The organism is Paraburkholderia sp. GW821-FHT02A12 (assembly GCF_059422005.1).
Window position 1 is genome coordinate 1,262,423 of record NZ_JBWKWA010000001.1, and the last position, 57,671, is coordinate 1,320,093.

General features: G+C 63.0%; 48 protein-coding genes, 2 tRNA genes and 1 pseudogene (2 of these 51 running past the window's edge). 33 read left to right on the plus strand and 18 right to left on the minus strand.

The window, feature by feature from the left end:
• The 3 genes in view from AC07WT_RS05585 to AC07WT_RS05595 are tightly spaced (at most 27 nt apart) and all read left to right on the plus strand, a layout consistent with a single transcriptional unit that may run on beyond the window.
• Positions 1 to 373, plus strand: the 3' portion of a protein-coding gene (locus AC07WT_RS05585) for a DUF4126 domain-containing protein (protein WP_492592133.1). The gene continues 239 nt to the left of window position 1, outside the view; 373 of the gene's 612 nt are visible here — the last part of the coding sequence; its start codon lies off the left edge, out of view; it ends in the stop codon at positions 371 to 373.
• Positions 370 to 2,946 (plus strand): ABC transporter permease, encoded by a 2,577-nt coding sequence (locus AC07WT_RS05590; RefSeq protein WP_494946343.1) that lies wholly within the window; start codon positions 370 to 372, stop codon positions 2,944 to 2,946. The genes AC07WT_RS05585 and AC07WT_RS05590 overlap by 4 nt, the downstream gene beginning before the upstream one ends.
• Before the next feature lie 27 nt (positions 2,947 to 2,973).
• Positions 2,974 to 3,387 (plus strand): group II truncated hemoglobin, encoded by a 414-nt coding sequence (locus AC07WT_RS05595; protein WP_494946344.1) that lies wholly within the window; start codon positions 2,974 to 2,976, stop codon positions 3,385 to 3,387.
• Positions 3,388 to 3,453: 66 nt separating this feature from the next.
• Here the strand turns inward: AC07WT_RS05595 and AC07WT_RS05600 are convergent, their stop codons facing one another.
• From AC07WT_RS05600 to AC07WT_RS05615, 4 genes are read right to left on the minus strand one after another with little or no spacing between them, the layout of a single operon-like run.
• Positions 3,454 to 4,314, minus strand: coding sequence for an efflux RND transporter periplasmic adaptor subunit (locus tag AC07WT_RS05600; RefSeq protein ID WP_494946345.1), 861 nt, complete (start codon positions 4,312 to 4,314; stop codon positions 3,454 to 3,456).
• Between the two features lie 13 nt (positions 4,315 to 4,327).
• Positions 4,328 to 4,528: a DUF1656 domain-containing protein gene (locus tag AC07WT_RS05605; protein WP_492592129.1), complete on the minus strand. Its 201-nt coding sequence runs from the start codon at positions 4,526 to 4,528 to the stop codon at positions 4,328 to 4,330.
• Positions 4,518 to 6,728, minus strand: coding sequence for an FUSC family protein (locus AC07WT_RS05610; protein ID WP_494946346.1), 2,211 nt, complete (start codon positions 6,726 to 6,728; stop codon positions 4,518 to 4,520). The genes AC07WT_RS05605 and AC07WT_RS05610 overlap by 11 nt, the downstream gene beginning before the upstream one ends.
• A gap of 11 nt (positions 6,729 to 6,739) precedes the next feature.
• A complete protein-coding gene (locus AC07WT_RS05615) occupies positions 6,740 to 8,257 on the minus strand; it encodes an efflux transporter outer membrane subunit (RefSeq protein WP_494946347.1) in 1,518 nt (505 codons plus the stop codon).
• A 155-nt stretch (positions 8,258 to 8,412) separates the two neighbouring features.
• Between AC07WT_RS05615 and AC07WT_RS05620 the strand changes: the two genes are divergently transcribed.
• Positions 8,413 to 9,351 (plus strand): LysR family transcriptional regulator, encoded by a 939-nt coding sequence (locus AC07WT_RS05620; RefSeq protein WP_494946348.1) that lies wholly within the window; start codon positions 8,413 to 8,415, stop codon positions 9,349 to 9,351.
• Between the two features lie 203 nt (positions 9,352 to 9,554).
• Positions 9,555 to 9,716 (plus strand): hypothetical protein, encoded by a 162-nt coding sequence (locus AC07WT_RS05625; protein WP_492592125.1) that lies wholly within the window; start codon positions 9,555 to 9,557, stop codon positions 9,714 to 9,716.
• 165 nt (positions 9,717 to 9,881) lie between these two features.
• On the opposite strand, the gene AC07WT_RS05630 is transcribed toward AC07WT_RS05625, so the two are convergent.
• From AC07WT_RS05630 to wrbA, 5 genes are all read right to left on the minus strand, one after another.
• Positions 9,882 to 10,637 carry an SOS response-associated peptidase gene (locus tag AC07WT_RS05630; protein WP_494948383.1) on the minus strand — a complete coding sequence of 252 codons (756 nt, stop codon included), beginning with the start codon at positions 10,635 to 10,637 and terminating at the stop codon, positions 9,882 to 9,884.
• 259 nt (positions 10,638 to 10,896) lie between these two features.
• Positions 10,897 to 11,703: a metallophosphoesterase gene (locus tag AC07WT_RS05635; RefSeq protein WP_492592123.1), complete on the minus strand. Its 807-nt coding sequence runs from the start codon at positions 11,701 to 11,703 to the stop codon at positions 10,897 to 10,899.
• A 41-nt stretch (positions 11,704 to 11,744) separates the two neighbouring features.
• A complete protein-coding gene (locus AC07WT_RS05640) occupies positions 11,745 to 13,163 on the minus strand; it encodes an FAD-binding oxidoreductase (protein WP_494946349.1) in 1,419 nt (472 codons plus the stop codon).
• Between the two features lie 50 nt (positions 13,164 to 13,213).
• A complete protein-coding gene (locus tag AC07WT_RS05645) occupies positions 13,214 to 13,654 on the minus strand; it encodes a DUF2069 domain-containing protein (protein WP_494946350.1) in 441 nt (146 codons plus the stop codon).
• 212 nt (positions 13,655 to 13,866) lie between these two features.
• Positions 13,867 to 14,469, minus strand: coding sequence for an NAD(P)H:quinone oxidoreductase (gene wrbA / locus AC07WT_RS05650; RefSeq protein WP_494946351.1), 603 nt, complete (start codon positions 14,467 to 14,469; stop codon positions 13,867 to 13,869).
• Between the two features lie 119 nt (positions 14,470 to 14,588).
• On the opposite strand from wrbA, the gene AC07WT_RS05655 reads away from it, so the two are divergent.
• Entirely contained in the window at positions 14,589 to 15,902 is a 1,314-nt protein-coding gene (locus AC07WT_RS05655; protein WP_494946352.1) for a YihY family inner membrane protein, read from the plus strand.
• A gap of 46 nt (positions 15,903 to 15,948) precedes the next feature.
• Here the strand turns inward: AC07WT_RS05655 and AC07WT_RS05660 are convergent, their stop codons facing one another.
• The 3 genes from AC07WT_RS05660 to AC07WT_RS05670 all read right to left on the minus strand — a co-directional run bounded on the left by AC07WT_RS05660 (position 15,949) and on the right by AC07WT_RS05670 (position 18,712).
• Positions 15,949 to 16,269 (minus strand): Mpo1-like protein, encoded by a 321-nt coding sequence (locus AC07WT_RS05660; protein ID WP_115103979.1) that lies wholly within the window; start codon positions 16,267 to 16,269, stop codon positions 15,949 to 15,951.
• Positions 16,270 to 16,511: 242 nt separating this feature from the next.
• On the minus strand, positions 16,512 to 17,345 hold the full coding sequence (locus AC07WT_RS05665) for an alpha/beta fold hydrolase (protein ID WP_492592119.1): 834 nt from the start codon (positions 17,343 to 17,345) through the stop codon (positions 16,512 to 16,514).
• Complete coding sequence (locus AC07WT_RS05670; RefSeq protein ID WP_494946353.1) at positions 17,342 to 18,712, minus strand: O-acetylhomoserine aminocarboxypropyltransferase; 1,371 nt, start codon at positions 18,710 to 18,712, stop codon at positions 17,342 to 17,344. The genes AC07WT_RS05665 and AC07WT_RS05670 overlap by 4 nt, the downstream gene beginning before the upstream one ends.
• 239 nt (positions 18,713 to 18,951) lie before the next feature.
• On the opposite strand from AC07WT_RS05670, the gene AC07WT_RS05675 reads away from it, so the two are divergent.
• The 4 genes from AC07WT_RS05675 to AC07WT_RS05690 all read left to right on the plus strand — a co-directional run bounded on the left by AC07WT_RS05675 (position 18,952) and on the right by AC07WT_RS05690 (position 24,413).
• A complete protein-coding gene (locus AC07WT_RS05675) occupies positions 18,952 to 19,413 on the plus strand; it encodes a CBS domain-containing protein (protein WP_492592117.1) in 462 nt (153 codons plus the stop codon).
• A 182-nt stretch (positions 19,414 to 19,595) separates the two neighbouring features.
• Complete coding sequence (locus tag AC07WT_RS05680) at positions 19,596 to 21,533, plus strand: MFS transporter (RefSeq protein ID WP_494946354.1); 1,938 nt, start codon at positions 19,596 to 19,598, stop codon at positions 21,531 to 21,533.
• A gap of 220 nt (positions 21,534 to 21,753) precedes the next feature.
• Entirely contained in the window at positions 21,754 to 22,854 is a 1,101-nt protein-coding gene (gene aroC, locus AC07WT_RS05685; RefSeq protein ID WP_494946355.1) for a chorismate synthase, read from the plus strand.
• A gap of 59 nt (positions 22,855 to 22,913) precedes the next feature.
• Positions 22,914 to 24,413, plus strand: coding sequence for a glycosyltransferase family 9 protein (locus tag AC07WT_RS05690; protein WP_494946356.1), 1,500 nt, complete (start codon positions 22,914 to 22,916; stop codon positions 24,411 to 24,413).
• 183 nt (positions 24,414 to 24,596) lie between these two features.
• Here the strand turns inward: AC07WT_RS05690 and AC07WT_RS05695 are convergent, their stop codons facing one another.
• Positions 24,597 to 26,270, minus strand: a complete 1,674-nt coding sequence (locus AC07WT_RS05695) for an electron transfer flavoprotein-ubiquinone oxidoreductase (protein ID WP_494946357.1) — start codon at positions 26,268 to 26,270, stop codon at positions 24,597 to 24,599.
• Between the two features lie 188 nt (positions 26,271 to 26,458).
• Here AC07WT_RS05695 and AC07WT_RS05700 point away from each other — a divergent pair, with 188 nt between their 5' ends.
• Positions 26,459 to 27,235 (plus strand): SDR family oxidoreductase, encoded by a 777-nt coding sequence (locus tag AC07WT_RS05700; protein WP_492592112.1) that lies wholly within the window; start codon positions 26,459 to 26,461, stop codon positions 27,233 to 27,235.
• Between the two features lie 187 nt (positions 27,236 to 27,422).
• Positions 27,423 to 27,854 (plus strand): acyl-CoA thioesterase, encoded by a 432-nt coding sequence (locus tag AC07WT_RS05705; protein WP_494946358.1) that lies wholly within the window; start codon positions 27,423 to 27,425, stop codon positions 27,852 to 27,854.
• A gap of 76 nt (positions 27,855 to 27,930) precedes the next feature.
• Here AC07WT_RS05705 and AC07WT_RS05710 read toward each other — a convergent pair whose 3' ends face one another.
• Positions 27,931 to 28,476 (minus strand): LuxR C-terminal-related transcriptional regulator, encoded by a 546-nt coding sequence (locus tag AC07WT_RS05710; protein WP_492592110.1) that lies wholly within the window; start codon positions 28,474 to 28,476, stop codon positions 27,931 to 27,933.
• Positions 28,477 to 28,772: 296 nt separating this feature from the next.
• On the opposite strand from AC07WT_RS05710, the gene AC07WT_RS05715 reads away from it, so the two are divergent.
• From AC07WT_RS05715 to AC07WT_RS05785, 15 genes are all read left to right on the plus strand, one after another.
• The gene (locus tag AC07WT_RS05715; RefSeq protein ID WP_492592109.1) at positions 28,773 to 29,477 is read left to right on the plus strand and encodes a CoA transferase subunit A; all 705 of its coding nucleotides are present in this window, start codon (positions 28,773 to 28,775) and stop codon (positions 29,475 to 29,477) included.
• 2 nt (positions 29,478 to 29,479) lie between these two features.
• Positions 29,480 to 30,121 carry a CoA transferase subunit B gene (locus AC07WT_RS05720; RefSeq protein ID WP_492592108.1) on the plus strand — a complete coding sequence of 214 codons (642 nt, stop codon included), beginning with the start codon at positions 29,480 to 29,482 and terminating at the stop codon, positions 30,119 to 30,121.
• A gap of 239 nt (positions 30,122 to 30,360) precedes the next feature.
• The gene (locus tag AC07WT_RS05725) at positions 30,361 to 31,272 is read left to right on the plus strand and encodes an alpha/beta fold hydrolase (protein ID WP_494946359.1); all 912 of its coding nucleotides are present in this window, start codon (positions 30,361 to 30,363) and stop codon (positions 31,270 to 31,272) included.
• An 83-nt stretch (positions 31,273 to 31,355) separates the two neighbouring features.
• A complete protein-coding gene (locus AC07WT_RS05730) occupies positions 31,356 to 31,709 on the plus strand; it encodes a RidA family protein (RefSeq protein WP_492592106.1) in 354 nt (117 codons plus the stop codon).
• Between the two features lie 63 nt (positions 31,710 to 31,772).
• The gene (locus AC07WT_RS05735; protein ID WP_494946360.1) at positions 31,773 to 34,019 is read left to right on the plus strand and encodes a RelA/SpoT family protein; all 2,247 of its coding nucleotides are present in this window, start codon (positions 31,773 to 31,775) and stop codon (positions 34,017 to 34,019) included.
• A 129-nt stretch (positions 34,020 to 34,148) separates the two neighbouring features.
• Positions 34,149 to 34,225 (plus strand) — tRNA-Val (locus AC07WT_RS05740).
• 250 nt (positions 34,226 to 34,475) lie between these two features.
• Positions 34,476 to 36,383 (plus strand): threonine--tRNA ligase, encoded by a 1,908-nt coding sequence (gene thrS, locus AC07WT_RS05745; protein ID WP_494946361.1) that lies wholly within the window; start codon positions 34,476 to 34,478, stop codon positions 36,381 to 36,383.
• 49 nt (positions 36,384 to 36,432) lie between these two features.
• A complete protein-coding gene (infC, locus tag AC07WT_RS05750) occupies positions 36,433 to 36,957 on the plus strand; it encodes a translation initiation factor IF-3 (protein WP_115108343.1) in 525 nt (174 codons plus the stop codon).
• A 256-nt stretch (positions 36,958 to 37,213) separates the two neighbouring features.
• Entirely contained in the window at positions 37,214 to 37,411 is a 198-nt protein-coding gene (gene rpmI, locus AC07WT_RS05755) for a 50S ribosomal protein L35 (protein WP_006052501.1), read from the plus strand.
• 29 nt (positions 37,412 to 37,440) lie between these two features.
• On the plus strand, positions 37,441 to 37,800 hold the full coding sequence (gene rplT, locus AC07WT_RS05760) for a 50S ribosomal protein L20 (RefSeq protein ID WP_006052502.1): 360 nt from the start codon (positions 37,441 to 37,443) through the stop codon (positions 37,798 to 37,800).
• Positions 37,801 to 37,958: 158 nt separating this feature from the next.
• Complete coding sequence (gene pheS, locus AC07WT_RS05765) at positions 37,959 to 38,972, plus strand: phenylalanine--tRNA ligase subunit alpha (protein ID WP_494946362.1); 1,014 nt, start codon at positions 37,959 to 37,961, stop codon at positions 38,970 to 38,972.
• A gap of 143 nt (positions 38,973 to 39,115) precedes the next feature.
• On the plus strand, positions 39,116 to 41,551 hold the full coding sequence (gene pheT / locus AC07WT_RS05770; protein ID WP_494946363.1) for a phenylalanine--tRNA ligase subunit beta: 2,436 nt from the start codon (positions 39,116 to 39,118) through the stop codon (positions 41,549 to 41,551).
• A gap of 68 nt (positions 41,552 to 41,619) precedes the next feature.
• Positions 41,620 to 42,030: an integration host factor subunit alpha gene (locus AC07WT_RS05775; protein WP_492592147.1), complete on the plus strand. Its 411-nt coding sequence runs from the start codon at positions 41,620 to 41,622 to the stop codon at positions 42,028 to 42,030.
• Positions 42,031 to 42,076: 46 nt separating this feature from the next.
• Complete coding sequence (locus AC07WT_RS05780; protein WP_494946364.1) at positions 42,077 to 42,484, plus strand: MerR family transcriptional regulator; 408 nt, start codon at positions 42,077 to 42,079, stop codon at positions 42,482 to 42,484.
• Between the two features lie 90 nt (positions 42,485 to 42,574).
• Positions 42,575 to 42,651 (plus strand) — tRNA-Pro (locus tag AC07WT_RS05785).
• A gap of 695 nt (positions 42,652 to 43,346) precedes the next feature.
• Here the strand turns inward: AC07WT_RS05785 and AC07WT_RS05790 are convergent.
• Positions 43,347 to 43,589 (minus strand): hypothetical protein, encoded by a 243-nt coding sequence (locus AC07WT_RS05790; RefSeq protein WP_492592048.1) that lies wholly within the window; start codon positions 43,587 to 43,589, stop codon positions 43,347 to 43,349.
• A 549-nt stretch (positions 43,590 to 44,138) separates the two neighbouring features.
• Between AC07WT_RS05790 and AC07WT_RS05795 the strand changes: the two genes are divergently transcribed.
• From AC07WT_RS05795 to AC07WT_RS05820, 6 genes and pseudogenes are all read left to right on the plus strand, one after another.
• Positions 44,139 to 46,169, plus strand: coding sequence for a sigma-54-dependent Fis family transcriptional regulator (locus AC07WT_RS05795; RefSeq protein WP_494946365.1), 2,031 nt, complete (start codon positions 44,139 to 44,141; stop codon positions 46,167 to 46,169).
• Between the two features lie 414 nt (positions 46,170 to 46,583).
• Positions 46,584 to 48,731: a hydantoinase/oxoprolinase family protein gene (locus tag AC07WT_RS05800; protein ID WP_494946366.1), complete on the plus strand. Its 2,148-nt coding sequence runs from the start codon at positions 46,584 to 46,586 to the stop codon at positions 48,729 to 48,731.
• Between the two features lie 10 nt (positions 48,732 to 48,741).
• The gene (locus AC07WT_RS05805) at positions 48,742 to 51,066 is read left to right on the plus strand and encodes a hydantoinase B/oxoprolinase family protein (RefSeq protein WP_492592045.1); all 2,325 of its coding nucleotides are present in this window, start codon (positions 48,742 to 48,744) and stop codon (positions 51,064 to 51,066) included.
• Between the two features lie 43 nt (positions 51,067 to 51,109).
• A complete protein-coding gene (locus tag AC07WT_RS05810; protein ID WP_494946367.1) occupies positions 51,110 to 51,616 on the plus strand; it encodes an acetone carboxylase subunit gamma in 507 nt (168 codons plus the stop codon).
• Positions 51,617 to 51,982: 366 nt separating this feature from the next.
• Positions 51,983 to 54,007 (plus strand): sigma-54-dependent Fis family transcriptional regulator, encoded by a 2,025-nt coding sequence (locus AC07WT_RS05815; RefSeq protein ID WP_494946368.1) that lies wholly within the window; start codon positions 51,983 to 51,985, stop codon positions 54,005 to 54,007.
• 196 nt (positions 54,008 to 54,203) lie between these two features.
• A pseudogene (locus tag AC07WT_RS05820) lies at positions 54,204 to 54,679 on the plus strand (hypothetical protein); the annotation flags it as partial.
• A gap of 6 nt (positions 54,680 to 54,685) precedes the next feature.
• Here the strand turns inward: AC07WT_RS05820 and AC07WT_RS05825 are convergent.
• From AC07WT_RS05825 to AC07WT_RS05835, 3 genes are all read right to left on the minus strand, one after another.
• Positions 54,686 to 55,816 (minus strand): acyl-CoA dehydrogenase family protein, encoded by a 1,131-nt coding sequence (locus tag AC07WT_RS05825; RefSeq protein WP_494946369.1) that lies wholly within the window; start codon positions 55,814 to 55,816, stop codon positions 54,686 to 54,688.
• Between the two features lie 12 nt (positions 55,817 to 55,828).
• The gene (locus AC07WT_RS05830; RefSeq protein WP_494946370.1) at positions 55,829 to 57,037 is read right to left on the minus strand and encodes an acyl-CoA dehydrogenase family protein; all 1,209 of its coding nucleotides are present in this window, start codon (positions 57,035 to 57,037) and stop codon (positions 55,829 to 55,831) included.
• 79 nt (positions 57,038 to 57,116) lie between these two features.
• A protein-coding gene (locus AC07WT_RS05835; protein WP_494946371.1) for a 3-hydroxyacyl-CoA dehydrogenase NAD-binding domain-containing protein crosses the window boundary here: on the minus strand, positions 57,117 to 57,671 show its 3' end. 1,566 nt of this gene lie beyond the right edge of the window; 555 of the gene's 2,121 nt are visible here — the last part of the coding sequence; the start codon falls outside the window, past its right edge; it ends in the stop codon at positions 57,117 to 57,119.

Sequence of the window (57,671 nt, forward strand, 5' to 3'; positions counted from 1 at the left end):
CCGGATTCCGGCCGGCGCCATGCTGGCCGCCGGCGCGCTCGGCCATGCCGACCCGGCGCTGCTGACGGTCGCCGCACTCGCGGGCGGCACGCTGGCGGGCACGGCGCATCTGGCGAAAGCGGGCACGCGCGCGCTGATCAATCTGTCGCCGGAACCGGTGTCCAATGTCGTGACCTCGACCGCTGAAGACGGTCTCGTGGTCGGCGGCGTGCTGCTTGCGCTGTTCGTGCCGCTCGTGTTTCTGGTGCTGATGGTGGGTTTCCTGATGCTGGCGAGTTGGGCGTTGCCGCGGCTCTGGCGCGGGGTTCAGGGCGGTTTTCGCGGGATGGCGACGCACATGGTGTCGCGTTTGGTCAGGAGCAGGCACGATTGAGCGATACAGTACGAGGTTCGACGGCGCGCGTCGTACCAAAGCGCCGGTTTAGCGGCACCGATTTGCTGCGCCAGGCTATCCGCATGACGGCGCGCGACTGGCGCGCGGGCGAACTGACCATGCTGCTGCTGGCGCTGGTGTTGGCCGTCGCGGCTTTGTCGAGTGTCGGTATTCTGGCCGACCGGCTGCACCAGGGGCTCGAGCGCGACGCGCGCCGGATGATCGCCGCCGATTTCATCGTGCGCGCCGATCATCCGGTCAATCCTCAGTTTTCTCAGCAAGCCAGGGCGCTCGGTCTGAATACGGCCAGCACCGCCATCTTTCCCAGCATGATCAATTCGAGCGGCGCGCAGCCGGTTTCGCGCCTCGCCGCGATCAAGGCGGTGTCGCCGGGTTATCCGTTGCGCGGCGCGTTGCGGATCGCACCCGCGCCCGGTGCGGCGGATCATCCCGCGCAATCGATTCCGCCGCCGGGCACCGTCTGGGTCGATCAGGCGCTGCTCGACGCGTTGAAGCTGCATGTCGGCGACGCGGTCAAGGTCGGCAGCCGCAGTTTCACGATCGGCGCGGTGATCACGCGCGAACTGGATCGCGGCTTCTCGTTCGTCAATTTCTCGCCGCGTTTGATGGTGCGCGCCGACGAGGTCCAATCGACCGGCCTCATCACACTCGGCAGCCGCGTGACGTACAGGCTGCTGGTGGCGGGCACGGATGAGTCGGTCGCGCGCTTCGCCCGGTTCGCGCATGACAGGGTCGACGGCGGCAAGATGCGCGGCGTCGCGCTCGAGTCGTTGCAGGACGGCCAGCCGCAAGTGCGCCAGACGCTCGACCGCGCGAGCCACTTTCTCACGCTCGTCTCGCTGCTCACGGCATTGCTCGCGGCCGTCGCGATTGCGATGGCCGCGCACCGTTATATGCGCCGGCATCTGGACAGCTGCGCGGCGATGCGCTGCCTCGGCGTCAGTCAAGCGACGCTGCGCGCGCTCTTCACGCTCGAATTCGCCGGCCTCGGTTTGATGGGCGGCGCGGCGGGCGTGGCGCTCGGCTATGCGGGGCATCTGGTGCTGCTGACGTGGCTCGGCAGTCTGATCGATGTCGTGCTGCCGTACCCGAGCGCATGGCCGGCGCTCGAAGGCATCGCGGCGGGTCTCGTGTTGCTGCTCGGCTTTGCGTTGCCGCCGCTCTTGCCGTTGACGCGCGTGCCGCCGGTGCGGGTGCTGCGGCGCGAATGGGGCGAGGCGGGGCGCACCGCGTGGGCCGCATACGCCCTCGGCATCGCGCTGTTCGCTGCGCTGCTGATCGTCGCGGCGGGCGAGCTGAAGCTCGGCGGCATCGTCGCGGGCGGCTTTGCGGGCGGCTTGCTGGTTTTCGCGTGCATCGCGCGGCTGGCGTTGTGGGGCGCCGCGCGTTTCGTGCGCAGCGAGCGCGTCAATGCGGGGATCGGCTGGCGGTATGCGCTGGCGTCGCTGGAGCGGCGCAGCAGTGCGAGCGCGCTGCAGATCACCGCGCTCGGCATCGGCCTGATGTGCCTGTTGCTGATCGCGATGACGCACAACGACCTGGTAGCCGGCTGGCGCAAATCGACGCCGCCCGATGCGCCGAATGAATTCGTCATCGACATCCAGCCCGATCAACGCGAGGCCGTCACGCAATATCTGGGCGCGCATGGCGTGCCCGGCACCGTGCTCTCGCCAACAGTGCGCGGCCGGCTGATCGCGATCAACGGCAAGCTGGTGAATCCGGACGCGTTCAAAGGCGACGATGCAAAGCGCCTCGTGGACCGCGAATTCAATCTGTCATACACGACGACGCTGCCCGAAGACAATTGGCTTTCTGCGGGCACGTGGTACGGCGACACGAAAACGCCGCAGATTTCGATCGAGCAGGGGCTGGCGAAACTGATCGACGTGAAGCCTGGTGACACGCTGCGCTTCGACGTGACGGGTTTGCAGATCGACGCGCCCGTGACGAGTGTGCGCAAGCTCGATTGGGGTTCGTTCAAGGTCAACTTTTTCGTGCTGATGCCGCCGGCTGCCTTGCAGGATTTCCCGGCGACGTTCATCACCAGTTTTCATCTGCCGCCTTCGCAGCGGGCGACGATCGACGGCCTGATTGCCGCGTATCCGAACCTCACCGCGATCGACACCGGGCCGATTCTCGCGCAGGTGCAGCGCGTGTTGCAGCAGGTGATCGGCGCGGTGCAGTTCCTGTTTGCGTTCACGCTCGCGGCCGGCGTGCTCGTGCTGTATGCGGCGCTGGCCGGCACACGCGACGAGCGTATGCGAGAATCCGCGCTGCTGCGTGCGCTGGGGGCGTCGCATCGCCAGGTGCGGGCGGTGCAGATTGCCGAGTTTGTCGCGGTGGGTGCGCTGGCGGGGCTGATGGCGGCGATCGGCGCGCAGGCGATCGGGTGGGTGCTGGCGACCCGCGTGTTCGAGTTTTATCTGAGTTTCGATCCGTGGTTGTTGTCGGCGGGCGTTGCTGCCGGGATTGCCTGCGCCGGTGTCGGCGGCTGGCTCAGCTTGCGGCATGTGCTGTCGCGGCCGGCGTTGCAATCGCTGCGGGATGCGTGAATTTTCTCTTCTGTCGTGTGACTGGGTATGAGCGATCTTAACGACGAAGTGTCCGCGGCGGGACCGACGGCCTTCGAACTGGTGGGCGGTGAAGCTCGCGTGCGCGAGCTGGTCGACCGGTTTTACGACTTGATGGATCTCGAAGCCGAATTCGCCGGGATTCGGGCTTTGCATCCGGAGTCGCTCGAAGGTTCGAGGGACAAGTTTTTCTGGTTTCTGTGCGGATGGATGGGCGGGCCTGATCATTACATCAGCCGCTTTGGGCATCCTCGGTTGAGGGCTCGGCATTTGCCGTTCGCCATCGCTTCCAGCGAGAGGGATCAGTGGCTCAGGTGTATGGCCTGGGCCATGGAGGACGTGGGGCTTGCCGAATCGCTGCGCGAGAGGCTGCTGGGGTCGTTCTTCGAGACCGCCGACTGGATGCGGAACCGGAATGGCTAAAAGGCCAACACCGAGGCCAACACCGAGGCCAACACCGAGGCCAACACCGCCGCATGGCAAAACACATCAGCTGGGTTTGACAACAACCGTACAAGTAATCCCCGCTGCGAGCACGACATCATCGGGCACAGAATCGATCCTCACCCTGACAGGCACGCGCTGTGCCAATCTCACCCAGTTGAAAGTCGGATTGACATCCGCCAGCAACTCGCGGCTTTCGGGGTTATCCCGATCATAGATTCCTCGAGAGATGCTCTCGACATGTCCTTGCAGGGTGCCACCGCTCATCAGCCGAACTTCAGCCTTGTCGCCGACGCGAACATGAGGAAGCTTCGTCTCCTCAAAGTACCCATAAACCCAGAAGGAATGGCTATCGACAATAGCCAGCCTGGCAGAACCAGCAGTCGCATAGTCGCCGCGAAAAACATTGAGATTGGTGACGTAACCGTCGACAGGCGACACCACCCGCGTACGCGCCAGGTTCAGCCTGGCCGCATCGAGCGCGGCCAGAGCCTGCTGAAAGGCAGCGTCAGCCGCCGACGCAGTGTGCGTAGCGTTCTCGCGGCTCTCCCTGGACACGACCAAAGCATCCATGTCCGCGCGCCGCTGCGCATCGTCACGGCGCATCTGCAATTCGGCCTTGCGCGCGGCAACCGCCGCCTGCGCCTGCTCCACTGCGATCTCATAGTGCGACGGATCGATCTGCATCAACAGATCGCCTTTTTTCACCAACTGGTTGTCCTTGACAGGCATATCGACCACCGCACCCGACACGTCCGGCGCCACATTGACGATCTCGGCGCGCACGCGCCCATCGCGCGTCCAGGGTTCATCCATGTAATGAGCCCACAGCACGCGTCCAATCAAAATCGCGACGATAAAAATAACGGCTGTCGCGACGAAGCCCACAATATTTCGAATGGTCATGTTTCGATTCTGATCAACGATAAACGGCGAGACCCAGCACGCCGCACACACACACGAGCAAGCTGGCCCGGAACAGGGACGGATGCCACACCACGCGATACAAGCCCGTATGGGCAATCACACGGTCCAACACCCAGGTAAGCGCGGCGCCCGCGATAAACAGCAGCACGATGGCCGGCACGTAGGCGTCGAAAACGGCAATATCACGTGGCATGACGAACTCCTTCAGACGCGTCGGCAGCTCCGCTCACCAGCGGTTCAAGCGGCGATTGCGGATCGAGCAGCGCGGTACGAATGAAATGCAGTTGACTCAGGATGCGTTGCAGCCGATGCCGCTCCTCACGCGGCGGCGCAAAGACCGCCAGCATCTGCTGAACCGCGGCGATCGCATCGGTGGTCGCCGCCAGCGCGCGGTCGAAGCGGTCCGCGCGCGGCCGCTCGAAGAGCGCGGTCACCGCGTCGCGCATCGCGCGCAGCGATACGCGCCACGGCATCGTCTTCGCATAGCGCGCGTCGGCGGGCAGGGCCGCCACTTCGCGGCGCAGATCGATCATCGCGTTGCCCACTTCGAGCACCGAGAAAAGCCAGCGCAAGGTGTCGCGCTTGAGCGCAGGCTCGCTTGGCGCGAGCGCGTTGATCTGGGACATCAGGTCGCGCGCGCCGCTCTCGAAACGCGAACGCACCCGGCTCATGCCCGCGCGGCTCGCCACCACCACCTGGCGGCGCAGGTCCGTCAGCAGGCGATTGCGCAGCCACGGCGTCGACGGCGGCAGCAGCACCGCGAAGGCAATCGACGCCACCAGCATCGACAGCAGCAGCGCGATCGAATCGTTGATGAAGCCGCTCGGATCGTAGTGAATCACGTTGTCCGGTCCTGCGAGGAAGCAGAAGAAGATGCAGTAGCCGATCCCGTAGCCGGCCAGCGACGGCCGCGTCGTCATGAATACGCCGAGCAGCAGGAACGGCGTGAGCGCGGCGCACAGCAGCGGAAAACCGTCGATGTGCGGATACACGCCGAACACCGCGATCATCCCCAGCACGGAGGCGGCCAGCGTGCCGCCGGCCATCTGGAACGCGGTGCGCATCGGATTCGGCGACGACGACGCCAGCGCGCAGGTGGCTGCCGCAGTCAGCACGAGCGTCGAACCGCTCGGCCACGCGCTCGCGATCCAGAACGCGCCGAGCACCATCATCACGATGGTCGCGCGCAAGCCGGCCACGCCTGCGGCAATCGAGTTGGTCTTGGGCTCGTAACGCTCGATCCAGCGCTCGCGCTCGTGCTTGTCGACAGCAAGCGACGCGTAAGTCGCCGCGTACGCATGCAGATCGTCGACGAAGCGGTACAGCAATTCGGCGCCGGTGTCGAAGTCGAGCAGCGGCGCGTCCGCATGCGTTTCCAGTGCGGCGCGCGTCTCGCGCACACGCTTGGGCAAGGCGGCCTTGTAGGCATCGAGTTGCGCGGCGGCATGCGCGGCGTCGGCGGCGCTCAGCACGGGCTCGCCGGACTTCGCGAGCAGCGGGGCGATCTCCTTGAAGTACGGTTCGAGCGCCTCGATCGCAACGGCCGCGCCGCTCGTTTGGGCGTCTCGCAGCCGGTTCATCAGTTGATGCAGCGCGTGAAAGCGCGTCGATGCAGTCATGAATTCGCTGTTCAGACGCGCGAGGCGACCGCCGCGCATCCGCGAGTCGGGGCCTTCGAACACGGCCACGCTGCGTGCCGCTTCGAAACCGACGATGTCGGCGACAAAGCGCGCGTTGGTCGCTTCGATCTGCGCGCGGTCGTTGCGGCCCGCCAGCGACGCGGACACGTACTCGACGAACGCCGAGAAGCGCGCCCGCACGGTGCTGCGCATCTGCAAACCGGCGTATTGCGGCAACACGAGACCGCTGACCGCGCCCGCGCAAACGATGCCGACCACCACTTCGGCGACCCGCGTGAGGGCGCTCAGAAACGCGCCGTCCGGATGCTGCGACGCCGGAATGCCGATCAGCGCGGCGGTATAGCCGGCCAGCACGAAACCGTACGACCTGAAATTGCGGTTGCGCGCGGCGCCGGCGGTGCAGATGCCGACCCAGATCGCGGTCGCGACGATGAACATTTCCGGCTGCTGCGCAAAGAGGCCGATGAACGCGAGCATCACGACGAGGCCGACCAGCGTGCCGCAGATCCGGTAGAAGCTCTTGGCGAACACCATCCCGCTTTGCGGCTGCATCACGATGAAGACGGTGGTCATCGCGGTGCGCGGTTGCGGCAGGTCGAGCTTCATCGCGATGCCGAGCGCGAGAAAACAGGCGGCGAGCGCTTTGAACAGATAGACCCATGTGCGGCCGTCGGTGCGAGCCCAGTCGGCGACGGCCGTGCAGAGCGCGGCGAACGATGCCGGCGGCGAGGAGGGGGAAGGGGCGGCGGACATGGTCGGCTTCCTCACTCGGCCGCGTTTGCGTTGGCGGACAAGCGGCTCGTGGAGCCCGGCAGCGTTTCGTTTTGCTGCGGACCGTTGGCCGGTTCGTCGAGGCCGCCGCCCAACGCGGTCATCAGCGACGCATGCGCGCCGAGGCGCTCGGCCTGAATCTTCGCGACGCCTTCCTGCGCGCGCAGCAACTGGCTTTGCGCGACCAGCACGTTCAGATAGTCGGTCAGGCCGCGCCGGTAGCCTTCGCGGGACAATTCGTAGTTCTTGCGGGCCGCCGCAACCGAACGATCGGCGTCGTCGGCCTGGGTGGCGAGCGAGCGGATCCGCACCACCTGGTCGGCGATGTCCCTCAGCGCGCTGACGATCGACTGGTTATAGCGATCCACGGCCTCGTCGTAGCCCGCGGACGCCGCGCCGAGTTGCGAGCGCAGCCGCCCGCCGTCGAAGATCGGCAGCGACAGCGCCGGCCCGGTGCTCCAGCTATGCGACGGATTCTTCAGGAACTGGAACAGCGGCCCCATCGCCGCATAACCGCCGATCGACGCCAGCAGGTTGATGTCTGGGTAGAAGTCGGCCTTGGCGACGTCGATGCCGCGCGCCTGTGCCGCCACCGTCCAGCGCGCCGCGACCACATCGGGCCGATGGCCGATCAGATCCGCGGGCAGCGTGCCCGGCAGGCCGGCGGGCGCGTCGAGCGCGAGTGCCGGACGGCGGATCGAATCGCCCGCGCCCGGACCTTTGCCGGCCAGCGCGGCCAGCAGATTGCGGCCGAGCGCGATCTGTTCTTCAATTGCATCGATCTGGCGTTCGTATTCCGGCAGCGGCGTTTCGGCCTGGCTCACTTCGAGCTGCGTGCCGATGCCGCCCTTCAGACGGCGCGTGGCCAGATCGGCGATCTGCTGCTGTTGCTGCAACGTGGCCTTGGCGATGTCGAGCAGCGCGTAGTTCATCGACATCTCGATGTACGTGCGCACCACATTGCCTTCCAGTTCGAGCTGGGCGGCGCGGGCATCCGCGGCGCTTGCATGCGCGGCGTCGAGCGCGCGTTCGGCGGCGTTCCTGTCCTTGCCCCAGATATCCAGGTGATACGAGAGCCCTAGCGTGCCGGTGTTGTTCCACGATTGCTCGCCCGCGAGCGGGCCCGGGCCGTAGTACAGGTTGTCGGCCCATTTCTGACGCTGGATCGACAGACTGCCGTTGACCTGCGGCGACAGCGCCGAACGGGCCACGCCCGCCATCGACACGGCTTCGCGCACGCGCGCCTGCGCCACGGCCAGCGTCGGATTGCCCGCCTGCGCGGCTTCGATCCATTCATTGAGCTGCGGGTCGTGATAAGCGCGCCACCAGTCGGCGGCCGGCCATTGCGCGTCGGCATTGGCTGCCCGGATGGCGTTGCCCGCGTCGAGCGACGCGGGCTCGATTCCGCTGGTTTGCGGCGCGATGCCTCCGGTATTGGCACAGCCGGCGATTGTTAATAGGATCGTAAGAACCGCGGCGGCGGCGACCCCTTTCGGTACCGGAGACTGCACGATTTCCTCCATAAATAGCTATAGAACCTTGTGCGTCATTATATTTTTTGATTGATTGGGGAATAACCGGTAAAGGTGCAAGGCATTTTTACGGAAGATGAGATAATCGCCTTTGCGAATCGTGTAACAATCGCTCCGGATCATCAAGGAATGGTATGGATACGCTTCAAAACATGCGCGTATTTGTCCGCGTCGTCGAAGCGGGCAGCTTTACGGGTGCTGCGCAGCACCTGAACACGACCACGGCGTACGCGTCGCGCGCGGTGTCCGATCTGGAAGCGCACCTGCGCACGCGGCTGCTGAACCGCACTACCCGCCGCATTGCGTTGACCGAGGCCGGCGAGCGCTATCTACAACGCTGCGAGCAGATCCTCGCGTACGTCGATCAGGCCGAGGCGGAAGCGAGCGACGCCCACGCGCGGCCGTCCGGCAAACTCAAGGTCCACGCAATGACGAGCTTCGGCCAGCACTATGTGGTGCCGGCCGTCGGCCGCTATCGGCAGCGCTATCCGGACGTGCATATCGAGCTGACGCTCGCCCAGCGCATGCCCGATCTGCTCGACGAAGGGTTTGACGTGTCGCTGACGCTCGCCACCGGTCTGCCGGACTCGGGGCTGGTGTCGCAGCGCCTCGGCAGCGCGTTCAGCATTGCGTGCGCTTCGCCGGCTTACCTGGAGCGGCACGGCGTGCCGCAGACGCCCGCGGACCTGGTGCGGCATACCTGTCTGCAAATGGTCACGCCGGTATTTCCGACCGACAAATGGACTTTCGACGGCCCGAACGGCGAGGAAACGATCGCCTTGGGACCGGCGACGTTCCAGGTGAACGTGGCGGAAGCGATGGCGGTTGCGGCATGCTGCGGCATGGGCGTCGGTCTGATTCCGATCTACTCGGCGATCAGCGGTTTGCGCAGCGGCGAACTCGTGTGGCTGTTGCCGGAGTACACATCGCAGGAAATGAATCTGTATGCGCTGTATCCGTCGCGGCAATATCTGGACGCGAAAATCCGCACCTGGGTCGAATTTCTGCGCGACGAGCTGCCCGCGACGCTGGCGGTCGACCAGGCCGAGCTGCGCAAATTCGCGCGCACCTGATGCGGCGCGGCGGCGCCGCCCGTTGACAGATCGGACACGCCGGCCGTGACGCCTTGTTACAGAAGTGCGGCGTCGCAACATTTCCTTACTTCTGCGCCGCGGTCGATTTGCTAACGTGTCGTTCATGCGCTGCCGACTTCAGCCGGAGGCGTTCAGTCAGCCGCCGTTTGGCAAATCGCAACAACTGGAAGAACGAGGGATTCATGGATACGCATCTGATGATCGGCGTGGCCGTCATGTTGGGACTGATCGGCATCGCCGCATCGCGCGATTTGCTGCGCCGCCTGCGTGAACAGCAGCCGCAACTGGTGCCGATCAAGGTCGAGCGTCCGGCGGATTTGTCTGCGCAAAGACGCGACCGCTGAGTTTTGCTGACGTGCCTCGCTGGCACGCCTGGTTGTTGCGCTTCGCTTAATTGCCGCGCTTAACTGCCACGCTTAACTGCCGCCTTGGCTGGCACATTCAGCTGGCGCATTCAGCAGGCACGCTTTAGCTATTGAGTTTTTTGGGGGGGCCGGTGCACCGCGGTTTCAGTCTAGCGCTTCGATCAGACCCGGCTCGTCATTGAGCGTGCGGTCCACTTCGGGGCTCACGCGGTGCCAGCGAAAGCGCCCGGCGGGTACGCAGGCGCCGCGCGCGAGCTGTTCGAGTTCGTCTGGCGGCAGCGCCGGGTCCAGCCAGCGGCGCGCCGCATCCGGCGCGAACACTAGCGGGCGGCGGTCATGCACGTCGATCAGGCCCGCGTCGGCGGTGGCCGTCACAATCACCAATCCCATGCCTTCCGTTTGCGGCGCGGTGCCGCGCACGCTCGATAGCGCGGCGAAATACATCGGTGCATCGCTTTTCAGGCGCACGAAGTAGGGCTGGCGGATCGTTCCCGCGTCCTGGGTTGTGCCTTGGGTCGTGCCCTGTACCGCGCTCTGTACCGCGTCATCGCCGGTATCCGTGCCGGGCGCCGCCTCCACGCGCCATTCGAACCAGCCGTCCGCCGGCACCAATACCCGTCCGGTTTTCCACAGATCCTTGAAATAGCGGGCGTGCGCCGCGGTTTCGGCGCGGGCGTTGATCGTTTGCGGCAGATGTTGCGCCCGCGCCCAGTCTGGGCAGTAACCCCAGTGGATCGCACGCAGCGTTTGGTCAGGATAAATCGCGAGCGGATGCGTGCCGGGCGACAGGTTGTAGCCGGGGCGGCGGTCGGCGGCGTCGAACAGCATCAGCGGATCGTTGAGACCGAGATGCTGTGCATAACGAAGCGGATCGCGGTACTGGCTGATTCGACCACACATGAGCGACCTCCAGACGCGACCGGCTTGACCTGCATGACTGATTCGGCCGATCGAGCCGATCGAGCCGATCGAGCCGATCGAGCCGATCAAGCCGATCAAGCCGATCAAGCCGATCAAGCCGATCAAGCCGATCAAGCCGATCAAGCCGATCAAGCCGACGGGCGTCGGCGCGTCAGTCACTACCCGGCCGACCCCGGCCGACGACAACAGCGTAGTGCGCGCCGCTTAGCCTGGCTACCCGGATCGGCCCGAGCCGGCCCTAGATCTCTACCACCTTGTCCCAGGCAAACTGCGGATTTTCCAGTTGACGGGTGCGCCGGTCGAGATAGCCGCGCGGATTACACACCACGCGCGTGCCGTTCACCGTGTAATCGAACGGTGTATGCGTATGTCCGTGAATCCACAGCGCGACGGGCGCACGCACCAGTTCCGGCAAATGATTGACGAAGCCGGCCGACACGCGGTCTTCCGCGTAGCGCCCGGCCAGACTCAGCCGGTGCGGCGCGTGATGCGTGACGACGATCGTCTTGCCGTCGAACGGTTTGGCCAGTTCGCTCTCGAGCCATGCGCGCGCGTGCCTGTGCAGCGCGATGGAGTCGGCGGGCGTGAAATCGCGCGGAGCATCCAGCATGTCGTGCGGCCAGTTCATCTGGATCAGGCCGCGGAAGTCGAGCATCACCCGGCGCGCGGCTTCGATGGATTGGGCGAGCGCGGCTTCGTCGGCGCCGTATAACGCGAAGTCGGTCCACAGGGTCGTACCGAGCACGCGCCAGCGGCCCTGCGGGTCGACCAGCGCGGCGTTGTTCAGCACGTACACGTTATCGACCGAGGCCGCCGCGTCGTAGAGCGCCGTTTCGAGCGCGCCGAATTCGCCGTCGTAGTACTCGTGATTGCCGGGCACGTAGACCACCGGCACGGCGCCGTCGAAAGTTTGCGCGGCCCAGCGCGGCCCGGCCGCGTGATTGTGGATGTCGCCGGCCAGCACGATCAGATCCGCCTGCGCATGCGGGATCAGCTCGGGCTCGTCGTTCTCCAGATGCAGATCGGACAGCACTCGAATCTTCACGAACGGCTCCTGCGGCGGCCCCGAATCGGAGGCCTCTAACGTTAGCGTAGCACCTTGCCCGGGTTCATCAGGTTCAGCGGATCGAGCGCGCGTTTGACGGCGCGCATCAACTGCACCTCGACGTTCTGCTTGTAATGCATCGCTTCGTCGATCTTCAATTGACCGAGCCCGTGTTCCGCGCTGATGCTGCCGCGGTGACGGTGCACGCTGTCGTACACGATCTGATTGATTGAGCTCTGAAATTCCTTGAGGAACGCCTTGGCGTCGACGCCCTCGGGCGCCTGCACGTTGTAGTGCAGGTTGCCGTCGCCCAGATGGCCGAACGTGACCATTCGCGCGCCCGGCACTGCCTGCGCGATCGCCGCGTCGGTTTCCTCGATGAAGTGGCCGATGCGCGAAATCGGCACCGCGATATCGTGCTTGATGTTCAGACCTTCTTCCGCCTGCGCAAGCGGAATGTGTTCGCGCAGATTCCAGAAGGCTTGCGATTGCGCGAGATTTTCCGCGACCACCGCGTCTTCCACCAGACCTTCTTCGAGCGCGGTTTCCATCAGGCGCTCAAACAGGCCGCGCGCGTGTTCCTCGCTTTCGCTGTCCGACAGTTCGAGCAGCACCACTTGCGCGTGCGGCTCGGCGAACGGATAGCGCATCTGCGCAAAATGCCGGCCGACCAGCCGCAGACAGAAGTCAGACATCAATTCGAAACCGGTCAGGAGCGGTCCGGCGACGCGTTGCGTCAGCGACAGGAAATCGAGCGCCGCATGCGGCGACGCGAGCGCGGCGAGCGCCGTGACGCGCGCGGCCGGCTGCGGATGCAGCTTGAGCACGGCAGCGGTGATGATGCCGAGCGTGCCTTCCGCGCCGATGAACAGGTCGCGCAGATCGTAGCCGGTGTTGTCCTTGCGCAGTCCGCGCAGGCCGTCCCACAGTTCGCCTTGCGGTGTCACCACTTCGAGGCCCAGGCACAATTCGCGCGTGTTGCCGTAGCGCAGCACGCCGGTGCCGCCCGCGTTGGTGGCGAGATTGCCGCCGATCGTGCAACTGCCTTCGGCGGCGAGGCTCAGCGGGAACAGCCGGCCCGCTTCCTCCGCGTGCTTCTGCACCTCGGCGAGGATGACGCCGGCTTCGACGGTGATCGTATTGTTGTGCGGGTCGATGTCGCGCACGCGGTTCAGACGCCGCAGGCTGACGACCGCTTGCGCGCCGCTCGCATCCGGCGTCGCGCCGCCGGCGAGGCCGGTGTTGCCGCCCTGCGGCACCAGCGCGATGCGATGTTCGACGGCGAGCTTTACGAGCGCCGCGACTTCTTCAGATGTGGCCGGGCAGAGCACCGCGCAGGCCGCGCCGGTGTAACGGCGGCGCCAGTCGGTGAGGTAGGGGGCGGTGTCGTGCGGGTCGGTCAGCACGTGGGCGGCGCCGATGGCGTCGCGGCAGGCGGCGAGGAATACGGCTTCGGTCATGATGGTCGGTCAGGGTGTTCGGCGGATAGGTTAGGCGGGGAGCGCTGTCCTCACTCGGCGCCGGGCTGGGCCTGCTGACTGGTTGCCTGCTTCGTTGTCTGCCTTGTGGCTCGCTTGGCGGCCTGTTTCGCGGCCTGTTTTGCCGCGCGCTTGAACGGCGCGACATACGCGAGCGTGCAGACGAAAAAAACCACAGAGAGCGCGGTTTCCAGCCAGCCGAGTCGCGCGCTCAAACCGTGGTCGCTCCAGCCGCGGACGATGCCCTCGGCAAAATACAGCAAGATCAGCATCGACGCCCATTGCAGCGTGTAAAGCCGGCGCCGCCAGACGCCCGGCAGCGCGATCAGCAGCGGCAATGCTTTGAGTACCAGCGCCGAGCCGCCGGGCCGTAGCGGCGCGAGCCACCATTCCCAGGCGACCGACAACACGATCAGCGCGAGTAGCGCCGCGGTGGCGCCGAGCGCGGCTGTGTGGTTTTGCTGCACGGGCATGGCGCTTGCAGTTGCTGATGCGTTGGCCGCTGTCGCATCTGTTGTCGATGCCCCGGCGCCTGCCGCATCCGGTCCACGCACGGACGTCCGGGTATCGGGCCCGCTTACGGACGTCCGGGTATCAGGTGCGCTCACGGACGTTCGGGCATCGGGCCCGCTCACGGACGGTCGGGTATCAGGTGCGCTCACGGAGGTTCGGGCGTCAGACCCGCTCACGGACGTTCGCTCATCGACGCCGCCGTGCGCGCGACGCGTGCGCCCAGCGCGATTGCGAGCGTTTTTTCGTCGGCGGAGATGCCTTGTTCGGCGCTGCCCGCGCGTGCGAAATGGGATGCGCCGTACGGTGTGCCGCCGGTTTGCGTGGTAGTCAGCGCGTTTTCAGTGTAGGGAATGCCGACGATCAGCATGCCGTGATGCAGAAGCGGCAGCATCATCGACAGCAGCGTGGATTCCTGGCCGCCGTGCAGACTGCCGGTCGACGTGAACACGCACGCCGGTTTGCCCGCCAGTGCGCCTGACAACCATTGCGGCGTGGTGCCGTCGAGAAAGTATTTGAGCGGCGCGGCCATGTTGCCGAAGCGGGTTGGCGAGCCGAGCGCCAGACCGGCGCATTCCTCGAGGTCGCGCAGTTCGACATAGGGTGGACCTTCGGCGGGGATGTCCGGCTGGGTCGCTTCGCAGACGGTCGAAACCGCCGGCACGGTACGCACGCGCGCCTGCATGCCGGGGACGCTGTCGACGCCGTGCGCGATCGCCAGCGCGAGCTCGCGCGTGGCGCCGTGGCGGCTGTAATAGAGCACGAGAATGTCTTTCATAGGCCTCATTGGTGAACGGGTATTATAGGGGTTGGGTCCGCTGCACAGGCCACGTATAGCCGTTCGGCCAGGCTTGGCGCACTGTCCCAGACACCGGTTCATGAAGCGAGGAGGTAGGTTTGTTGTCCAGGGTGCGTTTCGATCTCGATACGCTAAAACGGCTCGCGCAGTTTGCCGCGAAGCGCAGCAGCGAAGATCGCATTCCGCAGGTGGCCGGCAGTCTCACGTTCACCACCATGCTCGCGCTCGTGCCGCTCGCCACGGTCGCGTTCGCGTTGTTCACCGCGTTTCCGATTTTCAGCTCGTTTCAGGAGTCGCTGCAGTTCTTTCTTGCCGAGCATCTGATGCCCGCGCAACTCAACAGTCAGATTTTCAAGTATCTGAACCAGTTCGCGTCGAAGGCCAAGGGGCTCACCACGATCGGCATGATCGTGCTGTTCCTCACCGCCGTGATGACGATGATGACGGTCGAATCCGCCTTCAACGTGATCTGGCGGGTGCGCAAGGCGCGGCCGCTCGCGCAGCGCGTATTGGTGTATTGGGCGATCATTACGCTCGGGCCGATTCTGATCGGCGTGAGCCTGTCGATCTCGTCCTATCTGTTCACGCAATCGATGGCGTTCACGGCGACCCAGCGTATCCCGGCGATGATCGATTGGGCGCTCACCGGCGCCGCGCTGCCGCTGACGGCGCTCGCCTTCACGATTCTTTACGTCTATCTGCCGAACTGCCGGGTGGAATGGCGCGACGCGGTGATCGGCGGCATCACCGCCGCGATTGCGTTCGAACTCGCCAAGCGCGGCTTCGGTTATTACGTGCGGCGCATTCCCACCTACACCGCGGTGTACGGCGCATTTGCCGCGGTCCCGCTGTTCCTGCTGTGGATGTACCTGTGCTGGTTCATCACGCTGGCGGGCGCGATGATTGCGTCCGCGTTGCCGGCGATCCGCATCGGCCAGTTCCACCGGCCCACTTTCGAAGGCAGCGATCTGTTCGACTCGCTCGAACTGCTCGCCCGGCTTTCGGAAGCGCGCGATGCGGGCAAGCGCGGCTACACGTTGCAGGAACTCTCGCGCCTGCTTCGCCGCGACATGGACACGACGATCAATCTGCTGCAAAAGCTCGAGGAGACCGAATGGATCGCGTGCTTGCAGGAAGACGGCATGCGGCCGCATTTTCTTTTGCTGGCGAATCCGGCGCAGATCACCGTCGAGCGCTTGTTCAACCTGTTCGTGATGGATCACGCGGAACTCGAATATCAGCTCGGACTCAACTCGACGCGCGTGGATGGCGCAACGCTTCTGGCCGCACTCGAGAACGACAAGCTGAAAGTGACGCTTGCCACGCTGCTGGCGGCGCGCGCCGCCGCGCGTGCGGCGCGTGCCGAGGAAAACGAGCAGGGCACTTCTTCAATGCCGCATCAAGCCGCCTGAAGTTGCAGCCAGACTGCGGCAAAAAGACAGCGAAACTACAGCGAAACTACAGCGAAATCTTGCCGATGCAGATGTCCTTGAACATCACCCAGTCGCCCATCAGGCTGTAGAGCGGATGCCGGAAAGTAGCCGGCCGGTTCTTCTCGAAGAAGAAATGCCCGACCCAGGCAAAGCCATATCCGCAGACGACGGCGGCGGGCAGCCATAGCCAGTCGCCGGTGGCGAGCGCCATGGCAAGACAGCCGATCACGCCTAGCGAACCCACGAAATGCAGCCGGCGGGAGACCATGTTGCGATGCTCGCTCAGGTAGAACGGATAGAACTCCGCAAAACTCGCGAAGTGATCGGTGTGCGCGGTTTGAGCCATCACAGCCTCCGAATTTCGACTCTTGTCGACTCCATGCCTGTCGCATCAGAAGATGCTTCGCCGCGCGCCGACGTGCTCAAAGCGCGCTCGAAAGCGGACAGGCTTGGATCCATTGTGCGGCTATCGGGCCATGCGCGCAACCTGGCCATTTGGCCGATGGCGCGCGCCCATCGGCGCGGCTATCGTGACCATTCGTGATGGTTAGCGGCGGCTATTCGTGGCGTTCGTGGCGTTCGTGGCAACTATCGGGCGGCGGTTGCCGCCTTTGAGGCGAAGCTGAACAGGGCGTCGAGTGTGGCATCGGGCTGCTCGGTCATCAGCGCGTGACCGGCTTCGAGCGTGACGGTGTCGACCTGTGCCCCGGCTTGCGCGAGGGCGTCGGCGAGCGCTTTGGCCGCGCGCGGCGGCGTCATCGCATCGCGTCTGCCGACGATCAGCCGTGTCGGGCAACGTACCTGCGCGGCGCGCGCGAGGCCGTCTGCGTAAGTGTTGCAGGCGGTGAAGTCGGTATGGAACAGATGTGCTTCGCCGCCCGCCGAGACGCGCTCCATCAGCCGCTGGTTCATGCCATGCAGCCAGAAGCCGGGGCCAGGGCACGAAGGCTTGGCGGCGAGCGTCGAATGCGACCACTGGTTGACCATGCCGATTGCATCGGGCTCGCGATGCATCGCGGCGTCGAGCAAGGCGTCGGAGACGGTCATCGGCACGGCGGTGGCGAGCAGAGCAAGGTGCGTCGCGCGTTCCGGATAGCGGCCGGCGAAGTCGAGTGCGACCAGCGAGCCCATGCTGTGACCGGCCACGAATGCGCGTTGCACGCCGGCGGCGTCGAGCAGTGCGGCCAGCCAGTCGGCCATGGCCGCAACAGTGGCAAGCGCCGGACCGTCGCTGCGGCAGTGCCCGGGCAGATCCACTGCCAGCACGCCGAAGCCGTGGTGCGCGAAGTAGCGTGTTTGCAGCGCCCATACGCTGTGGTCGTGCTCGGCGCCGTGAATGAATACGGCGGTCGGCAAGCTGGCATCGAACAGTTTGCCGCCGGTATAGGCGTAGGCGGGTTTGCCTTGAATGGTAAGGATCATGCGGACTCCGGGCGCGGCGCGCCGCCGGCAGCGGACGCGGCGGATTGACCGGACGGGCCGGCTTTGGGCGAGGTGGCTCCGCTCGCTTTCTGCGCGGCTTTCAGCGCGCGTTTGAGGTCGTCGATCAGATCGTCGGGATCTTCCAGGCCGATCGAAAGGCGGATCGTGCCTTCGGCGATGCCGGCTGCGGCCAGTGCGGCGGCATCCATGCGGAAGTGCGTCGTCGATGCCGGATGGATCACCAGCGAGCGCGCGTCGCCAACGTTCGCGAGGTGCGAGAACAGCGATAGCGCTTCGATGAAGCTGCGTCCGGCGGCGCGGTCGCCGCGCAGATTGAAGCTGAATACCGCGCCCGCGCCGCGTGGCAGCAGACGCTGGGCGAGCGCATGGTCCGGATGCGTCGGCAGTTCCGGATAGGCGACGGTTTCCACTGCCGCATGGGCGGCGAGGAAGTCGACCACCTTGCGCGTATTCGCGACGTGTCGCTCCATGCGCAGCGGCAGCGTCTCAATGCCTTGCAGCAGCTGCCAGGCAGCCTGCGGATGCAGACAGGCGCCGAAGTCGCGCAAGCCCTCGCGGCGCGCGCGCAGCAGGAACGGCGCGACCGTGCTTTCCTCGGCGAACACCATGCCGTGAAAGCCCTCGTAGGGTTCGGTGAATTCGGGAAAGCGGCCCGATGCGTCGAAGTCGAACGTGCCGCCGTCCACCAGCACGCCGCCAATCGTCGTGCCGTGGCCGCCGAGGAATTTGGTCGCCGAGTGGTAGACGAAGTCGGCGCCGTGCTCGAACGGTTTGAGCAGGTAGGGCGTGGTGAACGTCGAGTCGACCAGCAGCGGCACGCGGTGCTCATGCGCAATCTGCGCGACCTTGGCGATATCGAGCACGTCGAGGCCCGGATTGCCGAGCGTCTCGCCGAACAGCAGGCGCGTGTTAGGGCGCAGCGCCGCGCGCCACGCGTCGAGATCGCCCGGTTTGACGAAGGTCGTCTCGATGCCGAAGCGCCGCAGCGTGTAGTGCAGCAGGTTGTGCGAGCCGCCGTACAGCGCGCTGGAGGCGACGATATGGGAGCCTGCGCCCATCAGCGTGACGATCGCCAGATGCAGCGCCGCCTGGCCGCTGGCCGTGCCGATCGCGCCCGCGCCGTTTTCCAGCGCGGCGACGCGCTCTTCGAACACGGCCACGGTCGGGTTCGAGATTCGCGAGTAGACGTGGCCGGCGCGCTCCATATTGAAGAGTGCCGCGGCGTGGTCCGAATCGCGGAACGAAAACGAGGTAGTCTGGTAGATGGGCGTGGCGCGTGCGCCTGTCGCGGGGTCGGGAGCTGCGCCGGCGTGCAGCGCAAGCGTATCGAAACGGTTGGCGGACATCCTGGGCGGCGAAGCCGCGGACGGCCTCGCGAAAGGTGAAAGTGGCGGCCATCCTATCACCGGCACGAATCGCTTCAAGCGCGGTTTTCCCGATGGGCGCAGTCCGGGTTTTGCCGGGCGCGGCGCGCGAACCCCCGCTGCGCCTTGGCGGGCGGGCCGCTTTCCTTTTATGGGTCTTTCCGCTAGGATCGAAAATCATTCATGCTTTGCAAGCTTAGCGGGCGTTACGGAGACAGATCATGCGAGTCAGCGACATCCTCAAAGTCAAAGGCAACACCCTTTTCACGGTCACGCCGGATACGACGCTGCACGACGCAGTCAATACGATGGCCGAGCACGACATCGGCTCGCTGGTCGTGATGGAATACGGCGACCTCGTCGGCATGCTGACGTTTCGCGAGATTATTCTGACGTTGAGCGAGAATGGCGGCAGCGTCGGCACCTCGACGATCCGCAAGGTAATGGACGATCATCCGCTCACCTGCACGCCGGAAACGGACGTCAACGAAGTGCGGCGCATGATGCTCGAGCATCACGTGCGCTATTTGCCGGTCATGGAAAGCCGCACGCTGATGGGCATCATCTCGTTCTACGACGTCGCGCGCGCCGTGGTCGAAGAGCAGGGCTTCGAAAACCGTATGCTCAAGGCATACATCCGCGATTGGCCGGAAGAACAGCAGGAACAGCAACCGGCGCGCTGATTCATGATGGCTCGCCGCGGCGCTCGATCCGTTGCCGCGAGCTTGAAGGTGCACCGAAGGCGCGCGCGAAAGCGTGCGCTTTTTTGTGTCCGGTTTAGCGTCGACTCCGTGTTCTGCCTCGCGCCGGGTTTGCGCACGTTCCTTCGTCCATCGTTGCTCTTTTAGCCCGTTCTCCGACCTTCATGAGCGATCGTCCGTTACCCGCCGCCCGCCGCGCCGCCCGCGCTCATAACGCGCACGAGTCCCAGTTCCGCCTGCTCGGCCAGCGCCGTTTCGCGCCGTTTTTCTGGACCCAGTTCCTCGGCGCGATGAACGACAACGTCTTCAAGATCGGCTTCACGTCGCTCGTCACCTATCAGGCGGCGCGGTTTTCCGGCGTCGATCCGAAGACCGCGGCGTTCCTGATTTCGGCGATCTTCATCCTGCCCTTCGTGCTGCTGTCGGCCACCTCCGGTCAGATCGCCGACAAGTACGACAAGGCGATGCTGACGCGCTTCGTCAAAAGCTTCGAAATCGTCGTGATGCTGATTGGCGGCGCGGGTTTCTGGCTGCATAGCGCGCCGTTGCTGTATCTGTGCACCTTTCTGATGGGCGTGCATTCGACCATCTTCGGGCCGGTCAAGTATTCGTACCTGCCCCAGCATCTGTCGAAGCCGGAACTGGTCGGCGGCAACGGCCTGGTCGAGATGGGCACCTTCGTCGCGATCCTGATCGGGACGATCGTGGGCGGTGCGGGGGCGGGTTTCGCCGAGCACGGCGCGGTGCTGCTGGCTTGCGCCTGCGTCGCGATTGCGCTGGTCGGGCGGGCCATGTCGAGCTTCGTGCCGGTCACGCCGGCGCCGCAACCCGATTTGTGCATCAACTGGAATCCGGTCAGCGAGACGTGGCGCAACCTGAAACTGGCGCACGAAAACCGCACGGTGTTTCTGAGCCTGCTGGGTATTTCCTGGCTGTGGTTCGTCGGCGCGACCTTTCTGTCGTCGTTTTTCCGCTTCGCGAAAGACGTGCTGTCCGCCAATCCGGATGTCGTGACCGTGCTGCTGGGCACGTTCTCGATCGGCATCGGCATCGGTTCGCTGCTGTGCGAAAAGCTCTCGAAGCGGCGTATCGAAATCGGCCTCGTGCCGCTCGGCTCGATCGGCATGAGCGTGTTCGGGATCGATCTGTTTTTCGCCAGCCACGCGTTGCCGGCCGCGGGTCATCTGTTGAGCGTCGGCGAGTTCCTTGCGCGGCCCGCCCATTGGCGCGTGCTGGCCGACCTGTTCCTGCTGGCGATGTTCGGCGGCTTCTACAGCGTGCCGCTCTATGCGCTGATCCAGAGCCGCAGCCAGCCGAGCCATCGGGCGCGCATCATTGCGGCGAACAATATTCTGAACTCGCTGTTCATGATCGTCTCGGCGCTGATGGCGATGGGCCTGACCGCCGCCGGCTTCAGCATTCCGGCGATTTTCCTCGTCACCGCACTGCTCAACATCGTGGTGGCGACCTACATCTATTCTCTCGTGCCCGAGTTTTTGCTGCGCTTTGTCGCGTGGGTGCTGGTGCATACGTTCTACCGGATTCGTCTGGTGCATGCCGAACGCATTCCGGAAGAGGGCGCCGCCGTGCTGGTGTGCAACCACGTGAGCTTTGTCGACGCGATCGTCATCATGGCCGAGAGCCCGCGGCCGATCCGTTTCGTGATGGATCATCAGATCTTCAAGACGCCGTTCGCCGGCTGGGTATTCCGCCACGCGAAGGCGATTCCGATCGCGTCTGCGCATCAGAATCCGGAATTGCTGAAGCGCGCCTATGAGCGCTGTGCGCAGGCGCTCGCCGAAGGCGATCTGGTCTGCATCTTTCCGGAGGGCAAGCTGACGAAGACCGGTGAGATGAATCCGTTCCGTCACGGCGTGACCGAGATCATTCGCCGCACGCCGGCGCCGGTCGTGCCGATGGCGCTGCGCGGGTTGTGGGGCAGCGTGTTTTCGCGCGCCAACGACGCGCGCTGGCCGCGGCCGGTCCACAAAGGCGTGATGAGCCGGCTGACGCTGGCCGTCGGCGAGCCGCTCGATCCGGCGGCTGCGACGCCGGAGGTATTGCAGCAGATCGTCACCGAACTGCGCGGCGCGCGGAAGTAGCGGGAAATAGCGCGAGGCCGGCACGCGGAGCGGGTGCTCAGCTTTGCCAACGTGTTCGGTGTAGCGGGGCATGCGCGGCAGGGCGGGCACGGCAACGCAGAGGTCAAAGGAGATCCTGCCCGCACCTTGTCCAGCAGGCATAGCGCGGCGCGCGACGCGGCCCCGGCCCCCGTGGGGCTGGCATAATAGCGCTTTCCCCGCTTTTCTTTGGACGACGCCCATGTCCGGCAATACTCTCGGTACGCTTTTCACTGTCACGTCCTTTGGCGAATCGCATGGTCCCGCAATCGGCTGCGTGATCGACGGCTGTCCGCCGGGCATGGCGCTGAGCGAAGCCGACATCCAGCTCGAACTCGACCGCCGCAAACCCGGCACGTCGCGCCACGTCACGCAGCGTCAGGAAGAAGACAAGGTGGAGATCCTGTCCGGCGTGTTCGAAGGCCGGACCACCGGCGCGCCAATCGCGCTGCTGATCCGCAATACGGACCAGCGCAGCAAAGACTACGGCAACATCGCCGAAACTTTCCGCCCGGGTCACGCCGACTACACCTACTGGCAGAAATACGGCATTCGCGACTATCGCGGCGGCGGCCGTTCGTCGGCCCGTCTGACGGCGCCGACGGTGGCGGCCGGAGCAGTTGCGAAGAAATGGCTGCGCGAGCATTTCGGTACAGAGATTCGCGGATATATGGCGGCGCTCGGCGAGATCGACGTGCCGTTCGTCGACTGGGCGCACGTGCGCGAGAATCCATTCTTCGTGCCGAATGCGGATATCGTGCCGCAACTCGAAACCTACATGGACGCGCTGCGCAAGGACGGCGATTCGATCGGCGCGCGCATCAACGTCGTGGCTTCCGGGGTGCCGGTTGGACTCGGCGAGCCGCTGTTCGACCGCCTTGACGCGGACATCGCGCACGCCATGATGGGCATCAACGCGGTGAAGGGCGTCGAGATCGGCGCGGGCTTTGCCAGCGTCGCGCAACGCGGTTCGGTGCACGGCGACGAATTGACGCCGGAGGGGTTTGTCGGCAACCACGCGGGCGGCGTGCTCGGCGGCATTTCGACCGGGCAGGACATCACGGTGTCGATCGCGATCAAGCCGACCTCGAGTATTCGCACGCCGCGCCGCTCGATCGACAAGGCGGGTCAGCCGGCGATAGTCGAAACGTTTGGGCGTCACGATCCGTGCGTCGGCATCCGCGCGACGCCGATCGCCGAATCGATGCTTGCGCTGGTGCTGATCGACCATGCGCTGCGGCACCGCGCGCAATGTGGCGACGTCTGCGTGGCCACGCCGAAGATCGCGGCGAGCGCGCCTTGAAGTGCGCTCGTTGAACCCCGTCGCTCAACCCCTCGTTCAACCCGCGCAGCATTGTTCCGATGACAGATTCGAACGCCGGGCCGGCAGATAGCCGACTCGCGCGCCTGCGCGCACGTGTCGCCGCGCCGCAGGCCGGCGCCGCCGACTGTCTCGCGTTCGGGCACAAGCTGCTGCAAGACGCCGGTCGCGACAAGACCCGTCAACGCGACGCGCTCGCCGCTCTGGTGCGCGCTTACCAACTCGATCCTTCCTGCGATCCGTCGCTGCTCCATGCGATTGCGCAAACGGCGTTCATCGTGCGCGACTGGGCGCTAGTCGACTCCGCCACCGCGCTGCTTCTCGCGCAGAACGCCGAAGACGCCAACGCGCTGATCTGGCGCGCGGCTGCCGTGCAGCAGCGCGACGACTTCGAATTGGCCGAGCAGCTGCTGCGCGAAGCGGTGCGCATTGCGCCGGGCAATCCGGTGGCGTTGCACAAGCTGGCGCTGTGCATCAAGGAACAGGCGCGTTTCGGCGAGGCGGAAGGGTTGCTCAGGCGGGTCCTGGCGTTGTCGCCGAATAACATGCACGCGCTGTTCGATCTGTCGGAGCTCGAAATCCGCTCCGGACGCTATGCCGAGGGCTGGGCGCGTTACGAATCGCGCGTGGCGTTCGGCGACGATCTGAACGACGCGCAGCATGCGCTGGCTGAGATCAGTGCGTATTGGCAGGGCGAATCGCTAGCCGGCAAAACGCTGGTGGTGTACGGCGAGCAAGGCAATGGCGACTGCCTGTGGGCGGCGCGTTTTCTGCCGCGGCTAGCCGAGCGGGCGCGACGTGAGGGCGGCCGCGTGATCTTCGGTCACGATGGACCCCTGCGGCATTTGTTCGAGCGGATGTTGCCCGCGGATTTGCCGCTCGAAACCGCGCTTGAAACGCGGCCGGATTTTCATTGCGGATTGATGAGCCTGCCGCTGCGGCTTGGCGCTTTCGACGCGACGGGGTGGGGCTCACCGTACCTGAGCGCGGCGCCGGCGCTTGCTCAGGCGTGGCGCGAGCGGGTTGGTATTCATGCTGCCTGCAAACCCGGCGCACTTGCCGTCGGCAAACGAAGCAATCGCAAGGTCGGACTGGTGTGGAACGGGAATCCGGAGCATGTCCGTGACATACGTCGTTCGGTGCCGGTCGAACAGTTCGAGCCGTTGCTGAGCGTACCGGGAACGACTTACTTCGCGTTGTCGCCTGGGCGGGGCTCGACGGTCGCGCAGTGGCGCGCGAGGGGCGCCGATGTTGTCGACCTGACGCATCATTTCCAGTCCGGATTCGATGATGTTGCTGCGTTGCTGGTGAATCTCGATCTGATTGTCACCGTCGATAGCGGGCCCGCGCATCTGGCAGGGGCACTCGGCGTGCCGACGTGTTTGATGATCGATCATGTGTCGGCATGGTTTTGGGGCGATCAGACGCAACGCACGGGTTGGTACGATTCGGTTGAGCTGTTTCGCCAGCCCGGCATCGGTGTTTGGGCACCGGTTGTGGCCCAGGTGCGTAGGCGGATTGAGATGCTTTGCGGGGTTTGATTGTCTGGTTTGTTTGCCTTGGGCGGCGCCATTTGTCTGTGTTTTTTGGCGTTGGCCTTTCTTTTTATATTGGGCTTATTAGCGTGCGCTCCGCACAGGGGCAGCGCCAATAACCAGTAAGAAAAGAAAAAGCCAACGCCGTGGGCATACGACCAGTAGCGCCGGAGAGGCAGAAAAACAGAATCACATATTCGGATAATTAGGCCCACCGCCGCCCTCAGGCGTGACCCAAACGATATTCTGGGTAGGATCCTTGATATCGCAGGTCTTGCAGTGCACGCAGTTCTGCGCGTTGATGACCAACCGCTCGCTGCCATCGTCGTTCCTGACGAACTCATACACCGCTGCGGGGCAATACCGCGCTTCCGGACCGGCATAGGTCTGCCAGTTCACGTTCACCGGCACCGACGGATCTTTCAGCGTGAGGTGAGCCGGCTGGTTCTCTTCATGATTGGTGTTCGAGATGAACACCGACGACAACCGGTCGAACGTCAGCTTCCCATCCGGCTTCGGATAAACAATCGGCTTGCACTGCGAAGCAGGCTTCAGCATCTCGTGATCGGAATGCTGGTGATGCAGCGTCCACGGCACGTTGCCGCCGAGCACCTTCTGTTCGAGGCCGACCATCAGCGTGCCGAGGTACAGGCCCTTGCTCATCCACTGCTTGAAGTTGCGCGCCCGATGCAACTCCGTATGCAGCCACGAAGTTTTGAACGCTTCCGGATACGCCACCAGTACATCCGACTGGCGTCCGGCTTGCAAGGCGTCAAACGCCGCTTCAGCCGCCAGCATCCCCGTCTTGATGGCCGCATGGCTGCCCTTGATCCGCGACGCGTTCAGGAACCCCGCATCGTCGCCGACCAGCGCGCCACCCGGGAACACCAGCTTCGGCAGCGACATCAGGCCGCCCGCGGTGATTGCCCGCGCGCCGTACGACACCCGCTTGCCGCCTTCCAGAATCGCCCGGATCGCCGGATGCGTCTTGTAGCGCTGGAATTCCTCGAACGGCGACAGGTACGGATTCGTATAACCAAGGCCCACTACGAAGCCCACCACCACCTGGTTGTTGTCCATGTGGTAGAGGAACGAGCCGCCGTACGTGTCGTTCTCCAGCGGCCAGCCGGCCGTATGCATCACCAGACCCGGCTTGTGCTTCGACGGATCGATTTCCCACAGTTCCTTGATGCCGATCCCGTACACCTGCGGGTCGACGCCTTCGCGCAGCTTGAACCTGTCGTTCAGCTGGCGGCCCAGGTGCCCACGCGCGCCTTCGCAGAACAGCGTGTATTTCGCGTGCAATTCCATGCCGAGCTGGAAGTTCTCGGTCGGCTGGCCGTCCTTGCCGATGCCCAGATTGCCGGTCGCGACGCCTTTGACCGAGCCGTCGTCGTTGTACAACACTTCGGCCGCGGGAAAACCCGGGAAAATCTCGACACCCGCGGCTTCGGCCTGCTGGCCGAGCCAGCGCGTCACGTTCGCGAGGCTGATCACATAGTTGCCGTGGTTCTTGAAGTTGTCCGGCAGCGCCCAGGCCGGCACGCTCTTCGAGCCGGTCTCGGTCAGGAAGAGGAAGCGGTCTTCGGTCACGTCCACGGTCAGCGGCGCGCCTTTTTCCTTCCAGTCGGGGATCAGCTCGGTGATCGCGCGCGGATCCATCACCGCGCCCGAGAGGATGTGAGCCCCGATCTCCGAGCCTTTTTCCAGTACGCAGACGCCAATTTCAACGCCTTTTTCCTGCGCCAGCTGCTTCAGGCGGATCGCCGCGGACAGCCCGGCCGGGCCGCCGCCGACGATCACCACGTCGTATTCCATCGACTCGCGCGGGCCGTACTGCTCAATGAGACTTGCGGGGGTCATTGATGCTCCTCTTACCGTTAGAATGCTTTTTTCGGGATCGTATTGTGGGCGATCGATTCCTGCACTGCAACCAAATGAATAGTGATTAGCACGATCGTTCTATTTACGTGATACGGTATTGACCCGTACTAACGGTCTTACCACACCTGTCAACCGCATCTGCATTACAACCGAACAAGGGAACGACAATGGGCCGTTCGATCAATCTGGAAGGCAAGGTCGCGCTGATTACAGGCGCCTCGAGCGGGTTGGGAAAGCGCTTTGCTCAGGTGTTGTCGCAAGCAGGCGCCAAAGTCGTGCTGGCAAGCCGCCGCACGGAGCGCTTGAAGGAACTGCGCGCCGAGATCGAGGCGTCCGGCGGCGCAGCGCACGTGGTCTCGCTGGACGTGACGGATTATCAGAGCATCAAGTCAGCGGTCGCCCACGCGGAAACCGAAGCGGGCACGATCGACATCCTGGTGAACAATTCAGGCGTATCGACCACGCAGAAGCTCTCGGAGGTCACGCCGGCGGATTTCGAATACGTGTTCGATACCAACACGCGCGGCGCGTTTTTCGTCGCTCAGGAAGTCGCCAAGCGCATGATCATGCGCGGCAACAACGCGCAGAAGCCGTCGTACCGGATCATCAATATCGCGTCGATGGCGGGCTTGCGCGTGCTGCCTCAGATCGGCCTGTACTCGATTAGCAAGGCGGCCGTCGTCCATATGACGAAGGCCATGGCGCTGGAATGGGGCAAGCACGGCATCAACGTGAACGCGATCTGCCCGGGCTATATCGATACCGAGATCAACCATCACCACTGGTCGACCGAGCAGGGGCAGAAGCTGGTGTCGATGCTGCCGCGTCATCGCGTCGGCAAGCCCGAGGATCTGGACGGCCTGTTGCTGCTGCTGGCGGCGGACGAATCGCAGTTCATCAACGGCTCGGTGATCGCCGCCGACGACGGTTTCGGACTGGCCTGAACACGGCTTGTGCCGCTTTGCACGCCTTTGTGCGGCTCAGCGCCGCCCCGGATTGGCGCGTGCTCGAGATACCGCTTCATGCGCACGGGTCTTTCCGCACGGCGAAGACCCACGCTATCCTGCCTGACATTTCTGCACCGGCTCACACGCCGGTTTTAACCTCGTTTCAACCCGTAAAAGAAGTGCCATGAGCGATTTTCACGCAGTTTTCGAGATGTCGATGCCGATCCGCTGGGGCGACATGGACGCATTCGGCCATGTGAACAACACGGTCTATTTCCGTTACATGGAGCAGGTGCGGATTTCCTGGTTCGAACAACTTGGTTTCGCCGGCAGCCATGCCGACGGGCAGGGGCCGGTAATCGTCAATGCGTCGATGGAGTTTCTCATGCAGTTGCACTATCCCGGCGACGTGATCGGCCGGATGACGGTGGCCACGCCCGGCCGCAGCAGCTTCGACACGGCTTTCGAACTCGTGCGCGCCGACGACCCGGGCACCGTCTATGCGCGCGGCGCCGCGCGCTGCGTGTGGATCGACTACGCGGCAGGCAAGTCGGTGCCGGTTCCCGATCTGTTGCGCGCGACCATCGAACGCGCCGCGCTGGTCAGAGCGGCTTGATAGCCAACCCGCCAACCCGCAGCCCAATCCGCCAACCGTCCGGCAGTGTTGCAGGCGGCGCCAGGGCGGCCGCGCCTCAATGCCCGAGCAAACGCTGCAACAGCTCGGTGGCGTTACCCGTATCGTATTTGCGCATCAGCCGTGCGCGGTAGACATCGACCGTGCGCGGGCTGATATCCAGCGCCCGTCCGATCTGTTTGCTGGTTTTGCCGGTCACCAGTTGCGCGGCGATTTCCCGTTCGCGCGGCGTCAACTCGACCGCGACGCGCCGGGTGGCGCTCAGATCCTCGAAGGTCCAGACGCCAGCTGCGTGCGGGTCGGCGCGCCGCTGCGCGCGGCCTGTCACATGACACCAGAATAATTCCCCGTTGGCCCGCTTCATGATGCGGTCGTCCGCGTAACTGCCTTGCGCGGTCATGATCGGCGGAATCCGCGCGCCGATCCGCTCGAATTCGTCCTCGGACGGATACAGCACCTGGAACGACTGGCCGAGCAGCGCCTCGCGCGGACAGCCGAATATCGACGCCAGCTCGTCGTTGCAGTCTTCGATGATTCGTTCGCGCGACAGCACGAGTCCGATCGGGGCGAGTTGAAACGCGGTTTGGTAATCCAGTGCGGGCATGGTCAGGCGGCAAGTACTTATGTATTTTTGCGTATTGTGCCGTACGGCGCGCCCAGCGTACTCTTTCGGGCACATCACAACGCGGCGAAGCCGTCCGCGGCGGTCATCGGCGCCAATAGTCAGGTCACCCCCGGTCAGGCCACCCCCGGTCAGGCCACCCCGGCGGGCAATCCTGGCAGTCTGAGCGCACGGCCGGCCGCGGATGACTAGAATGACGTGTCGGGCCAGGGCCCGCTGAACGTCATACCCAGTCGCAACGATCCGGTTTCGGGTTTCCATAAAGGAAGGGACAAACGATGAACAAGGTCTATCCAGGCGCGGCTGAAGCGCTGAAAGACATCGTCAAGGACGGGCAGACGTTTGCCGTCGGCGGCTTCGGGCTGTGCGGCATACCGGAAGCGCTGATTGCGGCGCTGCGCGATTCGGGCGTCAAAGGCATCACCTGCATCAGCAACAATGCGGGCGTGGACGGTTTCGGCCTCGGCTTGCTGCTCGAGACGCGGCAGATCAAGAAAATGATCTCGTCGTACGTCGGCGAGAACAAGGAGTTCGAACGTCAGTATCTGGCCGGCGAACTCGAGCTCGAATTCACGCCGCAAGGCACGCTCGCCGAGAAGCTGCGCGCCGGCGGTTCGGGCATTCCGGCGTTCTTCACGAATACCGGTTACGGCACGCTGATCGCCGAAGGCAAGGAAACCCGCCAGTTCGGCGAGAACCACTACGTGCTCGAACGTTCGCTGACCGCCGACGTCGCGCTCGTCAAGGCCTGGAAAGCCGACAAGTCGGGCAACCTGATCTATCGCCGCACGGCGCGCAACTTCAATCCGATGTGCGCGATGGCCGGCAAGATTACCGTCGCCGAAGTCGAGGAAATCGTCGAAGTGGGCGAGCTCGACCCGGACGCGATCCATACGCCGGGTATCTTCGTGCAGCGCATCGTGCTCAATGCGCATCCGGAAAAACGCATCGAACAACGCGTCGTCCGCGCGAAAGGAGACTGATCATGGCATGGACTCGTGACGAAATGGCCGCGCGCGCGGCGCGGGAATTGCAGGACGGCTTTTACGTGAACCTTGGCATCGGCCTGCCGACGCTGGTGGCGAACCACGTGCCGCCGGGCGTCGAAGTGTGGCTGCAGTCGGAAAACGGCCTGCTCGGCATCGGCCCGTCGCCGACCGAAGACGAAGTGGATGCCGATCTGATCAACGCCGGCAAGCAGACGGTGACCACGCTGCCGGGCTCGTCGATTTTTTCGTCGGCGGATTCGTTCGCGATGATCCGCGGCGGCCACATCAACCTGGCGATTCTCGGGGCGATGCAGATCAGCAGGAAGGGCGATCTGGCCAACTGGATGATCCCGGGCAAGATGATCAAGGGCATGGGCGGCGCGATGGACCTGGTGGCGGGCGTCAAGCGCGTGGTCGTGCTGATGGAGCACGTCGCGAAGGGCGACCAGCACAAGATTCTCGAGGAATGCACGCTGCCTTTGACGGGCGTGGGCGTGGTCGATCAGATCATCACCGATCTCGGCGTGATCGAGGTGACGGACGACGGCCTGAAGGTGACTGAGCTGGCACCGGGTGTCAGCGTCGAGGAAATCAAGGCGAAGACTGGCGCGCCGCTCGATGTGAGCGCGGTGAGCTGAATGGCGTCGTGAGCGGCCGCGGGCCATGTGACCGGCGCGGCAGGCTTGATCCGAAGCGGGCGAGGCGTGAGTCTCGCCCGCTTTGTTTCGTGCGGCGCGTGTTTGTTCCGGGTCGCTCGTATTAGGCCGTTCGGCCGATCCGTGCCGCGCGGCGAAGCGGTTTACAATCGTTTGCAGCTTGGACGCTCATTCATCCGCTCTGCCTTTGGACCGCGCAGCGCTTTTGCAAGGAACTCTCGATGACCGCAACGTTCGCTTCCGCCGCCGAGCGGCCCGCGCCGCGCCAGCGTTATGTGCAGTGCGCGAGTGCCGCCGGTTTGCATCGTATCGCCTACACCGAGTGGGGCGATCCTGCCAATCCGCGCGTGCTGGTCTGCGTGCATGGCTTGACGCGCTCAGGGCGCGATTTCGACCGCCTCGCGGCGGAATTCGCCGCCACCTATCGCGTGGTGTGTCCGGATGTGGCGGGGCGGGGCTTGTCATCGTGGCTCGCCAACCCCAACTTCTATGGCGTGCCGCAATACGTCGCCGACATGGTCACGCTGATCGCGCGCCTGAACGTCGAAACGGTGGACTGGTTCGGCACCTCGATGGGCGGGCTGATCGGACTCGCGCTCGCCGGTCTGCCGGAAACACCGATCCGCAAGATGCTGCTGAACGATGTCGGTCCGCATCTGGAGCCGGAGGCCGTTCAGCGCATCGGCGACTATCTCGGCAAGCCGGTGCGTTTCGAAACGCTGCAGCAAGGCATCGACTACGCCGCGTTGCTCGCGCAAACTTTCGGCCCGCTCACGCCGGACGAATGGCGTGAGATCAACACGCCGCTTTTGCACGAGCAGGACGGCGGCTGGCAATTCCGCTACGACCCGCGCATCGCGCAGCCGTTTGCCGCAACCACCGAAGAGGCGACGAAACTCGGCGAGGCCGCGCTATGGCATTCGCTGGCCGCATTCCAGGGGCCGGTGCTGGTGGTGCGCGGCGAGCAATCGGATCTCCTGTCGCGTGAATCCGTGGCGAAGATGGTCGAGACCGGGCGCGCGGTATCGAGCGTGGAAATCGCAGGCGTCGGGCATGCGCCGGCGTTTCTGTCGGCCGATCAGATCGGCATCGCGAGGCAGTTCTTTATCGCCCCAGCCGCCGACGCGTCATAATGTGCAGTTGCGTGCCGCGTCTTCGGCGGCGCGCAATGCGGAACGCATCTTCGATCAACTCTCAACCGAATTCAGGATTCTTCATGGCAGTCATTCGTCACCACGTCGGCAAGCGCCTTTCGGAAATCGCCGTGCACAACGGCACCGTGTACCTCGCCGGCCAGATTGCCGAAGACGCGGATCAGGACATCACGGGCCAGACGCGTGAAGTGCTCGGTCACATCGACCGTCTGCTGGCTGAAGTGAACAGTGACAAAGCGCACTTGCTGTCGGTGCAGATCTTCATCTCGGACATGGCGCACTTTGCCGGCATGAACGCCGTGTGGGACGAATGGGTCGCACAAGGCGCCACGCCGCCGCGCGCCACCGTCGAAGCCAGGCTCGCGAACCCGAAGTGTCTCGTCGAAGTCGTCGTGGTTGCTGCGCAGCGCAGCTAAGCCGTTGTTGTTCTTGTTGTTGAAAATTCCGTTGATCCGTTCCGCCTCGCGGCACGCCGCACCATGACTACCGAAACATCTGCTCCACACACGCCAACGCCTCTTCCTTCCTTCGACGAAGCGATGGTGTTCGTGCGCGAACATGCGGGCGAGGTGCGGCTGTCGTCGGGCGAGTTGCTGGCGGATCATGCGGCGGGAACGGCGTCGATCATGCGCACGCTCAACGTCGATCCGCCGGCAGTGCTGGCGGCGGCGCTGTTCGCGCTGACGCCGCATCTGCAAGACCCGGAGCGCGTGATCGCCGACAACTTCGGCGAAGAGGTTGCGCAACTTGTCGGCGACGTGCGCAAGTTGCTGCGCCTCGGCACAGTGAGCTTGCGCGCCGCGCAGAATGCGATTCCCGAGGCCGGGCGTGACGCGCAAGCGGCGCGCCGCCAGCAGGTCGAGGCGCTGCGCAAGATGCTGCTCGCGTTCGCGCAAGACATTCGCGTGGTGCTGATCCGGCTCGCGTCGCGCCTGCAGTCGCTGCGTTATTACGCGGCGGCGAAAGTGACGCCGTCGCCGGACGTGGCACGCGAGACGCTCGACATTTACGCGCCGCTCGCCAATCGTCTCGGCATCTGGCAACTGAAGTGGGAGCTCGAAGACCTCGCGTTCCGCTTCGAAGAACCTGCCACCTACAAGCGTATCGCCAAGCTGCTCGACGAGAAGCGTGTCGAGCGCGAAAGCTATGTTGCGCAGGCAATCGAGCGCTTGCAGCAGGAACTGGCTGCCGCGCATATTCGCGCGGAAGTGAGCGGCCGGCCAAAACATATCTACAGCATCTGGCGCAAGATGCGCGGCAAGGAGCTGGACTTCGCCGAGCTGTACGACGTGCGTGCGTTTCGCGTGATCGTGCCGGACATCAAGGATTGCTACACCGTGCTCGGCATCGTGCACAACCTGTGGCAGCCGGTGCCGAAAGAATTCGACGACTACATCTCGCGGCCCAAGCCAAACGGCTATAAATCCTTGCACACGGTCGTGATCGGCGACGACGGCCGCGCGTTCGAAGTGCAGATCCGTACGCATGAAATGCATCAGTTCGCCGAGTACGGCGTGGCGGCGCACTGGCGCTACAAGGAAGCGGGTACGCGTGGTTACGGCGGCCAGTTCAGCGCCAATGAGAAGTACGACGAGAAGATTGCATGGCTGCGTCAGCTGCTCGCGTGGAAAGATGAAGTATCCGAAGGCGAGCACGGCGAGAAGCGCGCCGCGCAGCCGTGGGAGCAACTGCGCCAGGCCACGCTCGACGACGACCACATCTACGTGCTCACGCCGCAAGCGCGCGTGATTCCGTTGCCGCACGGCGCCACGCCGGTGGACTTCGCGTATCACCTGCATAGCGAACTCGGGCATCGTTGCCGCGGCGCGCGTGTCGACGGCGCGATGGTGCCGCTCAATACGCCGTTGCAAAACGGTCAGACGGTCGAAATCGTCGCGGTGAAAGAGGGGGGGCCTTCGCGCGACTGGCTCAACCCGCAGCTGGGTTATCTGCAGAGTCCGCGGGCACGGCAGAAAGTGCGCGCGTGGTTCAACGCGGTCGAAGTGCAGGAGCACATCGCGAGCGGCCGGGCGATGGTCGAAAAAACCTTGCAGCGCGAGGGCAAGACATCGGTCAATCTCGATCAGCTTGCGGCGAAACTGGGCTTCAAGACTACCGACGATCTGTTCTCTGTGGTCGGCAAGGAGGAGTTCAGTCTGCGGCTCGTCGAGCAGGCGCTGCACGATGCGCCGCCGCCCGAGCCCGTGGTCGAAGCGCCGGAGCAGTTCGAGAAGCGCAGCAGCGGCGCGAGCGTCGCGCGCGGAGCTTCCACGGGCGTGCTGGTGGTCGGCGTCGACGCCTTGCTGACGCAATTGGCGCGCTGCTGCCGGCCTGCACCGCCCGATGAGATCAGCGGCTTTGTCACGCGTGGCAAGGGCATGTCGATTCATCGCAGCGATTGCCCGACTTTCCTGCGCATGGCTGAACGTGCGCCGGAGCGCGTGCTGCAAACCGCGTGGTCCGCGGACGTGATGAGCGGCCGCGGCCAGTCCGTCTATCCCGTCGACCTCAGCATCGAAGCCACGGATCGGCAAGGTCTGCTGCGCGATATCTCCGAAGTGTTCGCGCGCGAAAAGATGAACGTGATCGGCGTGAAGACGCAGACGCGTCGCAATGCCGCGTTCATGCAGTTCACCGTCGAGGTGTCGAGTGCCGCGCAGATTCAGCGCGCGTGCACGCTGCTCGGCGAAGTGACGGGCGTGGTGCGCGCTTCGCGCAAGCATTGACGTGCGGGTGAGGCGGGCGGATGTGAGCAGGCATTCGCCGGCACGCTCGAGCGTGCGAGTGGAAATTTAAAGTCGGTGCATAAAAGTACTTGCCAAGCGGTGTGGGGCTCCATATAATCTCGTTTCTTCAGGCTCGTAGCTCAGCTGGTTAGAGCACCACCTTGACATGGTGGGGGTCGTTGGTTCGAGTCCAATCGAGCCTACCAACGAAAGAGAAATTCCGGTTTTGCCGGGATTTCGCAAGCTGCAGTAAGCGCCTCGGCGCAAAAGGCGAATACGGTTATGACACCGCGAACGTTGACCGAAACCACTTCGGAGCGACGCTAGTCGAGGACCACTTTCGCCAATGTAGTTTGCAGGAAATGTGAATGCGGCCCCTCGAAAGCGGGGCCGCATTTTTTTTGGCTTGTTTGATGGTTGTATGTGCCGCCGCCGGTCGGCACCACGGAGAACACAATGGTTTCGATACGTCTGCCTGACGGGTCTGTTCGACAGTACGAGCATCCGGTGACCGTCGCCGAAGTGGCCGCATCGATCGGCCCCGGCCTCGCGAAAGCCGCGCTCGGCGGCAAGATCGACGGGGAGCTCGTCGATACGTCCACGCTGATCGATCACGACGTGGCGCTCGCCATCGTCACCGAAAAAGATGCAGACGGTCTCGACATCATTCGTCACTCCGCAGCGCACTTGCTCGCGTACGCGGTGAAGGATCTGTACCCTGAAGCGCAAGTTACGATCGGTCCGGTGATCGACAACGGCTTTTACTACGACTTCGCGTACAGCCGTCCCTTCACGCCGGAAGATCTCGAGAAGATCGAAAAGCGCATGCAGGAACTCGCGAAGAAAGACGAGGCGGTCTCGCGCCGCGTAGTGTCGCGCGGCGAAGCGGTGGACTACTTCAAGAGCATCGGCGAGAAGTACAAGGCCGAGATCATCGAATCGATCCCTGCCACGGACGAAATCAAGCTGTACTCGCACGGCGGCTTCACCGATCTGTGCCGCGGCCCGCACGTGCCGTCCACCGGCAAGCTGAAGGTCTTCAAGCTGATGAAGGTGGCAGGCGCCTACTGGCGCGGCGACTCGAAGAACGAACAGCTGCAGCGCATCTACGGTACGGCCTGGACGAAGAAGGAAGACCAGGAGGCGTATCTGCACATGCTCGAAGAGGCGGAGAAGCGCGATCACCGCAAGCTCGGCAAGCAGCTCGACCTGTTCCACATGCAGGACGAGTCGCCGGGCATGGTGTTCTGGCATCCGCGCGGCTGGACGCTGTGGCAGCAGGTCGAGCAGTACATGCGCCGCCGGGTGAACGATGCGGGCTACCTCGAAATCAAGACGCCGATGATCATGGACCGCTCGCTGTGGGAGGCGTCGGGTCATTGGCAGAACTATCGTGAAAACATGTTCACGACGGAATCGGAAAAGCGCGACTACGCGATCAAGCCGATGAACTGTCCGGGGCATGTGCAGGTGTTCAATCACGGTTTGCGCTCGTATCGCGATCTGCCGCTGCGTTACGCGGAATTCGGCTCGTGCCATCGCAATGAATCGTCGGGCGCGCTGCATGGCCTGATGCGCGTGCGCGGCTTCGTGCAGGACGACGCGCACATTTTCTGTACCGAAGACCAGTTCATCAGCGAATCGATCGCGTTCAACACGCTGGCGATGAGCGTGTACAAGGACTTCGGCTTCGATCACATCGACATCAAGCTGTCGCTGCGCCCGGATGCGCGCGCCGGCACGGATGAAACGTGGGATCGCGCGGAGCAGGGTCTGCGCGAAGCGCTGACCGCCTGCGGCGTGACATGGGAAGAGTTGCAGGGCGAGGGCGCGTTCTACGGCCCGAAGGTCGAGTACCACATCAAGGACGCGCTTGGCCGTTCCTGGCAATGCGGCACGTTGCAGCTCGATATGGTGCTGCCGGAGCGTCTGGGCGCCGAGTATGTGGCAGAAGACAACAGCCGCCGGCGGCCTATCATGCTGCACCGGGCAATCGTCGGATCAATGGAGCGTTTTCTCGGTATTCTGATCGAGCACCATGCTGGTGCAATGCCGTCATGGCTTGCGCCGATGCAGGTTGTGGTGATGAATATCGCGGAAAGTCAGGCCGAATATGCACAGTCTGTAGCTCAATCGTTGCAAAAACAAGGGGTTAGAGTCGAGGCTGATTTGCGCAACGAGAAGATTAGCTATAAAATACGCGAGCACACGCTGGAAAAGGTGCCGTATCTCCTTGTGGTCGGCGATAAAGAGCGTGATGCCCAAACGGTAGCCGTGCGTGCCCGTGGTGGTGTCGATCTGGGCGTGATGCCTCTCGACACCTTCATTGAGCGTCTGCGCCAGGACGTGCAGTCGTTCAACTGAGCCACTTGGCAGCGCGGCTCGTTTTTTTAATTTTTAGAGGAAACGTAACATCGCTACTGATAAGTCTGCGCACCGCATCAACGGTGAAATTACTGCACCCGAGGTGCGTCTGGTCGGAGTCGAGAACGAACCGCTCGGCATCGTGAAACTTGCTGATGCATTCCGCTTGTCTGAGCAGCAGGACGTGGATCTCGTCGAAATCGCTCCGCAGGCGGTCCCGCCGGTTTGCCGTTTGATGGACTACGGCAAGTTCAAGTACCAGGAAGCGAAGAAACAGCACGAGGCCAAGCTCAAGCAGAAGGTCATCCAGGTGAAGGAAGTCAAATTCCGCCCGGGTACCGATGACGGCGATTACAACGTCAAGCTGCGCAACCTCGTCCGCTTCCTCGAAGACGGCGACAAGACGAAAATCACGTTGCGTTTCCGTGGCCGCGAAATGGCTCACCAGGAAATCGGTATGCGCATGCTCGAGCGCCTGCGCACGGACCTCGACGAAGTCGGTCAGGTCGAACAGATGCCGAAAATGGAAGGGCGCCAGATGATCATGGTGCTCGCTCCGAAGAAAAAGAAGTAAGTGGCTGCGCGCCATGTGGCGCGCGCTTCAGTTGTACAGGATTCGTCGTACAGGATTCAAACGATGCTGCGCCGGGTGTCCGGTACAGCATCGGCAGGTTTCGGAGCGGCGCTTATGCAAATGGGCATCGTTCCTGAAAAGCGGCCGTCGGCGGTATCGGCGGTCTGCATACCAAGTGGAGTGGGTTTCGAAGGGCGGGTTGTGGCCATCAGGCCGACCGCACACCCATATCCATCTAATAATGGAGTTGTTCGTCATGCCTAAGATGAAGACCAAGAAGAGTGCTGCAAAGCGCTTCGTGGTGCGTCCGGGTGGTACCGTCAAGCGCGGTCAAGCCTTCAAGCGCCACATTCTTACCAAGAAGACCACCAAGAACAAACGCCATCTGCGCGGTTCGACGGCAGTTCACGATTCCGATCTGAACTCCGTACGCGCAATGCTGCCGTTCGCTTAACCCTTAACTGAAACTCATAGGAGCGAAACATGCCTCGAGTAAAACGTGGGGTTACCGCACGGGCCCGTCACAAGAAGATCATCAAGCTGGCCAAGGGTTACCGCGGCCGTCGCAATAACGTCTATCGCATCGCCAAGCAGGCGGTCATGCGCGCAGGCCAATACGCCTACCGCGATCGCCGCAACAAGAAGCGTGTGTTCCGTGCATTGTGGATCACGCGTATCAACGCGGCGGTGCGTCAGCACGACATGACGTACAGCGTGTTCATCAACGGCCTGAAGAAGGCTTCGATCGAACTCGACCGCAAGGTGCTGGCCGACATGGCTGTGTTCGACAAGGCCGCTTTTGCTGCGATCGTTCAGCAGGTGAAAGCCGCCGTTGCAGCCTGATTGCGCATTTGGCAACTAGTACTGCGTGGTTCGTTGCAGCGAACATCCGGTAGTCTCGGTGACGCTGCAGCAAAAACGGGGCTCCTCACCGAGCCCCGTTTTTGTTGGTAGAACCCGTTTTGCTTCGATTGAACACTGACGTTGAAATGATGGGATCAATGGATCTGGACCAGATTGTCGCCGACGCGCAAAAAGCCTTTGCAGAAGCCTCCGACGTCACCACCCTCGAGAACGAGAAAGCACGCTTTCTCGGCAAATCGGGTGCGCTGACCGAGCTGTTGAAGGGCCTTGGCAAACTCGATCCCGAAATGCGCAAGACCGAAGGCGCACGGATCAACCTCGTCAAGCAACACGTGGAAGCCGCGTTGACGGCCCGCCGTCAGGCGCTGGCCGACGCGTTGCTGAACCAGCGCCTCGCCGCTGAAGCCATCGACGTCACGCTGCCCGGCCGCGGCACCGGTGCAGGCAGTCTGCACCCGGTGATGCGCACATGGGAGCGCGTCGAACAGATTTTCCGTACGATCGGATTCGACGTGGCCGACGGCCCCGAGATCGAAACCGACTGGTACAACTTCACCTCGCTGAACAGCCCGGAAAACCATCCGGCGCGTTCGATGCAGGACACCTTCTACGTCGACGGCAAAGATGCCGACGGCCGCCAGCTGCTGCTGCGCACGCATACCAGCCCGATGCAGGTGCGCTATGCGCGCACCAACACGCCGCCGATCAAGGTGATCGTGCCGGGCCGCACGTATCGTGTGGACAGCGATGCGACCCACTCGCCGATGTTCAACCAGGTCGAAGGCCTGTGGATCGACGAGAACATCAGCTTCGCGGATCTGAAGGGCGTCTATACCGACTTCCTCAAGAAATTCTTCGAGCGCGACGATATTCAGGTGCGCTTCCGTCCGTCGTACTTTCCGTTTACCGAACCGTCGGCCGAGATCGACATGCTGTTCGAAACGGGCAAGAACGCCGGCAAGTGGCTCGAAATTTCGGGTTCCGGCCAGGTTCACCCCACGGTGATCCGCAACATGGGCCTCGACCCCGAGCGCTACATCGGCTTTGCCTTCGGCAGCGGTCTCGAACGGCTCACGATGTTGCGTTACGGCGTGCAAGACCTGCGTCTGTTCTTCGAAAACGACCTGCGTTTCCTGCGTCAATTCGCATGAACCGGCGCGTACGAACGCGACAAGCATAGAGCGCGGCACTGCACGCAGTGCCGCCCGCAGCGTCCCCGGCAGTGCTCGGCGAATCGAGCATATCGAAGCACCGCCGGACGTGGACCTAACCTGATCAGAACGTACACAGAACCATGCAATTCCCGGAATCCTGGCTGAGAACCTTTGTCGACCCGCAACTGACGACCGATGAACTGTCGCACGCGTTGACGATGGCGGGTCTCGAAGTCGAAGACCTGCGGCCGGCCGCGCCGCCGACCTCGAAGATCGTCGTGGGCCAGGTGCTGGAAGTCGTCAAGCACCCGGACGCGGACAAGCTCAACGTGTGTCAGGTCGACGCCGGCACGGGCGCGGCGCTGAACATCGTGTGCGGTGCGCCGAACGTCGCGCCGGGCATCAAGGTGCCGGTCGCGCTGGTCGGCGCGCAACTGCCGCCGGCCGAAGAGGGCGGCGCGCCGTTCGCGATCAAGCTCTCGAAGCTGCGCGGCGTGGAAAGCCAGGGGATGCTGTGCTCGGCGCGCGAACTGAAGCTGTCGGAGGATCATAGCGGGCTGATGATCCTGCCGGAAGATACGCCGATCGGCCAGGACATCCGCGAGACGCTCAAACTCGACGACACGATTTTCGAAATCAAGCTGACGCCGAACAAGGCGGACTGCCTGTCGGTGTTCGGCGTGGCGCGTGAAACCTCCGCGATCACCGGCGCTCCGCTGCGTCCACTCGAAATCAAGCCGGCCCCGGTCAAGCTCAACGAAACGTTGCCCGTCAAAATCTCGGCGCCCGATCTGTGCGGCCGTTTTTCGGGCCGCGTGATTCGCGGCGTAAACGCGCACGCGAAGTCGCCGCAATGGATGGTCCAGCGTCTGGAGCGTTCGGGTCAGCGCAGCATTTCAGCGCTCGTCGACATCTCGAACTATGTGATGCTCGAACTCGGCCGTCCGTCGCACGTGTTCGATCTCGACAAGATCCACGGCGGCATGGACGTGCGCTGGGGCCGCAAAGGCGAAACGCTCAAGCTGCTGAACGGCAACACCGTCGAACTCGATGAAACCGTCGGCGTGATCGCGGACGAGCAGCACATCGAAAGCCTCGCGGGCATCATGGGCGGCGACAGCACCGCCGTCACGCTCGACACCGCCAACATCTATCTCGAAGCCGCATTCTGGTGGCCCGACAGCATTCGCGGCCGCTCGCGCAAGTACAATTTCTCGACCGATGCAGGCCATCGTTTCGAGCGCGGCGTCGACTATGCGACCACCGTCGAGCATATCGAGCGCATCACGCAACTGATCCTCGACATCTGCGGCGGCGAAGCCGGCCCGGTCGACGATCAAACCGTCAATGTGCCGCAACGCGCGCCGGTGAAGATGCGTGTCGCGCGTGCGAACCGCATCATCGGCATCAGGATCGATGCGGACGAAATCGCGCAGATCTTCACGCGCCTCGGCCTCACGTTCGAACGCGATGGCGATACGTTCTCGGTGATGCCGCCGTCGTACCGCTTCGACATCGAAATCGAAGAAGACCTGATCGAGGAAGTCGCGCGCATCTACGGCTTCGAAAAAATTCCGGCGCGCCCGCCCGTTGCGACCAGCGAAATGCGCGCGACCAACGAAACCCAGCACTCGATCCACGTGATTCGTCACGCGCTCGCTGCGCGTGATTACGCGGAAACGGTCAATTTCAGTTTCGTCGATGCCGAGTGGGAGCAGGACTTCGCGGGTAATGACAAGCCTGTACGTCTGCTGAATCCGATCGCGAGCCAGTATTCGGTGATGCGCACCACGTTGTTCGGCAGTCTGCTCGACGTGCTGCGCATGAATCTGAACCGCCGCGCGGCCGATCGCGTGCGCGTGTTCGAAGCCGGCCGCGTGTTCCTGAATGATCCGTCGATCAAGGCGGGCGAACTGGCGGTCGAAGGTTTCGCACAGCCGAAGATGATCGGTGCGCTCGCCTATGGTCCCGCGCTCGACGAGCAGTGGGGCGCGCAAACCCGCACGGTCGACTACTTCGATGTGAAGGGCGATCTGGAAGCGCTGCTCGTGCCGGCGGTGGCGCGTTTCGTGAAGGCGGAGCATCCGGCGCTGCATCCGGGCCGCAGCGCGCGTATTGAGCTGGATGGGCGCGCGGTCGGCTGGATTGGCGAATTGCATCCTCGCTGGATGCAGAAATATGATTTGCCGCATGCGCCGATTCTTTTTGAAATCGAAGCGGAAGCATTAATGCAGCGTGTATTGCCGACGCCGACGGAAGTGTCTAAATTCCCGCCGGTGCGCCGCGATATTGCCGTGGTCGTCGATCAGAAAATCGAGGTTCAGGCGCTGTTGGACGAGCTGCAAAAAGCCCAGTCCGAGGAGGCCTGCAAGACTGTTCAGAGGGTTGCGCTTTTTGACGAATTCCGTCCAAAATCAAACACTTCCGGTGGTCTGGCCGCGCATGAGAAAAGCCTTGCGTTCCGTGTGACCTTGCAAGATACTGGCGGAACCCTTCAGGATGAAACGGTCGATTTGGCCATTCAAACTCTGGTGGAACGTCTGGCTCGAGTATATGGCGCAAGGTTGCGTGGATAACCCGCATTTAACATTTGCACGGCATTTTTCGCAACCTCCGTTTCTGCTTGGCGCGCCATTTGATAGATATGAATGAAATGAACTCGAGTGATTTCGAAGCCCTTCTTACGGCGCAACGCAGCGCCATGATTCGCGATATTCCGACATCACCCGCCGCCGTTTCCAGTGAAACGCCGACGCTCACCAAGGCGGAACTTGCCGAGTTGCTGTTCGACAACGTCGGGCTCAACAAGCGGGAAGCCAAAGACATGGTCGAAGCGTTCTTCGAGGTGATCCGCGATGCGCTGGAGAGTGGCGATAGCGTGAAGCTGTCGGGGTTCGGCAACTTCCAGTTGCGCGACAAACCCCAGCGCCCAGGCAGAAATCCGAAGACCGGCGAGGCGATTCCGATCGCCGCGCGCCGCGTCGTGACGTTCCATGCAAGTCAAAAGCTGAAGGCGCTGGTTGAGAACGGCGCTGAAGCGAGCTTCACGCGCTGATTGACCGGCGCGTTCCTGCGCAACCCACCACGACGGCTAACTGACGATGACAGCGACGATCGAAAAAGTCGTCTTGCCTCCGATTCCGGCGAAGCGCTACTTCACGATTGGTGAGGTCAGCGAACTGTGCGGTGTGAAACCGCATGTGCTGCGCTATTGGGAACAGGAGTTCACGCAGTTGAGGCCGGTCAAGCGGCGCGGCAATCGCCGCTATTACCAGCACCACGAGGTGCTGTTGATCCGGCGGATTCGTGAGTTGCTGTATGAGCAGGGCTTCACGATCAACGGGGCACGCAATCGGCTTGATTCACCTGGCGGCGGCGTGCCTGGTGAATCGGCCGACGTGATCGAGGAAGGCGAGGGCGTAGCGGCGCCGGCTGCATCAACGGCCGCGGTCGATGTAGACCAGTTACGCAAAGAGTTGCTGCAGGTGATCGATTTGTTGAGTCACTAAGTTTGGCCACTAAGTTTGGCCACTAAGTTTGCTTTGTTGGTGCGTGGCGGTTCTAATCGAATGAAGTGTCTGTTATAATTTTGTGCTGTTCGGGGCGTAGCGCAGCCTGGTAGCGTACCTGCATGGGGTGCAGGTGGTCGGAGGTTCAAATCCTCTCGCCCCGACCAAAGAAATCAAGGCCTTACGGTGAAAGCCGTAAGGCCTTTTTTCATGGTTTGCCCCCACGTTTGCCCTCACACGGCGGACGGCTCTCGTGGGAACAGAGCGGAGTTTTCCGCGGGGCGAGGGGGCCGCATTTGTTGCTTTGGCGTTCCGGGCAACTTTGCTCGCTCGTGTACCGGTGCCCGTGCTGCGCGCACGGGAACCGGTCATGCCGGTAACGCGCGGTCATTCTTGACGGCTTCGGATGGGACTGCTAACCGTCCAAATGTACGTCGACCGGGAAGAGCAACTGATTCGCCTCCGAGAAGCAAGGACGTGTGATGGACACTAGCGCGGCCTATCGATCTTTTGCCAGAGGGAGTCTCCGCCAGTGATGGCGGTGGAAGCGCGCAGAGTCAAGGCTCTGCGCGGTCTTGTTTTTCCGCGACCTGCACAGCGACCATCAAATTAACATCGGATTCCCCTGGACGTTCTTTGTACGTCCGGGCGCTTCTTCAATTTGGGTTGCCCCCGCGATGCTTGGTCATCTGCTCTTCAATGCCGCTAGAACTTGTCCAACCGCCGTTGAGCTATCCGTTGCAGGCTTGCTTCGGTGCCCGCCAAGATAGTCAGATTCGGCAGCCTAGCTCGGCCCGGACGATCGTTAGTGATTCAGCGGTGATTACCTGCGGGCGCCCGGCGCATGAGTTCGCTATCCAGACTAATACACCCTCATGGCTGGCCTTCCGCTTTCGACGCTCGGCGGGAATACGCACCACGAGCCGTCATCGTGCCTGAAGAAAAGAATCGCCAGCAGGCCGGTCGAACGCAATGCCTCGACACGCACATAGCGTTTGTGATTCGCACTCGTGCGACCGAAGCGTGTGACGCGAACCGGCATCGCCGGGGTCGGCGCCAACCACTTGTCGACCAGCAAACGCAAGGACATCTGACCGGTGTTCATCGCCTTCTCCTTCGACCTCATTCCCGTCAAGTGCTCCGTCAACCGCTGCTTCGGCTATCGGACCGAACCTGGAAGCGACCATTGGGGCTCGCCTCCGCCCAGTTACACGCATGAGCTATGCCAGCATTCATGGTCCGTGTAAGCGATTGATTCCATGTGGATTTTTCTGGCGGTCCGTCGCCGGGGCGGGCGCCAGATGTACCAAGCGTTCGATTTCCGGACGGTCCTGTTTTTCAGGGATAGAATTTGAACGGAGGCCTGTGTCCGCATGGCGCCTGCGTCGTGACAGAGCGCTGATGAGAGCAGCCATGGCGTCAGGAACGGTCCGACCGACGGCCCTGATAGCGCCTCGGCCTGTATCGGACAGCGAAGCGTTCGAAAACACTACGCTCGAAGCATCGAGGCCGTCCCAGCGCTCATCGCCGTGGACAGGAGTCGTCGGGCTATCAACCGGGCCAATCGCGCTTCACGACCCAAAAAAGGAAAACATCATCAGGCGGGGGTGAGCCCGCTGGTCGGGAGAGAAAGTCATGCTCATACGGAGACGGCATGAAAGAGACAGGTACGCCAGTGGACTGGTTCTCCAGTCCGGATCGCGACGCCAGTGTCATGGCGGCGTGGGAACGTTTGATTCAAGGTGACAAGTCGGCCAATGGTGCCCTGCGTGGGGTGGTAGACGATTCCTGGCGCCGCTGCCTGGACGCAAGCGTGGACCCCGGTACTACCTCTGCGCCCCCGCCTCTGGAAGAAGGGCGTCTGTTCGACCTGCGAGCCAGGAACGACCGCCTGATGCATGCCAGCGTGCCGCTTATCCAGCAGACACGGGAGTTCCTTTCGCAGACGGGAACCATCCTGCTGCTCGCCGATCCCGACGGCATGATCCTCGAACTGGCTGGCGATACGCGCATCGTTGAGCCGGCAGGCGAAGTCCGCCTGATACCCGGTTGCAACTGGACAGAACTCAATTGCGGCACCAACGCGATCGGCACGGCCCTCGCTTTGCGGCAACCGGTGCAGATCCACGGTTCCGAGCATTTCTGCGCAGGCATCAAGCGGTGGACCTGCTCCGCCACAGTGGTCCGCGATCCGCTGGATGGCCGGGTACTCGGAGTGCTGGACGTCTCGGGGCTTGCGCAAACCTACAGCCAGCATAGTCTGGCGTTCATCGTCTCAATGGCAGGGCGTATCGAGAGTCGGCTCGCCAAATTCGCCATGGAGCGGCGCCTGCGCCTGATGGAGCGGTGCATGGTCTATTGCTCCGGGCGTGTGGATGGTGTCGTGGTGGTGGACGAGTGCGGTCGGCTTGTCAAAGCCAACCCGCAGGCGCCAGCCGCATTTGCTCGTCTCGGTCTGTCTGGCGCGTTGGAGGGTGCTTTTCCCATCCCGGACATCGCGAAGATTGCAGATGGCGCCATGTCGCTACAATCACCGGCGTGGCTGCGCGTCGCACGAATCGAGCGGGTCAAGGAAGACGCCGACACACTCGGCTTCATGCTGATTGCGCCGGCCGCCAGTCGGCGCGCCGCTGCGCTGCCTGACGCGATGCCGGCCGCTGACACCGCGCCTGCGCCGGCGTTCTCGCGCATTGTCGGCACGAGTCCCGCACTGCGTGCGGCTGTCCAGAAAGCGCAGCAGCTTGCCAAAGCCACGGTCCCGGTGCTGCTTCTCGGTGAAACGGGCGTCGGCAAGGAGTTGTTTGCGCAAGGCATCCATCAGGCCAGCGCGAGGGCTGACGGCCCCTTTGTCGCCCTGAATTGTGGCGGCTTGTCCCGCGACCTGTTGACCAGTGAGCTGTTCGGTTACGCGGAAGGGGCATTCACTGGCGCGCGCAAATCCGGCATGACGGGGAAAATCGAAGCGGCCAATCACGGCACGCTGTTCCTCGACGAAATCGGCGAAATGCCGCTCGACATCCAGCCGCATTTGTTGCGAGTGCTGGAGGAAGGGGAGATCTACCGGTTGGGCGAGAACACGCCTCGCAAGGTCAACTTCCGTCTGATCGCTGCCACGCATCGCGACCTGCGTGCCGACGTGGCCGATGGCAAATTCCGCATGGATTTGTATTACCGGCTGGCTGTCACGAACATCTCGATACCACCGCTGCGCGAACGCAAGGCGGACTTGCCCGACATGATCGCGCATTGGGTGCGTGTCTCGCGTCAACGCTACAACGTGGCCCATGCCGTCTTCGATGATGTCGCGTACGAATGTCTGCTGAACTATGCATGGCCCGGCAACGTTCGCGAGTTGCGCAACGCGATCGAGGGCGCGGTGCTCATGGCCCGGGATGGTCCAATAACGGTGGACCACCTGCCGCCCGAAATCGGCGCTTCAGCCGTTCTGGCAGGCGCTCAGGATACGGCGCCCTCGGTGCAGTCCGCGCTTGCACTCCAGAAGGTCCGCTCGCTGGAAATGGCAGAAGCCGAGTCGATCCGCGTTGCGATCCAGCAAAGCCGGGGCAATCTGACCCAGGTGGCTGCGCAGCTCGGCATAGCAAAAAGCACGTTGTATCAGAAGATCAGGAAGTACGCGCTGATGCAGGACCTTGGAACCACCCGGCAGATTACCCGGCGACATTGAGCATCGTCGACTGCGACAGGGGATCATGACGCCGCTGCGCTACGTCCCCGCTCGCGTTGGCTGAGGCGACGCGCCACCGAACCTCGCGGTTCACCCTACCGCGGCCGCAGTAACACGCATTCACGCAGGTCCTCCTGCACGTCGCTCACCCCTTCAGACCTGCGTTCGAAATCCGCTCTCCAAACGGCCGACCGTCCAGGAATCGGTCGCTGCACGAACGCGTCGGCCATTTCCAGTCCGTCAGCAGACGCCCTGAAGAGCCAAGCCAGTCAAGGGCTTGCCGATTCCGCGCGGGTTCGGCCGTCCAGTGGCATACCCCTTGCAATTATCTCCTCCGAAGCGAATCGCAATGCTCGCTTCGCATCGCGCCTCGTCGTTGAGGCGATGTTCAATCAAGGAGAGCTGGAGACACTAATGGAACAGCAACTTTCACACGTCCAGGTATTGGGCATCGATGCCGGCGGCACGATGACCGATACCTTCTTCGTGCGTTCAGATGGCCGCTTCGTGGTCGGCAAAGCCCAAAGCAATCCGGCGGACGAGTCATTGGCCATTCTGGAATCGTCAAAAGACGCGCTGACGCAGTGGGCTCGCGAAGTGGACGAGGTCTACCCCGAACTGGTGACGTGCGTCTATTCCGGTACGGCGATGCTCAATCGCGTGGTTCAGCGCAAAGGCCTGGATGTGGGGCTCATCTGCAATCGAGGCTTCGAACAGATTCACTCGATGGGGCGTGCCATCCAGAGCTATCTCGGCTACGCGCTCGAAGAGCGCATCCACCTCAACACCCACCGCTACGACGAACCGCTGGTCCCGCTTTCGCGCACCCGCGGTGTGACGGAACGCACCGATGTCCAGGGTGAAATCGTCATCTCCCTGCGCGAAGACGAAGTGCGCAAGGCGACGCGGGAACTCGTGGATGCCGGATCGAAGGCGATTGCCATTTGTCTCCTGCAGTCCCACAAGAATGAATCGAGCGAAAAACGCGCTCGCGATGTCTGCCGCGACGAGCTGAAAAAAATCGGCGTGGACATTCCGGTCTTCGCGTCAGTCGACTACTACCCGTCGCGCAAGGAAAGCCACCGCACCAACACCACCATTCTCGAAGCCTACGCGGCCGAACCGTCCCGGCAGACGCTGAAGAAGGTCAGTGACCGTTTCAGGAAGCACGGCGCGAAGTTCGATCTGCGGGTGATGGCCACGCACGGCGGGACGATCAGCTGGAAGGCCAGGGAGCTCGCCCGCACGATCGTCTCCGGTCCGATCGGGGGCGTGATCGGATCGCGGCTGCTTGGCGAAAGACTGGGCTACGAGAACATCGCATGCAGCGATATCGGCGGCACCAGTTTCGACATGGCGCTGATCACCAAGGGCAACTTTGCGATCGCCTCCGATCCGGACATGGCTCGTCTCGTGCTGTCGCTGCCGCTGGTAGCGATGGATTCGGTGGGCGCGGGAGCGGGCAGCTTTGTGCGGCTCGACCCCTATAGCGGTTCCATCAAGCTCGGGCCCGATAGCGCGGGTTATCGCGTGGGTACATGCTGGCCGGAAAGCGGACTCGATACGGTGTCGGTGTCCGACTGCCATGTGGTGCTGGGCTATCTCAACCCCCACAACTTCCTCGGCGGCGCGATCAAGCTCGACGTCGAACGTGCACGGCAACACATCAAGGCCCAGATCGCCGATCCGCTTGGCCTCTCTGTGGAAGATGCCGCTGCGGGCGTCATCGAACTGCTCGACCTCAGCCTGCACGAGTACTTGCGCGCCAACATCAGCGCGAAGGGTTACAACCCCACCGACTTCGTGTGCTTCTCGTACGGCGGGGCTGGACCGGTGCATACCTACGGATATACGGAAGGCCTGGGCTTCAAGGATGTGATCGTCCCTGCATGGGCAGCCGGATTCTCTGCGTTCGGTTGCGCATGCGCGGACTTCGAGTACCGCTACGACAAGAGCGTGGATATCGCGGTCGCGCCGGACGCCCCCGATGAACAGAAAGCGACGGCCTGTGCGGTGATTCAGGACGCGTGGAAGGAACTGGCCGACAAGGTCGTGGAGGAGTTCGTCATCAACGGCTTCAAGCTGGAAGACATTACGTTGTTGCCCGGCTACCGGATGCAGTACATGGGACAACTGAACGATCTGGAGATCACTTCGCCGATCAGCGCCGCCATCACCGCGGCGGACTGGAAGAAGATCACCGACGCGTTCGAGGAAACCTACTCGAGGGTGTACGCGAGTTCCGCCCGCTCACCGGAACTGGGCTTCAGCGCTACCGGCGCGATCATGCGCGGCCTTGTCGCCACGCAGAAGCCGGTGCTGCCGGAGGACCCGGAAGCAGGCGAAACACCGCCCAAATCTGCGTATCTCGGCAAGCGCCCGTTCTATCGCCACAAGACATGGGTCGAAGCCGACATCTGGCAGATGGAGTCTCTCATGGCGGGTAACCACATCGTGGGGCCGGCCATCATCGAGTCCGCGTCCACCACCTTCGTCGTGCCTGATGGTTTCGAGACCACGCTCGACAAGCACCGTCTGTTCCATCTGCAAGAAGTGAAGTAAGGAGACGAAAATGAACCTCATGTCATCCAAGGAAGTCGGCCAGCCCGAACTGCTCGCCAACGGCAAGACCCTGAAAGCGTTCCGCGCCGAGATCATGGCGCGCACCAGCAAGACGGGCCATTACAACGGGCTCGCCCGGCTCGAGTTGCGCGAGAAGGATCCGATCGGCTACGAGAAACTGTTCTCCAAGATCCGCGGCGGTCTGGTGCACGCTCGCGAAACCGCGAAGAAGATTGCCGCGTCGCCGATCGTGGAGCAGGAAGGCGAATTGTGCTTCACGCTGTACAACGCGGTCGGCGACTGCGTGCTGACCTCGACCGGCATCATCATCCACGTCGGCACGATGGGCGCCGCGATCAAGTACATGATCGAGAACAATTGGGAGGACAACCCAGGCATCAACCCGGGGGACATGTTCACCAATAACGACTGCTCGATCGGCAACGTTCACCCTTGCGATATTGCGACGATCGTGCCGATTTTCTGGGCCGGCAAACTCATCGGCTGGGTGGGTGGCGTGACGCACGTGATCGACACCGGTGCGGTGACGCCGGGTTCGATGTCGACGGGCCAGGTCCAGCGCTTCGGCGACGGCTACCAGATCACCTGCCGCAAGACCGGCGTGAACGACCAGCCGTTGCGCGACTGGCTGCATGAAAGCCAGCGCTCGGTACGCACGCCGAAATACTGGATCCTGGACGAGCGCACCCGGATCGCCGGATGCCACATGATCCGCGACATGGTCGAAGAGGTCATCGCCACCGAGGGGCTGGAAGCCTACGAGAAGTTCAGCTATGAGGTCATCGAAGAGGGTCGTCGTGGCCTGCAAAGCCGCATCAAGGCAATGACGCTGCCCGGCAAATACCGCAAGGTCGCCTTTGTGGATGTGCCCTACGCCCACGAAGATATCCAGACGCCTTCGGCCTTCGCCAAGATCGACACCATCATGCACTCGCCGGTGGAAATGACGATCCGCCCCGACGCTACGTGGCGGCTGGATTTCGAAGGCGCGAGCCGCTGGGGATGGCACACCTATAACGCGCACCACGTGGCGTTCACGAGCGGCATCTGGGTCATGATGACCCAGACCCTGGTGCCGACCCAGCGCATCAACGACGGCGCCTACTTCGGCACGGAGTTCCGCCTGCCCAAGGGCACATGGATGAATCCGGACGATCGCCGCACCGGGCACGCCTATGCATGGCACTTCCTGGTGTCGGGGTGGAGTGCCATGTGGCGGGGGCTCGGCCAGGCGTACTTCAGCCGTGGCTATCTGGAAGAAGTCAACGCGGGCAATGCCAATACGTCGAACTGGCTGCAAGGCGGCGGCATCAACCAGGACGGTGAGGTGCACGCGGTCAACAGCTTCGAGGCCTCGTCGTGTGGCACGGGCGCCGGCGCCATCAAGGACGGTCTCAATCACGCGGCTGCGATCTGGAACCCCGAAGGCGACATGGGCGACATCGAGATCTGGGAGATGGCCGAACCGTTGCTCTATCTCGGGCGCAACGTCAAAGCCAATTCCGGCGGCTATGGCAAGTATCGCGGTGGGTGTGGTTTCGAAACCCTGCGCATGGTCTGGAAAGCCCAGGACTGGACCATGTTCTTCATGGGCAATGGCTACATGAACAGCGACTGGGGATTCATGGGCGGCTATCCGTCTGCCACCGGCTATCGGTTCGAGGCTCACAAGACGGGCCTGAAAGAGCGCATTGCGCAGGGGCTCTCGCTGCCGCTCGGCGGCGACACGAATCCCGACGCGCCGGACTACGAGCGGCACATCGATGCGACTTCCAGGGTCAAGCGCGACAAGCAATGCATGACGACGGAAGATTGCTACGAAAACCACGACCTGTACCTCAATTATCTGCGCGGCGGTCCGGGCTTTGGTGACCCGCTCGATCGGGAAGCTGAAGCGATTGCGAAGGATCTCAACAACGGCTTCCTGCTCCCCGAATTTGCCGGGAAGGTATACGGCGCGGTGTTGTCACAGGACGCCACGGGAATCTGGGCGGTCGATGCGCAAAAGACCGTGAAGCGCCGCGGAGAAATTCGCGCGGAGCGGCTTGCGCGCTCGTTGCCGACGCGGGAATGGATGAAGGAAGAGCGCGAGCGCGTCCTCACCAAACATGCGTCGCGCCCGGTGCGTCACATGTTCGCGACCAGCTTCGGTTTGTCGGAGAAATTTCTCAACGACTTCCGCAAGTTCTGGGACCTGCCTGCCGACTGGAATATGACCGAGGCAGAGCTGGACGTGCCGTCCTACGGCTCGAAATACCGGATGGATCTCTCGTTGCTGCCCGACGTGACCACGGTGGTTCAGGTCGAAGAGTAATCCATACCGGTATCGATATCGAAGCGAATCAAGGAGTATCGAAATGTCTGCTTACACGAAAGAACAGGTCAGCAATCTGGTCGAGGGGCGACTCGACTGGGACACGACCGTGCGCATGTTGTCCATGCCGAAAGATCAGGAGCGTTTTAGCCAGTATCTCGAAGTATTGCAGGGCAAGGTCGCATGGCCCGACAAGATCGTCTTGCCGCTCGGGCCGCACCTGCATATCGTGCAGGCCGTGAAGAGCAAGGACTGGCTCGTCAAGTGCGACTGTGGCCATGAGTTCTGCGACTACCGCGAGAACTGGAAACTGTACGCCAACGTCTATGTGCGCGACACCGAAGAGGCCATGCTCGAGGTCTATCCGAAGCTCATGGCCCCCGACACCCAGTGGCAGGTCTACCGCGAGTACTACTGCCCGAGTTGCGGAACCATGCACGACGTCGAAGCGCCGACGCCGTGGTATCCGGTGATTCACGATTTCGAGCCGGATATCGAGGCGTTCTACAAGGAGTGGTTGCAGTTGCCGGTTCCCGAGCGCGTTGACTAGCGTAAAGGGCTGGGCGCGGCTTTTACCGCGCCCGGCCCGCAGTCGACTGAGAGACGTTGCTGCGTTCATAAGCCGCTCCACGAGCGCAGTTTGATGCGGCGCAAAAAGGATTATCCGAACGAGCGCGCCGGCGCGCAGACACCGTTCGAAAATCGAACGGTGTCTGATCCGTCCGTCGTCCGGAAATCGAACGCCGGGTGGCGCACTGAACATTCTCCTGTGGCATTCAATCGATGGCATCGATCTTGCCCTTCTCCTTGCGTGAGCCGAATGGGTTTGCCATGTTGCGGCGCGGCAGCGATAACCGCGCAAGCCGCATGACACGCCTAACCGCTAGTACAAGGCGATATAAAAAAGGAGACAAGTATGGGCATGTCGGATGCCACACAGATGTTCTCGAACCCCGGCGACGAAGCGGTCATCATGGCTGCATGGGAGCGATTCCTGAACGGCGGGGAAGTACCGCACAGTGTCGTGCGGCACCTCGTTGACACGTCGTGGCAACGCTGCGTCGAGCGACAGGTCGATCCCAGGTTGGGTCACGCGCCGCCGCCACTGGACGAGCACCTGCTGTACTCGTTGCAACGCAATCACCGCGATCTGGTTGAGGCAAGCGCGCCGGTAATGGCGCACGCCCGCGATTTTCTGGCTCAAACCGAAACGATCATGGCCCTCGCCGAACCGGCCGGCACCATCCTTAACCTGGAAGGCGACCCGGCCGCCATCGCGTCGGCCCACGGGATCCAGCTCCTGCCCGGCGCGTCCTGGAACGAGATGATTTGTGGCACCAATGCGATCGGTACTGCGATCGAGGTTGGCCAGCCCGTGCAGATCCATTCTGCCGAGCACTTCTGCGTCGGCATCAAGCGCTGGACCTGCTCGGCCAACGCGATCCGTGATCCGCGCGACGGCACGATCATTGGCGTCATCGATGTGTCCGGGTTATCTGAATCCTACAATCGTCATAGCCTGGCACTGGTCGTCACGGCCGCCAGCCGTATTGAAAGCCGTCTGGCTGCGCGGACAATGGAACTTCGCTATCGGCTACTCGATCGCTGCGTGAGCCGAATGGCGAAGCTCGCGACCGATGGTGCGGTTGTGTTCGATCACGGCGGCTATCCGATCAAGGTCAACGAACACGCCGAAGCTGCGATTGCGGCCGCCGGCGGCGATCTTTCTCTCACCCGACCGAGGCGCATCCTCGCACTCGCCACCGACGCCTCAGTTGCATACATTTCGCCCGCCGATCTGCCTCACTGGATCCAGCCCGACTGGATCGAGCCAGTGATCGACGACGGCAGGCGCATCGGCAGTTTGCTTATCATTCCGTTCGTGCGTCGCACGGCCTCCGTGCGCAGGGCGGTCAGCACACTACGTGGCTGTGCCGACGACAAGGCGGCGGCCGGTTTCGAGAGCATTCTTGGCGAAGCCCCGGCACTGCTCGATGCCGTCTGCAGGGCTCGCCAGATCGCCCGTTCACGCGCACCGGTCGTGCTGCTAGGCGAGACTGGAGTAGGCAAGGAACTGTTTGCGAGAGGAATTCACCAGGCAAGCGAGGCGAACGATGGCCCCTTCGTTGCGCTCAACTGTGGCGGCCTGTCGCGCGAACTCCTGGCGAGCGAATTGTTCGGCTACGGCGACGGCGCGTTCACTGGCGCGCGCCGAGGCGGCGCACTTGGCAAGATCGAAGCGGCCAATGGCGGGACCTTGTTTCTCGACGAAATCGGCGAAATGCCGGTGGATCTGCAACCGCATTTCCTGCGGGTACTCGAGCAGGGGGAAATCTATCGGCTCGGTGAAAACGTTCCGAGGAAAGTGACTTTTCGGCTCGTTGCGGCGACCAATCGCGACTTGAGAACGGAGGTCGCAGAAGGGCGCTTCCGGATGGATTTCTTCTATCGCGTCGCCGTCACGAGTATTCGTATTCCTCCATTGCGCGACCGGCCGGGGGACGTTCGCCGCCTGGCCGAACATCTTGTCCGTCAGTTCGCGACCGAGCAAGGCGGGGCAAACCCCGAGATTGACGCCGGCGTTATTGCGGCGCTCGACGCGTATTCATGGCCTGGCAACGTCAGGGAGCTTCACAACGTGGTCGAGAGCATGCTTCTCACAGCAAGCGCGGAGAGGCTGACGCTCGATGATCTGCCTCCGGAGCTGCGCTCGAGCAACGGGCAGGTGAGCTCCAGAGGTGACGAGCCGGTTTCGCGCGACGGTCGCGTGACGTTGGAAACGACGGAGCATAGTGCGATTCGCAATGCGATCATCATCTCTCGTGGGAACCTGACCTCCGCAGCCCGGCACCTGGGCATAGCGAAGAGCACGCTGTATCAGAAGCTCAGGAAATACGGCCTGGATCGCACGCTGATCGATGCGCGTGAGGAGAGCCATTAGACGGGGAGCGCGCTCGCGCGGCGCGCGGTACGGCGCAAAGACCTGCATATCGCGGTTATACGTAGCCAGTCTGGTCACCCGGCCGATCACGGTCGAGTCGACGCGAGGCGGGAACACTACTCCCAATGTCAACGCGATGACGGCTGCGCATGGATTGAAAAACTCGTTTTTACGATGGGTTACAGAGACAAGAGATGATCCTGCCAGGGTGCATCGGATCGAGCATCACGGGCGTTACTACAACGTCTACGGTTATCACCTGTCCGAGCCGTCTCCGCAACGCACGCCGGTTCTTTTTCAGGCGGGTTCGTCGGGGCGCGGCCAGCAGTTTGCGGCGCGGGCAAGGAGCGCACTGTCGCGCAGATTCTGCGCGAAGAATTGCAATTGGGCGGCCGCTATCCGGCGATTGTCGGCACTCCCGCGCAAGTTGCCGATGAGCTGATCGGGTGGATCGAGCAAACCGATATCGAAGGATTCAATCTGGCCCGGACTGTTACGCCGGAATGCTACAGCGCTTTCATCGATCTGGTGATTCCCGAGTTGCAGGAACGAGGCGCTTACAAGACGGCTTACGCCGAAGGGACGCTGCGTGAAAAGTTGTTTGGGCGTGGGCGCGCGTATTTGCCCGATGAGCATATTGGCGCGAGTTTGAGGCGAAGGGCGCCGGCTTGACGGCCCTCAACCGCGCCCAAGCGAGATATACCGTTCGAGATGGTGATCTTCATCCCCAAGCTGATGATCGATCATCACCAACCTCTTCGCATAATGGGCAAGCGGCAACTCCCAAGTCATGCCAATGCCGCCATGCAACTGGATGCACTCCTCGGCAACCAGCGCGCCTATCCGCCCGATGCTGTATTTGGCCGCTGAGAGCGCCCTTTCCCGCACTTTGCGCTCACCCGCAAGCCCCGCAGCGGCATTGATCACCGCCGAGCGCGCCTGCACGATCTCGAGCAACAGGTCAGCCATCCGGTGCTGCAAGGCCTGGAAGCTGCCGATCGGCACGCCGAACTGCTTGCGGGTGCGCAGATACTCGAGCGTATAGTCCTTCGCGACATCCATCGCGCCGACTGCCTCGGAACACAGCGCGAGCACGCCGCAGCCAATGCCGTATTCGAGCGTCGCAAAACCATCGCCGGCCGTGCCGAGCAAGCAGTCATCACCGAGCGCGACGTCGTCGAACGTGACTTCAGCCGCGCGGCCGCCGTCGATCTTGCGATAGCCGCGCACGTTCACGCCCGCTGCGTCGCGAGGCACGAGCAACAACGCGATGCCGTCTTCATCGTCGTCCGCGCCGTGCGTGCGCGCCGAGACCAGATACGACCCGGCGCTTTCGCCTTGCTGAACCACCGCCTTCGCGCCGTTCAGACGCCATGCGTCGCCGCTGCGCGCGGCACGTGTCGTCACGCGCGACAGTTCATAGTGACTATCAGGCTCGCCATGCGCGAGCGCGACGAGCCGCGAGCCGTCGATCAATCCGGCAAGCATCGCTTTCTGCGTATCGTTGCCGCTGCGTGCAATGGCCTTGCCGACGATCAGTGTGTCGAGAAACGGCTCGACCACGAGACCGCGGCCCAGGCTCTCGAACACCACGGCGATATCGAAGCCGCTGCCGCCAAAGCCACCCTGCGCTTCATCGAACAACGCGCCGATCATGCCGAGTTCTGCGAAGCGATTCCACAGCTCGGCGCTGAAGCCTTCCGCCGAACGCGCGATCTTGTCGCGCGTCTCGAAGCCGTATTGCTCGCTGATGAAGCGATTGAGCGTATCCGCCAGCATGCGGCGGTCTTCGGTGTGCAGGAAATTCATGGAGTGCGCCTCTTACAGTCCCAGGATCATTTTGGAAATTATGTTCTTCTGGATTTCGTTCGAGCCGCCGAAGATCGACAGCTTGCGATTGTTGAAATACAAGGAAGCGGCGCTTGCAGCCTCGTCCGGGCCGACCGGTGTGCCTTCATATCCGTCGTGCAATGCCTCCTCGATGAAGGGCTGCGCGTAGGGTCCCATCGCGCGCCGCGTGAGCGACGAGATTTCCTGGCGGATCTCGGTGCCGCGAATCTTCAGCATCGAACTCTCCGCGCCCGGCACGCCGCCGCCGGCCACCGCGGCGATCACGCGCAGGTTGGTGGTCTTCATGTTCTCCAGGTCGATCTCGACGCGCGCCATGCGAGCCGCGAACTGCGGATCGTCCGCGAGCGGCCGGCCATTGCGCCGCTGTTTCGCGGCGATCTTGCGCAGCCGATTGAGCGCGGCGACCGAGAAGCCGACGCCCGCGATATTGGTGCGTTCATACGTGAGCAGGTATTTGGCGTAGGTCCAGCCCTTGTTCTCTTCGCCGACGAGGTTCTCAGCCGGCACGCGCACATCGGTAAAAAACACTTCGTTGACTTCATGCTCGCCATCGAGCGTGATGATCGGCCGTACTTCGACGCCGGGCGTATTCATGTCGATCAGCAGGAAGCTGATGCCTTCCTGCTTGCGCACGTCGGTGGCGGTGCGGACCAGGCAGAAGATCATGTTCGCGTAGTGGCCGAGCGTGGTCCACGTTTTCTGGCCGTTGACGATGTAGTGCTCGCCTTGCGCATCGGCGCCGCGCACGGCAGTGGTTTTAACCGAAGCCAGGTCGGAGCCCGCGCCGGGTTCCGAGTAGCCCTGGCACCACCAGTCGGAGCCGTCGAGAATGCGCGGCAGCCAGTGGCGCTTTTGCGCTTCGTTGCCGTATTTGATCAGCACCGGACCGAGCATGTTGACGCCGAACGGCACGACGCGCGGCGCACCCGCCAATGCACATTCGTTCTCGAAGATGAATTTTTGCACCGCGCTCCAGCCGGGACCGCCATACTCCTTCGGCCAATGATTGGCGAGCCAGCCTTGTGCGTTGAGGACCGCGTGCCACTCGGCCATGTCGGCGCGCGTCAGGCGCCGGCCGCCGTGCACCTTGTCGGCGAGACGCTGCGGGAGCTTGTCACGCAGAAAACCGAGTACTTCGGCGCGGAAGGCTTCTTCTTCAGGCGTGAAGTTCAGATCCATAGCGGGTTCTTCCGTAGATATTGGGCAGACAGGCGGCGCGCGCGTCGCCGCCTGTCGATGTGCTGTTAGACGCGCCGTTTCAAACCGTCTGATTGAGGGTCGCGAAATCGGCGCCGCGTTCGACCAGTTCCACCAGCAACGGCGACGGCTGCCAGAACAGCGGGTCTTCCTTGGCGAACTCACGGATATCGGCAAGGATCGTCGGCAGACCGGCCATGTCCGCATATTTCATCGGACCGCCGCGATAACGCGGAAAGCCGTAACCGTACAGGAAGGCGACGTCGACATCGAGCGGCCGTAGCGCGATGCCTTCATGCACGACGTTGGCGCCTTCGTTGATCATCGCGGCCATATAGCGGCGGATGATTTCTTCGTCGGTGAAGGTGCGCGGGGTGATGCCGGCGCGTTTGCGCTCGGTGTCGATGATCGCTTCGACTTCAGGGTCGGGTGTGCCGCTGCGGGATCCTTCGGGATACAGATAAAAACCGTGTCCCGTCTTCTGGCCGAACCAGCCGCGTTCGCAAAGACGGTCGGCGATCTGCACGTAGCGAGCTTGCGGATTACGCGTGGCGGCGCGCCGCTTGCGCGCGGCCCAGCCGATGTCGCCGCCCGCCAGATCGACCACCTGGAACGG

Coding starts and splice junctions, on each gene's coding strand:
- AC07WT_RS05595 (WP_494946344.1), top strand. CDS start 2,974: ATGAGCGATCTTAACGACGAAGTGTCCGCGGCGGGACCGACGGCCTTC.
- AC07WT_RS05600 (WP_494946345.1), bottom strand. CDS start 4,314: ATGACCATTCGAAATATTGTGGGCTTCGTCGCGACAGCCGTTATTTTT.
- AC07WT_RS05605 (WP_492592129.1), bottom strand. CDS start 4,528: ATGCCACGTGATATTGCCGTTTTCGACGCCTACGTGCCGGCCATCGTG.
- AC07WT_RS05610 (WP_494946346.1), bottom strand. CDS start 6,728: ATGTCCGCCGCCCCTTCCCCCTCCTCGCCGCCGGCATCGTTCGCCGCG.
- AC07WT_RS05620 (WP_494946348.1), top strand. CDS start 8,413: ATGGATACGCTTCAAAACATGCGCGTATTTGTCCGCGTCGTCGAAGCG.
- AC07WT_RS05625 (WP_492592125.1), top strand. CDS start 9,555: ATGGATACGCATCTGATGATCGGCGTGGCCGTCATGTTGGGACTGATC.
- AC07WT_RS05630 (WP_494948383.1), bottom strand. CDS start 10,637: ATGTGTGGTCGAATCAGCCAGTACCGCGATCCGCTTCGTTATGCACAG.
- AC07WT_RS05640 (WP_494946349.1), bottom strand. CDS start 13,163: ATGACCGAAGCCGTATTCCTCGCCGCCTGCCGCGACGCCATCGGCGCC.
- AC07WT_RS05645 (WP_494946350.1), bottom strand. CDS start 13,654: ATGCCCGTGCAGCAAAACCACACAGCCGCGCTCGGCGCCACCGCGGCG.
- wrbA (WP_494946351.1), bottom strand. CDS start 14,469: ATGAAAGACATTCTCGTGCTCTATTACAGCCGCCACGGCGCCACGCGC.
- AC07WT_RS05660 (WP_115103979.1), bottom strand. CDS start 16,269: ATGGCTCAAACCGCGCACACCGATCACTTCGCGAGTTTTGCGGAGTTC.
- AC07WT_RS05665 (WP_492592119.1), bottom strand. CDS start 17,345: ATGATCCTTACCATTCAAGGCAAACCCGCCTACGCCTATACCGGCGGC.
- AC07WT_RS05670 (WP_494946353.1), bottom strand. CDS start 18,712: ATGTCCGCCAACCGTTTCGATACGCTTGCGCTGCACGCCGGCGCAGCT.
- AC07WT_RS05675 (WP_492592117.1), top strand. CDS start 18,952: ATGCGAGTCAGCGACATCCTCAAAGTCAAAGGCAACACCCTTTTCACG.
- AC07WT_RS05680 (WP_494946354.1), top strand. CDS start 19,596: ATGAGCGATCGTCCGTTACCCGCCGCCCGCCGCGCCGCCCGCGCTCAT.
- aroC (WP_494946355.1), top strand. CDS start 21,754: ATGTCCGGCAATACTCTCGGTACGCTTTTCACTGTCACGTCCTTTGGC.
- AC07WT_RS05690 (WP_494946356.1), top strand. CDS start 22,914: ATGACAGATTCGAACGCCGGGCCGGCAGATAGCCGACTCGCGCGCCTG.
- AC07WT_RS05695 (WP_494946357.1), bottom strand. CDS start 26,270: ATGACCCCCGCAAGTCTCATTGAGCAGTACGGCCCGCGCGAGTCGATG.
- AC07WT_RS05700 (WP_492592112.1), top strand. CDS start 26,459: ATGGGCCGTTCGATCAATCTGGAAGGCAAGGTCGCGCTGATTACAGGC.
- AC07WT_RS05705 (WP_494946358.1), top strand. CDS start 27,423: ATGAGCGATTTTCACGCAGTTTTCGAGATGTCGATGCCGATCCGCTGG.
- AC07WT_RS05710 (WP_492592110.1), bottom strand. CDS start 28,476: ATGCCCGCACTGGATTACCAAACCGCGTTTCAACTCGCCCCGATCGGA.
- AC07WT_RS05715 (WP_492592109.1), top strand. CDS start 28,773: ATGAACAAGGTCTATCCAGGCGCGGCTGAAGCGCTGAAAGACATCGTC.
- AC07WT_RS05720 (WP_492592108.1), top strand. CDS start 29,480: ATGGCATGGACTCGTGACGAAATGGCCGCGCGCGCGGCGCGGGAATTG.
- AC07WT_RS05725 (WP_494946359.1), top strand. CDS start 30,361: ATGACCGCAACGTTCGCTTCCGCCGCCGAGCGGCCCGCGCCGCGCCAG.
- AC07WT_RS05730 (WP_492592106.1), top strand. CDS start 31,356: ATGGCAGTCATTCGTCACCACGTCGGCAAGCGCCTTTCGGAAATCGCC.
- AC07WT_RS05735 (WP_494946360.1), top strand. CDS start 31,773: ATGACTACCGAAACATCTGCTCCACACACGCCAACGCCTCTTCCTTCC.
- thrS (WP_494946361.1), top strand. CDS start 34,476: ATGGTTTCGATACGTCTGCCTGACGGGTCTGTTCGACAGTACGAGCAT.
- rpmI (WP_006052501.1), top strand. CDS start 37,214: ATGCCTAAGATGAAGACCAAGAAGAGTGCTGCAAAGCGCTTCGTGGTG.
- rplT (WP_006052502.1), top strand. CDS start 37,441: ATGCCTCGAGTAAAACGTGGGGTTACCGCACGGGCCCGTCACAAGAAG.
- pheS (WP_494946362.1), top strand. CDS start 37,959: ATGGATCTGGACCAGATTGTCGCCGACGCGCAAAAAGCCTTTGCAGAA.
- pheT (WP_494946363.1), top strand. CDS start 39,116: ATGCAATTCCCGGAATCCTGGCTGAGAACCTTTGTCGACCCGCAACTG.
- AC07WT_RS05775 (WP_492592147.1), top strand. CDS start 41,620: ATGAATGAAATGAACTCGAGTGATTTCGAAGCCCTTCTTACGGCGCAA.
- AC07WT_RS05780 (WP_494946364.1), top strand. CDS start 42,077: ATGACAGCGACGATCGAAAAAGTCGTCTTGCCTCCGATTCCGGCGAAG.
- AC07WT_RS05790 (WP_492592048.1), bottom strand. CDS start 43,589: ATGAACACCGGTCAGATGTCCTTGCGTTTGCTGGTCGACAAGTGGTTG.
- AC07WT_RS05795 (WP_494946365.1), top strand. CDS start 44,139: ATGAAAGAGACAGGTACGCCAGTGGACTGGTTCTCCAGTCCGGATCGC.
- AC07WT_RS05800 (WP_494946366.1), top strand. CDS start 46,584: ATGGAACAGCAACTTTCACACGTCCAGGTATTGGGCATCGATGCCGGC.
- AC07WT_RS05805 (WP_492592045.1), top strand. CDS start 48,742: ATGAACCTCATGTCATCCAAGGAAGTCGGCCAGCCCGAACTGCTCGCC.
- AC07WT_RS05810 (WP_494946367.1), top strand. CDS start 51,110: ATGTCTGCTTACACGAAAGAACAGGTCAGCAATCTGGTCGAGGGGCGA.
- AC07WT_RS05815 (WP_494946368.1), top strand. CDS start 51,983: ATGGGCATGTCGGATGCCACACAGATGTTCTCGAACCCCGGCGACGAA.
- AC07WT_RS05825 (WP_494946369.1), bottom strand. CDS start 55,816: ATGAATTTCCTGCACACCGAAGACCGCCGCATGCTGGCGGATACGCTC.
- AC07WT_RS05830 (WP_494946370.1), bottom strand. CDS start 57,037: ATGGATCTGAACTTCACGCCTGAAGAAGAAGCCTTCCGCGCCGAAGTA.